The sequence below is a fragment of the Methylocystis suflitae genome, from assembly GCF_024448135.1.
Classification (GTDB): domain Bacteria; phylum Pseudomonadota; class Alphaproteobacteria; order Rhizobiales; family Beijerinckiaceae; genus Methylocystis; species Methylocystis suflitae.
In genome coordinates, this window is record NZ_JAMRYX010000218.1 from 1 (window position 1) to 52,296 (window position 52,296).

At 63.3% G+C, this 52,296-nt stretch carries 51 protein-coding genes and 1 pseudogene; 32 read left to right on the top strand and 20 right to left on the bottom strand.

All coding sequences use genetic code 11. The features are described from left to right. The 20 genes and pseudogenes from NEI07_RS16550 to NEI07_RS16645 form a co-directional block, all read left to right on the top strand. Positions 1–305, top strand: a pseudogene (locus tag NEI07_RS16550) (tRNA (adenosine(37)-N6)-threonylcarbamoyltransferase complex dimerization subunit type 1 TsaB); the annotation flags it as partial. A gap of 9 nt (positions 306–314) precedes the next feature. Next, positions 315–803, top strand: a complete 489-nt coding sequence (locus NEI07_RS16555; RefSeq protein ID WP_256036065.1) for a GNAT family N-acetyltransferase — start codon at positions 315–317, stop codon at positions 801–803. A gap of 70 nt (positions 804–873) precedes the next feature. Further along, a complete protein-coding gene (locus NEI07_RS16560; protein WP_256036067.1) occupies positions 874–1,119 on the top strand; it encodes a type II toxin-antitoxin system Phd/YefM family antitoxin in 246 nt (81 codons plus the stop codon). Further along, positions 1,116–1,502 carry a type II toxin-antitoxin system VapC family toxin gene (locus tag NEI07_RS16565; RefSeq protein WP_256036069.1) on the top strand — a complete coding sequence of 129 codons (387 nt, stop codon included), beginning with the start codon at positions 1,116–1,118 and terminating at the stop codon, positions 1,500–1,502. Before NEI07_RS16560 ends, NEI07_RS16565 begins: the two co-directional genes overlap by 4 nt. Before the next feature lie 169 nt (positions 1,503–1,671). After that, the gene (miaB, locus tag NEI07_RS16570; protein ID WP_328516990.1) at positions 1,672–3,015 is read left to right on the top strand and encodes a tRNA (N6-isopentenyl adenosine(37)-C2)-methylthiotransferase MiaB; all 1,344 of its coding nucleotides are present in this window, start codon (positions 1,672–1,674) and stop codon (positions 3,013–3,015) included. After that, positions 3,012–4,055 carry a PhoH family protein gene (locus tag NEI07_RS16575; RefSeq protein WP_256036072.1) on the top strand — a complete coding sequence of 348 codons (1,044 nt, stop codon included), beginning with the start codon at positions 3,012–3,014 and terminating at the stop codon, positions 4,053–4,055. Before miaB ends, NEI07_RS16575 begins: the two co-directional genes overlap by 4 nt. A gap of 2 nt (positions 4,056–4,057) precedes the next feature. Next, a complete protein-coding gene (gene ybeY, locus NEI07_RS16580; protein WP_328516989.1) occupies positions 4,058–4,549 on the top strand; it encodes an rRNA maturation RNase YbeY in 492 nt (163 codons plus the stop codon). A 9-nt stretch (positions 4,550–4,558) separates the two neighbouring features. Further along, positions 4,559–5,506 carry a hemolysin family protein gene (locus tag NEI07_RS16585; protein WP_256036075.1) on the top strand — a complete coding sequence of 316 codons (948 nt, stop codon included), beginning with the start codon at positions 4,559–4,561 and terminating at the stop codon, positions 5,504–5,506. 81 nt (positions 5,507–5,587) lie between these two features. Continuing rightward, positions 5,588–7,231 (top strand): apolipoprotein N-acyltransferase, encoded by a 1,644-nt coding sequence (gene lnt / locus NEI07_RS16590; protein ID WP_256036077.1) that lies wholly within the window; start codon positions 5,588–5,590, stop codon positions 7,229–7,231. 281 nt (positions 7,232–7,512) lie between these two features. After that, a complete protein-coding gene (locus NEI07_RS16595; RefSeq protein ID WP_256036079.1) occupies positions 7,513–7,932 on the top strand; it encodes a helix-turn-helix domain-containing protein in 420 nt (139 codons plus the stop codon). A 127-nt stretch (positions 7,933–8,059) separates the two neighbouring features. Then, entirely contained in the window at positions 8,060–9,250 is a 1,191-nt protein-coding gene (gene metK / locus NEI07_RS16600) for a methionine adenosyltransferase (protein ID WP_256036081.1), read from the top strand. Between the two features lie 144 nt (positions 9,251–9,394). After that, a complete protein-coding gene (gene trmB, locus NEI07_RS16605) occupies positions 9,395–10,078 on the top strand; it encodes a tRNA (guanosine(46)-N7)-methyltransferase TrmB (protein ID WP_256036082.1) in 684 nt (227 codons plus the stop codon). Positions 10,079–10,142: 64 nt separating this feature from the next. Further along, positions 10,143–11,036 carry a thioredoxin family protein gene (locus tag NEI07_RS16610; protein ID WP_256036084.1) on the top strand — a complete coding sequence of 298 codons (894 nt, stop codon included), beginning with the start codon at positions 10,143–10,145 and terminating at the stop codon, positions 11,034–11,036. A 16-nt stretch (positions 11,037–11,052) separates the two neighbouring features. Then, positions 11,053–11,721, top strand: coding sequence for an LON peptidase substrate-binding domain-containing protein (locus NEI07_RS16615; RefSeq protein WP_256036086.1), 669 nt, complete (start codon positions 11,053–11,055; stop codon positions 11,719–11,721). Positions 11,722–11,736: 15 nt separating this feature from the next. After that, complete coding sequence (locus tag NEI07_RS16620) at positions 11,737–11,961, top strand: Trm112 family protein (RefSeq protein WP_014890397.1); 225 nt, start codon at positions 11,737–11,739, stop codon at positions 11,959–11,961. 14 nt (positions 11,962–11,975) lie between these two features. Beyond that, positions 11,976–12,851 (top strand): acyl-CoA thioesterase, encoded by an 876-nt coding sequence (locus NEI07_RS16625; protein ID WP_256036089.1) that lies wholly within the window; start codon positions 11,976–11,978, stop codon positions 12,849–12,851. Between the two features lie 353 nt (positions 12,852–13,204). Continuing rightward, positions 13,205–13,543 carry a P-II family nitrogen regulator gene (locus tag NEI07_RS16630; RefSeq protein ID WP_014890399.1) on the top strand — a complete coding sequence of 113 codons (339 nt, stop codon included), beginning with the start codon at positions 13,205–13,207 and terminating at the stop codon, positions 13,541–13,543. Positions 13,544–13,575: 32 nt separating this feature from the next. Beyond that, on the top strand, positions 13,576–15,051 hold the full coding sequence (locus tag NEI07_RS16635) for an ammonium transporter (RefSeq protein ID WP_256036090.1): 1,476 nt from the start codon (positions 13,576–13,578) through the stop codon (positions 15,049–15,051). A 154-nt stretch (positions 15,052–15,205) separates the two neighbouring features. Next, positions 15,206–15,337 carry a DUF559 domain-containing protein gene (locus NEI07_RS16640; RefSeq protein WP_256036092.1) on the top strand — a complete coding sequence of 44 codons (132 nt, stop codon included), beginning with the start codon at positions 15,206–15,208 and terminating at the stop codon, positions 15,335–15,337. Between the two features lie 131 nt (positions 15,338–15,468). Then, entirely contained in the window at positions 15,469–16,968 is a 1,500-nt protein-coding gene (locus NEI07_RS16645; RefSeq protein WP_256036094.1) for a bifunctional metallophosphatase/5'-nucleotidase, read from the top strand. On the opposite strand, the gene NEI07_RS16650 is transcribed toward NEI07_RS16645, so the two are convergent. Further along, positions 16,969–18,417 (bottom strand): NAD-dependent succinate-semialdehyde dehydrogenase, encoded by a 1,449-nt coding sequence (locus tag NEI07_RS16650; RefSeq protein WP_256036095.1) that lies wholly within the window; start codon positions 18,415–18,417, stop codon positions 16,969–16,971. Positions 18,418–18,567: 150 nt separating this feature from the next. Here NEI07_RS16650 and NEI07_RS16655 point away from each other — a divergent pair, with 150 nt between their 5' ends. The 4 genes from NEI07_RS16655 (at position 18,568) to NEI07_RS16670 (ending at position 24,472) form a co-directional block, all read left to right on the top strand. Further along, positions 18,568–20,478 carry an extracellular solute-binding protein gene (locus NEI07_RS16655; RefSeq protein WP_256036096.1) on the top strand — a complete coding sequence of 637 codons (1,911 nt, stop codon included), beginning with the start codon at positions 18,568–18,570 and terminating at the stop codon, positions 20,476–20,478. A gap of 66 nt (positions 20,479–20,544) precedes the next feature. Then, a complete protein-coding gene (locus tag NEI07_RS16660) occupies positions 20,545–21,657 on the top strand; it encodes a microcin C ABC transporter permease YejB (RefSeq protein ID WP_256036097.1) in 1,113 nt (370 codons plus the stop codon). Further along, positions 21,654–22,826 carry an ABC transporter permease gene (locus NEI07_RS16665; RefSeq protein WP_256036098.1) on the top strand — a complete coding sequence of 391 codons (1,173 nt, stop codon included), beginning with the start codon at positions 21,654–21,656 and terminating at the stop codon, positions 22,824–22,826. Before NEI07_RS16660 ends, NEI07_RS16665 begins: the two co-directional genes overlap by 4 nt. Next, on the top strand, positions 22,823–24,472 hold the full coding sequence (locus NEI07_RS16670) for an ABC transporter ATP-binding protein (RefSeq protein WP_256036099.1): 1,650 nt from the start codon (positions 22,823–22,825) through the stop codon (positions 24,470–24,472). Before NEI07_RS16665 ends, NEI07_RS16670 begins: the two co-directional genes overlap by 4 nt. Here the strand turns inward: NEI07_RS16670 and NEI07_RS16675 are convergent. The 3 genes from NEI07_RS16675 to NEI07_RS16685 are packed head-to-tail and all read right to left on the bottom strand — an operon-like array spanning position 24,455 to position 27,209. Beyond that, complete coding sequence (locus NEI07_RS16675) at positions 24,455–24,964, bottom strand: MaoC/PaaZ C-terminal domain-containing protein (RefSeq protein ID WP_256036101.1); 510 nt, start codon at positions 24,962–24,964, stop codon at positions 24,455–24,457. The genes NEI07_RS16670 and NEI07_RS16675 overlap by 18 nt on opposite strands. Continuing rightward, complete coding sequence (locus NEI07_RS16680) at positions 24,961–25,824, bottom strand: C40 family peptidase (protein WP_256036103.1); 864 nt, start codon at positions 25,822–25,824, stop codon at positions 24,961–24,963. Before NEI07_RS16680 ends, NEI07_RS16675 begins: the two co-directional genes overlap by 4 nt. After that, on the bottom strand, positions 25,821–27,209 hold the full coding sequence (locus NEI07_RS16685; RefSeq protein WP_256036104.1) for a leucyl aminopeptidase family protein: 1,389 nt from the start codon (positions 27,207–27,209) through the stop codon (positions 25,821–25,823). The genes NEI07_RS16680 and NEI07_RS16685 overlap by 4 nt, the downstream gene beginning before the upstream one ends. Positions 27,210–27,669: 460 nt before the next feature. Here NEI07_RS16685 and NEI07_RS16690 point away from each other — a divergent pair, with 460 nt between their 5' ends. From NEI07_RS16690 to NEI07_RS16700, 3 genes are all read left to right on the top strand, one after another. Then, positions 27,670–27,840 (top strand): YegP family protein, encoded by a 171-nt coding sequence (locus NEI07_RS16690; protein WP_256036105.1) that lies wholly within the window; start codon positions 27,670–27,672, stop codon positions 27,838–27,840. A 335-nt stretch (positions 27,841–28,175) separates the two neighbouring features. Further along, positions 28,176–28,526 (top strand): P-II family nitrogen regulator, encoded by a 351-nt coding sequence (locus tag NEI07_RS16695; RefSeq protein ID WP_281432879.1) that lies wholly within the window; start codon positions 28,176–28,178, stop codon positions 28,524–28,526. 130 nt (positions 28,527–28,656) lie between these two features. Beyond that, positions 28,657–29,925, top strand: a complete 1,269-nt coding sequence (locus NEI07_RS16700) for an ammonium transporter (RefSeq protein ID WP_256036106.1) — start codon at positions 28,657–28,659, stop codon at positions 29,923–29,925. Between the two features lie 2 nt (positions 29,926–29,927). Here the strand turns inward: NEI07_RS16700 and NEI07_RS16705 are convergent, their stop codons facing one another. After that, positions 29,928–30,317, bottom strand: coding sequence for a type II toxin-antitoxin system VapC family toxin (locus tag NEI07_RS16705; protein ID WP_256036107.1), 390 nt, complete (start codon positions 30,315–30,317; stop codon positions 29,928–29,930). After that, on the bottom strand, positions 30,304–30,579 hold the full coding sequence (locus NEI07_RS16710; protein WP_256036108.1) for an AbrB/MazE/SpoVT family DNA-binding domain-containing protein: 276 nt from the start codon (positions 30,577–30,579) through the stop codon (positions 30,304–30,306). The genes NEI07_RS16705 and NEI07_RS16710 overlap by 14 nt, the downstream gene beginning before the upstream one ends. A gap of 217 nt (positions 30,580–30,796) precedes the next feature. On the opposite strand from NEI07_RS16710, the gene rplM reads away from it, so the two are divergent. Further along, the gene (gene rplM, locus NEI07_RS16715; protein ID WP_256036109.1) at positions 30,797–31,267 is read left to right on the top strand and encodes a 50S ribosomal protein L13; all 471 of its coding nucleotides are present in this window, start codon (positions 30,797–30,799) and stop codon (positions 31,265–31,267) included. A 2-nt stretch (positions 31,268–31,269) separates the two neighbouring features. Continuing rightward, positions 31,270–31,749 (top strand): 30S ribosomal protein S9, encoded by a 480-nt coding sequence (gene rpsI / locus NEI07_RS16720; RefSeq protein ID WP_256036110.1) that lies wholly within the window; start codon positions 31,270–31,272, stop codon positions 31,747–31,749. A 60-nt stretch (positions 31,750–31,809) separates the two neighbouring features. Here the strand turns inward: rpsI and NEI07_RS16725 are convergent, their stop codons facing one another. The 3 genes from NEI07_RS16725 to NEI07_RS16735 form a co-directional block, all read right to left on the bottom strand. Then, complete coding sequence (locus tag NEI07_RS16725; protein ID WP_256036111.1) at positions 31,810–32,160, bottom strand: hypothetical protein; 351 nt, start codon at positions 32,158–32,160, stop codon at positions 31,810–31,812. Between the two features lie 76 nt (positions 32,161–32,236). Then, positions 32,237–33,532, bottom strand: coding sequence for an MFS transporter (locus tag NEI07_RS16730; RefSeq protein WP_256036112.1), 1,296 nt, complete (start codon positions 33,530–33,532; stop codon positions 32,237–32,239). A 185-nt stretch (positions 33,533–33,717) separates the two neighbouring features. Further along, complete coding sequence (locus NEI07_RS16735) at positions 33,718–37,224, bottom strand: DUF3971 domain-containing protein (protein ID WP_256036113.1); 3,507 nt, start codon at positions 37,222–37,224, stop codon at positions 33,718–33,720. A gap of 136 nt (positions 37,225–37,360) precedes the next feature. On the opposite strand from NEI07_RS16735, the gene NEI07_RS16740 reads away from it, so the two are divergent. Next, on the top strand, positions 37,361–37,879 hold the full coding sequence (locus tag NEI07_RS16740; protein ID WP_256036115.1) for a peroxiredoxin: 519 nt from the start codon (positions 37,361–37,363) through the stop codon (positions 37,877–37,879). A 21-nt stretch (positions 37,880–37,900) separates the two neighbouring features. Here NEI07_RS16740 and NEI07_RS16745 read toward each other — a convergent pair whose 3' ends face one another. Then, positions 37,901–38,851 (bottom strand): tetratricopeptide repeat protein, encoded by a 951-nt coding sequence (locus tag NEI07_RS16745; RefSeq protein ID WP_256036118.1) that lies wholly within the window; start codon positions 38,849–38,851, stop codon positions 37,901–37,903. Between the two features lie 334 nt (positions 38,852–39,185). On the opposite strand from NEI07_RS16745, the gene rnd reads away from it, so the two are divergent. After that, positions 39,186–40,358 (top strand): ribonuclease D, encoded by a 1,173-nt coding sequence (gene rnd / locus NEI07_RS16750; RefSeq protein ID WP_256036120.1) that lies wholly within the window; start codon positions 39,186–39,188, stop codon positions 40,356–40,358. A gap of 247 nt (positions 40,359–40,605) precedes the next feature. Then, positions 40,606–40,992, top strand: a complete 387-nt coding sequence (locus NEI07_RS16755) for a hypothetical protein (RefSeq protein ID WP_256036122.1) — start codon at positions 40,606–40,608, stop codon at positions 40,990–40,992. 57 nt (positions 40,993–41,049) lie between these two features. On the opposite strand, the gene NEI07_RS16760 is transcribed toward NEI07_RS16755, so the two are convergent. The 10 genes from NEI07_RS16760 to NEI07_RS16805 form a co-directional block, all read right to left on the bottom strand. Next, positions 41,050–42,096: a linear amide C-N hydrolase gene (locus NEI07_RS16760; RefSeq protein ID WP_256036125.1), complete on the bottom strand. Its 1,047-nt coding sequence runs from the start codon at positions 42,094–42,096 to the stop codon at positions 41,050–41,052. A 50-nt stretch (positions 42,097–42,146) separates the two neighbouring features. After that, the gene (gene ppx, locus NEI07_RS16765) at positions 42,147–43,673 is read right to left on the bottom strand and encodes an exopolyphosphatase (protein WP_256036127.1); all 1,527 of its coding nucleotides are present in this window, start codon (positions 43,671–43,673) and stop codon (positions 42,147–42,149) included. Beyond that, complete coding sequence (locus tag NEI07_RS16770) at positions 43,666–45,900, bottom strand: RNA degradosome polyphosphate kinase (RefSeq protein WP_256036130.1); 2,235 nt, start codon at positions 45,898–45,900, stop codon at positions 43,666–43,668. The genes ppx and NEI07_RS16770 overlap by 8 nt, the downstream gene beginning before the upstream one ends. 65 nt (positions 45,901–45,965) lie before the next feature. Continuing rightward, complete coding sequence (locus tag NEI07_RS16775; protein ID WP_256036133.1) at positions 45,966–46,661, bottom strand: P-loop NTPase family protein; 696 nt, start codon at positions 46,659–46,661, stop codon at positions 45,966–45,968. Next, positions 46,658–47,875 (bottom strand): AI-2E family transporter, encoded by a 1,218-nt coding sequence (locus NEI07_RS16780; protein ID WP_256036136.1) that lies wholly within the window; start codon positions 47,873–47,875, stop codon positions 46,658–46,660. The genes NEI07_RS16775 and NEI07_RS16780 overlap by 4 nt, the downstream gene beginning before the upstream one ends. Before the next feature lies 1 nt (position 47,876). Next, positions 47,877–48,425, bottom strand: coding sequence for a CDP-alcohol phosphatidyltransferase family protein (locus NEI07_RS16785; RefSeq protein WP_256036137.1), 549 nt, complete (start codon positions 48,423–48,425; stop codon positions 47,877–47,879). 31 nt (positions 48,426–48,456) lie between these two features. Next, entirely contained in the window at positions 48,457–49,254 is a 798-nt protein-coding gene (locus tag NEI07_RS16790; protein WP_256036140.1) for an ABC transporter permease, read from the bottom strand. Further along, positions 49,251–50,165: an ABC transporter permease gene (locus tag NEI07_RS16795; RefSeq protein WP_256036143.1), complete on the bottom strand. Its 915-nt coding sequence runs from the start codon at positions 50,163–50,165 to the stop codon at positions 49,251–49,253. Before NEI07_RS16795 ends, NEI07_RS16790 begins: the two co-directional genes overlap by 4 nt. A gap of 135 nt (positions 50,166–50,300) precedes the next feature. Continuing rightward, positions 50,301–51,353 carry an ABC transporter ATP-binding protein gene (locus tag NEI07_RS16800; RefSeq protein ID WP_256036146.1) on the bottom strand — a complete coding sequence of 351 codons (1,053 nt, stop codon included), beginning with the start codon at positions 51,351–51,353 and terminating at the stop codon, positions 50,301–50,303. Beyond that, on the bottom strand, positions 51,350–52,123 hold the full coding sequence (locus NEI07_RS16805; RefSeq protein WP_256036149.1) for a class I SAM-dependent methyltransferase: 774 nt from the start codon (positions 52,121–52,123) through the stop codon (positions 51,350–51,352). Before NEI07_RS16805 ends, NEI07_RS16800 begins: the two co-directional genes overlap by 4 nt. Positions 52,124–52,296 lie beyond the last annotated feature (173 nt).

Below are 52,296 nucleotides of genomic sequence, written 5' to 3' on the forward strand. Positions count from 1 at the left end.
TCGGCGCCGGCCCGCTGCTTCTGGCCGGCTCCGGCGCGCCGCTCCTTGCGAAGGAGGCGCGCGCCCGCGGCGTTCCGGTCCGGATCGCGAGCGAGCGGCTTGCGCCCGATATCGCCCTGGTGGCGCGTCTGGGCCTTGCCGCGCAGCCTGATACTGCGCCCGCGCGGCCGCTTTATCTTAAAGAGCCCGACGTCACCATGCCGAGCCCACGGTCAGACCCACGGAAGGACGCCGGGAGCTTGGGCGATGCGGGTTTGGGCGATGCGGCCGCCCGAGCGCGGCCCGCCGCCACGGCTCAGGCGTGAGCTTGCGCGATGACGCTGCTTTCGTCTTTCTTCGCCAAGCCGAGTTTCGTCATCGAACCCATCGGGGCGGAGCGCGCCGATGACTGCGAACGTCTGCACGGGGCGTCCTTCGCATTTGGCTGGTCGAAAATCGACTTCGAGAATTATCTGACCGACCCCCATATCATCGCCGACGGCGCGGTCGCGGAGGGCCGCAAGGGCGAGCTTGGGGGCTTCATCCTCTCCCGGTTGACGCCGCCTGACGCCGAAGTCCTCACTTTCGCCGTGAACCCGGCGAGACGCGGCGCGGGACTGGGCCGGCGCATTCTTGAAAAGCATCTCGAAAATCTCGAGCGCGGCGGCGCCCGGCTGGTCTTTCTGGAGGTGGCCGACGACAATGAGGCCGCGCTGAAGCTCTACGCGCGGGAAGGCTTCAAAGAGATCGGCAGGCGCGAGAATTACTATCAGCGCGCCGACGGCGAACGGCGCGCGGCGATCGCCCTGCGGCTGGAGATCTGAGCGCGGCGCAAGCTTGCAGGACGCCGCCCGGTAAACTAAACTAACTTGGTTTAGTCTAGCCGAGACGCTCATGCGCATCGTCAACATGCACGAAGCCAAGACCCAGCTCTCCAAGTTGGTCGATCTTGCCTCTAAGGGAGAGCCTTTCATCATCGCGAAGGCCGGAAAACCTTTGGTGAAGGTCACGCCGCTGGAGGCGGCCGCTCAGTCTAAGATCCAGCGGCTCGGCTTTATGGCCGGACAGGGCGTTATCCCAGAAGATTTCGACCGTATGGGCGAGATCGAGATTGGACGGCTATTCGCCGGCGACGCGTGAGACTGCTGCTTGATACCCAGATCATTCTCTGGGCCGCAATATCGCCCGATCGCCTCCCAAAAAAGGCTCAAGCGGTCCTGCTCGAAGAGGCAAATCAACTTGTCTACAGCGTCGCGAGCCTGTGGGAAGTCGCCATCAAACGCAGCCTCAATCGGGCCGACTTTCAAGTCGACCCGCGTGCGCTGCGTCAGGGTCTCTTGAACAATGGGTACGACGAGCTGCCCGTGCTCGGTCAACACGCGCTCGCGACGGACGCGCTGCCGTTGATTCATCGGGATCCGTTCGATCGACTGCTTATTGCTCAGGCGGTCGTCGAAGGCGTCACGCTGCTCACGGCGGATGCCGTGCTCCTGCGCTATGGCGGGCCAGTTCAGAAAATATGAGTGCACGGCGCCTCTTGCGGCAAAAAAAGTCGTATACTGCGCCCACTCGGGTGGCGCGCCGAGTCGCCGGGGCGAGCGATGGAGCAGAAAAATAGTCACAGACGTCAAAGAACTGGTTGAGGCGCGATCCAAACCTCAGCGGTCCGAAGCTGCACGACTATCCAAGGTTCTGGTCAAGTCATACGGCTGCCAGATGAACGTCTATGACGCGACGCGCATGACGGACCTGCTCCGCCAAGAGGGCTACGCCGAGACCAAAAGCGAAGAAGACGCCGATCTCGTCATCCTCAACACATGCCATATCCGCGAAAAGGCCGCGGAAAAAATCTATTCTGAACTGGGCAAGCTTGCGATCGCCAAACGCGTGCTGAACGCACAAGGCCGCGACATGAAAATCGTCGTCGCCGGCTGCGTCGCCCAGGCTGAAGGCGAAGAGGTGCTCAAGCGCCAGCGCGCCGTCGATGTCGTCGTCGGTCCGCAGAGCTATCACCGACTGCCGGAGCTTCTGCGCCAGGCCAGGGACGGCGCCCGCCTCGCCGATACGGATTTCGCGGTCGAGGACAAATTTCGCGCCCTGCCCGCCCCGAACCGCGCGCAGATTCGCGCGCGCGGCGTTTCGGCGTTCGTCACCGTTCAGGAAGGCTGCGACAAGTTCTGCTCGTTCTGCGTCGTGCCCTATACGCGCGGCGCCGAAGCGTCGCGTCCTGTCGCCGAGATCATCGCCGAGACCATGCGGCTCGTCGACGCCGGCGTGCGCGAGATCACGCTGATCGGCCAAAACGTCAACGCTTATCTCGGTCCGGATGGAGACGGCCGGAAGACAAGCCTTGCGCAGCTTCTCGATCGGCTGGCGCAGATCGAAGGTTTGGCGCGCCTGCGCTACACTACAAGTCATCCGGTCGACATGGCGCAAGAGCTGATTGACGCGCATCGCGCGATTCCAAAGCTCATGCCCTATGTGCATCTGCCGGTTCAATCGGGCTCGGACCGCATTCTGAAAGCCATGAACCGCAAGCACGGCGCAGACGCGTACCTCTCGATCGTCGAACGCCTGCGAAAGGCCCGCTCGGACATCGCCATGTCGTCGGACTTCATCGTTGGCTTCCCCGGCGAAAGCGACGCGGATTTCGAGGCGACGATGGCGCTCGCGCGCACCGTGGGCTTCGCTTCAAGCTTTTCGTTCAAATATTCGCCGCGGCCCGGCACGCCCGCCGCCGAGCGGGACGATCAAATCGATGAGGCCGTCAAGAGCGAGCGCCTCGCCGCATTACAGGCTCTGCTTGAAGAGCAGCGGCAAGCCTTCAACGCGGCGACGGTCGGCCAAGAACTCGACGTGCTCTTTGAAAAAGCGGGTCGGCACGAGGGGCAAATCGCGGGCAAGAGTCCCTATATGCAGGCTGTGCATGTTGAAGGCCCGATGGCGTGCGTTGGCCGCGAAGCCCGAGTGAAGATCATCGCGGCGGGCTCGAATTCCTTGGGCGGACGGCTCATGAGCGAGGAGGCGAAGGCTTGACGACGATCGACGACCCGTTGCTCGCCGCACGGGGACCGGAGCCTGTTGACCCGGAAGCGGAAATCACGCTCGCCTTTGAAAACAACCGTCACGCCTCGCTCGTTTTCGGCCTCTACGACCAGAATCTCGCCAAGATCGAACGACGCTTGCGCGTCGCCTCCTTCGCCAATGGCAATCATGTCACGCTCAAAGGCAAGTCCGAGGCCTGCGAACATGCGCGACGCGTGCTCGAGGCGCTTTATGAGCGCGTCGCGCTGGGTCAGACGATCACGCTGGGCGACGTCGACGGCGCCATAGAAGAAACGGCGCGCCAACGCAGCCTGTTTCCGGATTCGGAGCCGTCACGCGGCGCTTTCGAGCAGATCCTGACCCGCAAACGCGGGTCGGTGCGCGCCCGCAACGCCGCGCAGGACCAGTATTTGCGCGCGCTCAAACGCTACGAACTGGTCTTCGCGGAGGGTCCCGCGGGCACCGGCAAGACTTGGCTCGCGGTCGGTCACGCCGTGCAGCTGATGGAGCAAGGCGCGGTCGAACGGCTCATTCTGTCGCGTCCCGCCGTCGAGGCCGGCGAGCGTCTCGGCTTTTTGCCTGGCGACATGCGCGACAAGGTCGACCCCTATCTCCGCCCGATCTACGACGCGCTGCATGATTTCATGGATGCGCGGATGGTCGAGCGCGGCATGCAGACCGGACTCATCGAAGTCGCGCCGCTCGCGTTCATGCGCGGCCGCACGCTGACGCGAAGCTGCATCTTGCTCGACGAGGCGCAGAACGCCAGCTCGATGCAGATGAAGATGTTTCTTACCCGGCTCGGCGAAGGCTCGCGGATGATCGTCACCGGCGATCCGTCGCAGACCGATTTGCCTCCCGGGCAGAAATCCGGTCTCTCGGAAGCCGTAAGCCTGCTCGCCAATCTCGACGTCGTGGGTCGCGTGAGATTTTCGGAAGGCGACGTGGTGCGTCACGATCTCGTGCGGCAAATCGTTGGAGCCTATGAGCGCGCCGCGCGCGCCAACAAGCAGACGCGCGGAGAACCCTGACTTTGGAAATCGACGTGAATGTCGCGGCGCCTGCATGGCGGCGCGTCGAGGATCTGGAAAATTTGGCGAAAGAATGCGTTTGTCAGAGTCTCGCCGTAAGCGGGGCTGCGCTCGCTCCCGAATGTGAAATCAGCGTCACATTTTGCAACGACGCGGCGATCCAGCAGCTCAACGCCGAGTGGCGCGGCAAGGATCAACCGACGAATGTCCTGTCTTTTCCGACGCCTGGCTTGCTCGAGCGCAAGCCTCTCCTTGGCGACGTGATCGTCGCCTTCGAAACCGTCGCCAAAGAGGCGGAGCAACAGGGCAAGCTTTTGCGCGCCCACACGGCGCATATGGTTGCGCATGGATTTCTGCATCTGATCGGATATGATCACGAGACCGCCGCCGAGGCCGAGCGGATGGAGGCGCTGGAGCGTAAGATCGCGACGGCGCTTGGTTTTCCCGACCCCTATGCGGAAGACGCAGAGGGGCCGGCCGGCGGAGCGAATTGAACAAAGCGCATGTCGACGCAATACGATAACGCCGACGATCCCATTCCATTAAGACGCGCTGGCGATGGACCGCGCGTCAGCCTCGTCGACAGGCTCCGCGGGCTGCTCGGTCTTGCGCCGGCCTCGGTGCGCGAGGACATCGAAGACAGGCTTGAAGAATCGGCGGGCGACGTGACCCCGCATGAGCGGGCGCTCTTGAAGAACGTCCTCAGCCTGCACGACATGCGCGTCGACGACGCGATGATCCCCCGCGCCGACATCGTCGCCATCTCGCTTGACGCGCCGCTGCGCGAAGCCTTGGAGCTGTTTCGCACCGCCGCCCATTCGCGCCTGCCGGTGTACGCCGATACGCTCGACGATCCGCGCGGGATGATCCATATCCGCGATTTCGTCAATCATATCGCGTGCTGCGCCGATCGGCGCGAAGACTCCGACGCGACGACCGCCGAACCGAGAAAGATCGATTTCGACACGCCGCTGTCGCAGGCGAATTTGCTCAAGCCGGTGCTCTTCGTGCCGCGCTCCATGCCTGCGCTCGATCTTTTGATCCGTATGCAAGCGACGCGCACGCATCTGGCGCTCGTCATAGACGAATATGGCGGCACGGATGGCCTCGTCACTATCGAGGACATCATGGAGATGATCGTGGGCGACATCGAGGACGAACATGACGTCATCGACGAGTCGGGCTTCGTCGAGCTTGAGAACGGCGATTTCATCATCGACGGGCGCGCCGATCTTGATGAAGTGACGGCGCGGCTCGGCGTCGACTTCAGACTTGAAGACACGCCCGCCGAAGTGACGACCCTCGGCGGTATGGTCGCATGGCTCGCCGGCCGCGTCCCGATGCGCGGCGAGATCATCGCGACGCCGGTCGACTCCCACGAGTTTGAGATCGTCGACGCCGATCCGCGGCGCGTCGGCAAGCTGCGCGTGCGGTCGCGCCGGCCGGCGTGAGACATCCTTCGCACGCGCATAAAATTGTCTGCTAATTCCGCTGTAAAATCGGCCTGCCGATTCGCGGCGGTTCGAGGACCGATGGCGCAGATTGCCGAAATCGCCAGCGTGCGCGCATCTGCGCCGACTCTTTTGCAGCGCATTGTCCTTGCCCGCGGCTGGACACGACACGCGATCGCCTTCTGCGCCGGCGCGGCGGGCGCTCTCGCCCTCGCGCCTTTCGATTTCATCCCGGCCATGTTCGCGCCGCTCACCGTCGCCGTCTGGCTCATCGACGGCGCGGCGGATGGCGAAGACTCGCCGCGCTTTGCCCTTGCCCCGATTCTCTCGGCGGCCGGAGCCGGCTGGTGGCTCGGCTTCGGCTATTTCGTCGCGGGCCTCTGGTGGATGGGCGCCGCGATGCTCGTCGAAGCCGACCAATTCGCCTGGGCGCTGCCGCTCGCCGTGTTCGGCTTGCCGGCGGTGCTCGCGTTGTTTCCGGCCGCGGGTCTCGCGCTCGCGCGCCTCTTGTGGTCGCCTGGCGGCGCCCGCGTCTTCGCGCTCGCCGCGGGACTGGGCGCCGCGGAATGGCTGCGTGGGCATCTCTTCACGGGCTTTCCCTGGAACGATTTCGGCATGGCGCTCACAAGCGCCGGGCCAATGGCGCAGACGGCCTCTCTCGTCGGCCTGCACGGGCTCGACATTATCGCCGTCGTGATTTTCGCCGCGCCCGCGACGCTCACCGATCGCGCGCCCCGCGGCGCCCGCCGCATTCGCGGGACGATGCTCGCCGCGGCGGCGCTCGCCATGCTGATGTTCGCCTATGGCGTGTTTCGGCTGGGCGCCAATGAGACGGAATATGTCGACGGCGTGGCGCTGCGCCTGATGCAGCCCAATCTCCCTCAGGATGCGAAATTTCGCCCCGAGAATGGCGCGAAAATCTTGCATCACTATCTTGACCTCTCGGAACGCGCGACAAATGCGCGGCCGTCCGGCCTCGCCGAAATCACCCATCTCGTCTGGCCGGAATCGGCGTTTCCCTACGTGATTTCAAGCCATCCGGAGGCGCTAGCGGCGATCGCCCGCGCGCTCAAGGGCGGCGTTCTTTTGACCGGCGCGGCGCGGGCCGAAAGCGACGGCGACGGACGGCGGGGCAAGATCTTCAATTCGATCGAGGCGCTAAAGGGAGAGTCGATCGTCGCCTTTTACGACAAGGTTCATCTCGTCCCCTTCGGAGAATATCTGCCGCTCGAGGACCTGCTGCGGCCGCTTGGAATCAATCACCTCGTTCCGGGCATATGGGATCGCGGCGCAGGGCCACGCCTCCTCGCGGCGCCGGGTCTGCCGCCAATCGCGCCGCTCATCTGCTACGAAGCGATTTTTCCGGGCGAGACGATCCAGCGCGGGGCCGCCGATCGCCCGCTTCTGTTTCTCAACGTCACCAATGACGGATGGTTCGGCCGCACGACCGGCCCCTATCAGCATCTCGCCCAGGCCCGCCTGCGCGCGATCGAAGAAGGGTTGCCGATGATCCGCGTCGCCAATACCGGCGTTTCGGCGATCATCGACGCCTACGGACGCATCCTTCAGTCGCTGCCGCTCGGCGAAGAAGGCCTCATTGACGGACGTCTGCCGAGGGCGGCGGCGCCCACCGTCTTCGCCACCTATGGCGCGCTGGCGTTCCCAGCGCTCCTTGCCGCAGCGACGGCCTTGGCCTTGCTCGGCGTCGCCGGGCGCGAGCCATAAGTCGCTCCTGCTTCGTCTGGCGTTCGATGATCTGCCCGCGGCGAAAAGACGCCGCGCGCATGCTGGCCGAGCGCTTTCCTCGATCGCTGAACCTTGCAATTTTTCATGGTTCACGGGCCGCGCAGCTATCGGGCAGGCAAGGAAATGTAGACTATCCTTGCCGGGAAGATCGCGGCCCGACCGCGCTTAACTGAAATCTTCTTGTAATTCATGCACCTAACTGCGATGTAGCTTGCGCGCCAGGCGACAATTCGGCTACAACTGAGCAGGAGGCGGTAACGTTGAAGAAGGCGCCAGACCCGATCGATCGTCACGTCGGCAGCCGCGTTCGCATGCAGCGAATTCTCATGAAAATGAGTCAGGAGAAGCTTGGAGAAGCGCTCGGCCTCACTTTTCAGCAAGTGCAGAAATACGAGAAAGGCGCCAATCGTATCGGCGCGAGCCGCCTGCAACAGATTTCCAAGACTCTGAACGTGCCGCCCTCCTTTTTCTTCGAAGGCGCGCCCGCGAGCGGCGCGCCAGCGCTGACCGGCGGATTCGCAGAGGAGTCCTCGTCGCAATACGTCGTCGATTTTTTATCGACGACGGAAGGCTTGCATCTCAATCGCGCCTTCGCCCGCATCCGCGACCCGAAGGTACGAAAGCGCGTGCTCGATCTGGTGACGACGCTCGCAGATCAGTCCGAGCCGGCGCGGGAGTAAGAGAATCTCGTTCTCCAAACCGAACGATTTGGCCTTTTCGGCTTGACGCACCGAACGGGCGCTGGCAGATGACTCCCCCTGCTCCGCAGTTATTCAACTCTTCCTCAAAGCCATCGGAGATTTGGAAGTGACCCGGAAAAATTATCTTTTCACGAGCGAGTCCGTTTCCGAAGGCCATCCCGACAAGGTTTGCGACCGAATTTCAGATGAAATCGTTGACGAGTTCTTCCGTGAAGGCCCCAAGGCGGGCATCGACCCCTACGCCATTCGCGTCGCGGCGGAGACTCTCGCGACGACAAACCGCGTGGTCATCGCCGGAGAAGTGCGCGGGCCGCATATTCCCTTCGATCAGATCATCGAGATCACGCGCGGCGCGATTCGTTCCATCGGCTACGAGCAGCGTGGGTTCCATTGGAACACCGCCAATGTGGAAGTGCTGCTGCATGAGCAGTCCGTCGACATTGCGCAGGGCGTGGACGCCGCCGGCAACAAGGACGAAGGCGCGGGCGACCAGGGCATCATGTTCGGCTACGCCGTGCGCGAAACGCCTGAACTGATGCCGGCGCCGATCTATTATTCGCATAAGATTCTGGAGCTGCTCGCCCAGGCGCGCCATAGCGGCAAGGAAAAAGGCCTCGGTCCCGACGCCAAGAGCCAGGTCACGGTGCGCTACGCCGACGGCAAGCCCGTCGAGGCGACGCAGATCGTGCTGTCGCATCAGCATGTCGACGAGACCCTATCGCCCGCCGACATTCGCAGCATCGCCGAGCCCTATATCCGCAACGCGCTGCCCGACGGCTGGATCACCAACACGACCGTCTGGCACGTCAATCCGACCGGCAAGTTCTACATTGGCGGGCCCGACGGCGACGCCGGCCTTACGGGCCGCAAAATCATCGTCGACACCTATGGCGGCGCCGCGCCCCATGGCGGCGGCGCGTTCTCCGGCAAGGATCCGACCAAGGTCGATCGTTCGGCCGCTTACGCCGCCCGCTATCTCGCCAAGAACGTCGTTGCGGCCGGGCTCGCCGACCGCTGCACGCTGCAGCTGTCCTACGCGATCGGCGTCGCCGAGCCGCTCTCGATCTATGTCGATCTGCATGGCACCGGCCATGTGTGCGAGGAGAAGGTGGAAGAGCTGCTGCCTCAGCTCATTCGCCTCTCGCCGCGGGGGATTCGCGAGCATCTTCAGCTGAACCGACCGATCTATGCGCGAACCTCCTCCTACGGCCACTTCGGCCGCACGCCTGACGCGGACGGCGGCTTCTCCTGGGAGAAGACCGACCTTGTCGACCAGCTGAAGTCGCATTTCGCGTAAGTTCGGCCGGATCGACGAGCGGCTCGGAAGGCGAACGCCGCAGCGGGGGATTTTTCCCTCGCGAGATGGCTCTGTTCGTGGCGTGGGCGCAAGCCGGCGCCACGAACTGGGCGACGTTCCAATGATCGCGGCCCTTTTGCGCTTATGAGCGAGACCTCTCAGCAACGCGGCGCTCACGCCCGTCTCTATGGCCGCTCGAAAGGCAAGGCGCTCCGAAAGCGTCAGGCGGCGCTGATCGACGAGCTCTTGCCGCGTCTGTCGCTCGACCTTGCGCAGCCGCCGGCGCCTACGGCCCGAGAAAGGCGCCTCGAGATCGGCTTTGGCGGCGGCGAGCATCTGATTGCGGCGGCGAGCGACAGTCCCGAGGTCGAATTCATCGGCTGCGAACCTTTCCTCAACGGCGTGGCGAAGCTCCTCGCCCGGATCGACGAGCGTGGACTGACGAATATCCGCCTGCATCAAGGCGACGCCGCAGATGTGCTCGACTGGTTGCCGGAGGACAGCCTGTCGCGCGTATATCTTTTCTATCCTGACCCCTGGCCAAAGAGGCGCCAGCGCAAGAGGCGTTTCGTGGCGCGTGAAAATCTCGACCGTCTGGCGCGGGCGATGCATGCGGACGCTGAGCTGCGTTTTGCGACGGATATCGACGATTACGCCGCCTGGACCTTGGCGCGGCTGCGCGCGCACCCAGCCTTCCGCTGGCGCGCGCAGCGCGCCGAGGACTGGCGAGCGCCATGGCCAGGCTGGACCCGAACCAAATATGAAGCCAAAGCCATGGCCGAAGGCCGCGATCCGGTCTATCTGACCTTCGTCCGGGCGCTGCGCTAAGACGCCTCTAAGCTGCAAAACCTTTAGATCACACGGCCGATGATGGCGACAAGGGGAGACGCGCATGGTTGAGACGGCGGGAATGGCTAACGCGCCGACGACGCCGATCGAAACGACCACGGATCGTTTCCGCGCCGACGTTCTCGACGCGTCGATGCGGCAGATCGTGCTCGTCGATTTTTGGGCGCCATGGTGCGGCCCTTGTCGCCAGCTCGCGCCCGTCATCGAGCGTCTGGTAGCCGCCTCCGGCGGCAAGATCGCGCTCGTCAAAATGAATATCGACGCCGATCCGCTGATCGCCGATCAGCTCGGCGTCAAGTCGATTCCCGCCGTCGTGGCGTTTCAGCGCGCGCGACCGATCGATGGTTTCGTCGGCGCGCTGCCCGAGAGTCAAATCAAGGGCTTTCTGGAGCGGCTGATCGGCCCGATCGAGGACGAGGGCGATGCGCTCGAAGCGGCGCAGGCGATGATCGCCGACGGCGATCTCGCCGGCGCGGAGTCGCTGCTGAGCGAAGTCGCCGGCGGCGAACCGCCCAACGCCAAAGCCGCCGCCGCCTTGCTACGTCTTTACATCGACTCCGGACGCTTCGATGAGGCCGGGGCGCTCCTTGAGGCCCTTCCTGACGCCATTCGCCGCGACAGCGGCGTCGCCGCGGCTGGGGCGGCGCTTCAGAACGCCCAGCAGGCCCAGGATCTCGGCGAGATCGACGAACTGAGAAATCGCGTCAATTTCGATCCCAACGACCTGCAGGCCTATTTCGATCTCGCGCTCGCGCTCAACGCCAAAGGACTGCGCGAGGAAGCGACGGATGCGCTGCTTGAAATCATCCGCCGCGACCGTAGTTGGAATGACGATGGCGCAAGAAAGCAGCTCATTCAGTTTTTTGAGGCGTGGGGACCGATGGACAAGGCGGCCGTGAACGCACGGCGACGACTATCCACGCTGCTCTACTCCTAGGGAGGCGTTCGCCGATATGAGCCTGAACCATCCCTACGCCGACATCGACGAATTGCCGAAGGTTCTGCCGCTTTTCCCGCTTTCGGGCGCCATATTGCTGCCGCGCGGCGAACTGCCGCTCAATGTTTTTGAGCCGCGCTATCTCGCGATGGTCGACGACGCGATCGCCAGCACGCGGCTGATCGGCATGATCCAGCCGCTGCCGGGCGACGAGACGGTCTGCGACGCGACGCAGCTCTATGATGTCGGCTGCGCCGGACGGATCACGCGCCTCGCCGAGACCGGAGACGGCCGCTATCTCATCACCCTCACCGGCGTGGCGCGATTTCGCGTTCTCGAGGAGCTTAGGGTTCGGACGCCGTATCGCCAGTGTCGGGCCGGATATGACGAATTCATGGAGGATTTGACGACGGGCGCCGGCGCCGATGCGGTCGACCGCGAAAGCATGGTGTCGATGTTGCGCAACTTCGCCGAATGTTCGAAACTTGAAGTCGACTGGGCGAGCATAGACGCGGCGCCGACGGAGACGCTCGTCAACGCGCTCGCGATGATGTGTCCGTTCGGCGCCAACGACAAGCAGGCGCTGATCGAAGCCATCGATCTGAAAACCCGCGCGGAAACGCTGATCGCGCTCGCGAAGCTCGATCTCGCGCAACGCGCCGGCGAGCGGCCGCAGTGGCATTGAAGGAAATTGACGACCATGACTGACGAACGCGATTCCGGCGCCGAGAGATTTGACTCCCCTGCGGAGCCGACGCGGATCGATCCGCGCCTGCTCGAAATCCTCGTCTGCCCGCTGACGAAGACGACGCTCGAATATGACAGCGCGCGCCAGGAGCTCATTTCGCGCTCGGCGCGGCTGGCCTATCCGATCCGGGACGGCATTCCGATCATGCTGCCCGAAGAGGCGCGCCAGATCGACTGACCGGCTCGTCCGCGATGGACGAAACCGCGCCATCCAAGCTTCTGGCGCTTCTCGATCTCGAGGAGGTCGGACCAGACCTCTTCCGCGGCCATAGCCCGACCTCTTCCGGCCGTCAGGTCTATGGCGGACAGGCCGTGGCTCAGGCGCTCGTCGCCGCGACGCGGACGACCCCTGCGGACCGTCCTGCGCATTCGCTGCACGGCTATTTCGTCCTCGCCGGCGATCCGTCGATCCCGATCGACTTTGCCGTCGAACGCGTGCGCGACGGCAAGAGCTTCACGACGCGGCGCTGTAACGCCACGCAGCGCGGACACACGATCTTTTCAATGGAGGCGTCGTTCCAGCGGCGAGAAGAAGGTCTTACGCACGCCGCCCACATGCCGGACGCGCCAGACCCGGAGAGTCTCGACGACGTGCATGCGCTCGTCGAGCGCTTTCGCGCCTTCCTTCCGGAACAGGCCGAGAGCTGGCTGCAGCGACGAAGCGCGCTCGACATGCGCGTCGTCGCGCCCGACGACGTGTTTTTTCCCGAACGCCGCGCGGCCGGCCAGATGATCTGGTTTCGCGTGCGCGGCGCGGCGCCCGACGACCCCGCCGTTCACACGGCGCTGCTCGCCTATCTTTCCGATATGACGCTGCTCAATACGGCGCTGCTCGTTCACGGCCTTACGATCTTCGATCCGAAGATTCAGGTGGCGAGCCTCGATCATGCCCTGTGGATACATGGGCCGATGCGAGTCGACGAATGGCTGCTCTATGCGCAGCAAAGCCCGTGGGCCGGCGGCGCGCGCGCCTTGACGCGCGGCCAGATCTTCACCCGCGAGGGACGCCTCGTCGCCTCGGTGAGCCAGGAAGGCCTGGTGCGCCAGCGCGACTCGACGCGATCCTGAGCGGCTGCCTACACTGTAGGCAGACGAAGGACGTCTGCGCAATATTTAGGCACAATGCCGGGCGGCGGCGCCCTAAGCGAAAGCGCGCGGGCGCACCAGCGCCGCCCCCGACTCGAGCGCATAGCCGAGGCCCGCAAAGGCGATAGCCAACCCCGCCGCAAGCTGCGGCACAGCCTGTGTCACAGCAGATACGCTTCCGGTCAGTAGATTCAGTCGTCAGCGCGGCTGGCACGGCATTTGAAAGCGGCAAGTCGCCGACGCGGCGGCGTCCTCCCGCGAATTGCAATCAAAAGACGCCGCCGTCACGCGAGCGAACGCTCGCCAACGAGGTCGATAACCAACAGGATTGGCAGATGAAAATCGTGACAGCGATCATCAAGCCGTTCAAGCTCGATGAGGTCCGCGACGCGCTGACCAACATCGGCGTGCACGGCCTTACCGTGACTGAGGTCAAGGGCTACGGACGTCAGAAGGGACATACGGAAATTTATCGCGGCGCCGAGTATGCGATCAGTTTCTTGCCTAAGCTAAAAATCGAAGTCGCTGTCGACGCCGCCCTCGTCGAACAGGTGATCCAGGCAATCTCCAACACCGCGCGCACCGGACAGATCGGCGACGGAAAAATTTTCGTCACGCCGCTCGAGCGCGCCATCCGCATCCGCACCGGCGAAACCGACGCCGACGCGCTTTGATCGCCTCCCCGCAACATCAGGAGCTCTCACACATGAAACTTCCTTCGCCTCGAAGCGCTTCTGTCGCTTCGGTCATCGCGGGAGCGGCGATTTCGGCATCCTTGGCGTTTCCGGCCTTCGCCGCGAACGATCCGACTCCCAACCCCGGCGACACCGCCTGGTTGCTGACGTCTTCGCTCTTGGTGCTGATGATGTCGATTCCGGGCCTCGCGCTGTTCTACGGCGGCCTGGTGCGCGCCAAGAACATGCTGTCGATCCTCTCGCAAACCTTCGCGATCGTCGCGCTCGTCGGCGTGATCTGGACGGTCTACGGCTATTCGCTCGCCTTCGGCGACGGCGGATCGCTCAGCAATTATATCGGCGGCTTCAACAAGCTGTTTCTCAAGGGCGTGACGGCCGCCTCCAATGCGGCGACCTTCACCCCCGGCCACGTCATTCCGGAATATGCCTATTTCGTCTTCCAGATGACCTTCGCGATGATCACCCCGGCGCTGATCATCGGCGCCTTCGCCGAGCGCATGAAATTTTCGGCCGTTCTGCTGTTCGTCGCCTTCTGGGTGACGGTCATCTACTTCCCCATCGCGCATTGGGTGTGGGGCGTCGCCGATCCGAACGCGCTCGTTGATGCCGCGACCCAACTCGCCGCGGCCGGCGACGAGGCGGCGAAAGCGGCCGCGCAGGCGAAGATCGACGAGATCAACGCCGCCGTGGGCTGGCTCGCCGGCAAGGGCGCGCTGGACTTCGCGGGCGGCACGGTGGTGCACATCAACGCCGGCATCGCCGGCCTCGTGGGCGCAATCATCGTCGGCAAGCGCATCGGCTACGGCAAAGAGGCTTTGCCGCCGCATTCGCTCACCCTGTCGATGGTCGGCGCCTCATTGCTGTGGGTCGGCTGGTTCGGCTTCAACGCCGGCTCCAATCTCGAGGCGAACGGCACGACGGCGCTCGCATTCGTCAACACCATGGTGGCGACGGCGGCTGCGGCGCTCTCCTGGATGATCGTCGAGTGGTTGGTGAAGGGCAAACCGTCGATGCTCGGCCTCATCACCGGCGCGGTCGCCGGCCTCGTGGCGGTGACGCCGGCGTCGGGCTATGCCGGTCCGGTCGGCGCCATCGTCCTTGGCCTCGCCGTTTCGCCGATCTGCCTCTTCTTCGTCGATTTCGTGAAGAAGATGGCGGGCTACGACGACGCGCTTGATGTCTTCGGCGTGCACTGCATCGGCGGCATCACCGGCGCCTTGGCGACCGGCATTCTGGTCAGTCCCGATCTCGGCGGCGTCGGCATCACCGACTACACCAATCTGGAAACCTTCGCCGGAACCTATGACATGATGACGCAGATGAAGGCGCAGGCGATCGCCGTCGTCGCGACTCTCCTGTGGTCCGGCATCGGTTCGGCGATCCTTTACAAGCTCGTCGATGTCATCGTCGGTCTGCGGCCGACGCCGGATCAAGAGCGCGAAGGCCTCGACATCACCGATCACGGCGAGCGCGCTTACAACTACTAAGTTCAGTCTCCTGACACGATGCGAAGCGGCGCCCACGGGCGCCGTTTCTTTTTTATTGCGGACGCAAATTGTTATGGGCGCAACGCTTGCCGCCCCTCTCCCCGCGGAGAGCGGGGAGAGGTAAGGTGAGGGGCCAGGTGATTTAGCGAAGCGAATGACGGATGAGAGGCCACCGCATACTGAATCCCGCGGCTACCGCGTCATCCGTTTCGACAATGCGCATCTCTATGAAAATATCGAGGCTGTCATGGAGGCCATCTTGGCGGACCTCCATGGAAGCGGATAGATCTCCGGCGCTCACCACGCCCCTCACCTCTCCCCGCAAGCGGGGAGAGGAAGCGGCAGGCGCCTCGCTCAATGAGCGAACATCGCCGCTTACCAAAACCGTGATCACATGTGTCCTGCGAAGTGAGCAAAATGTTTCGAAAACTTCAGCGCTCCAGCGCAATCCTCTTTCTCCTCGCGGCTTTCGCCTTCCCCGCCCACGCAGCCGAGCGCGTCGTCAATCTCACCTTCGTCGTCTTTAGCGACATCTACGAAATGGCTGAGAGAGACGGACGCGGCGGGTTCGCCCGGATCGCCGGCGCGCTGAAAGCCGAGCGCGCAAGAGCAAAGAACATCATCGTCGCGCACGCCGGCGACACGCTGTCGCCTTCGCTCACCTCGAGCGTCGACAAGGGCGCGCATATCATCGATCTCCTCAACCGAATCGGGCTCGACGTGTTCACGCCCGGCAATCACGAGTTCGATTTTGGCGAAGCGGTATTCCGCCAGCGCATGGGCGAAACGAAATTCGCTCTGCTCGCCGCCAATCTGCGCGACGCCTCCGGCCGCTCCGCGCCGGGCTTCGCCGACAGCAAGATCGTCGACGTCGATGGGGTGAAGGTCGGAATCTTCGGTCTGACCGACGACGAGGCGGCGAGACGGTCCAGCCCCGGAAGCCTAAAACTTCTACCCGCGATCGAGACCGCGAAACGCCAGGCCAAGGCGCTGCGCGACGCCGGCGCCGATCTTGTCGTCGTCGTCACGCATTCCGAATGGCAGGACGATCTGCGCCTCGCGAAACTTGGGCCGATCGACATTGTTCTGTCCGGGCATGACCACAATCTTCTGGTCGCCTATGACGGCCGCGCCGCCGTCGGCGAGACACAGGCCGACGGCGTCAATCTCGTCGCGATCGATGTCGAGATGCGGATCGCCGACGACGGCGTAAAGCGCTGGACGCCCAGGTTCCGCATCATCGACACGTCCGACGTGACGCCAGACGCCGCGATTGCAGAGCGCGTCGCGCAATATGAAGCCGAGATCGACAAGGCGCTCGACGTCGACATCGGGCGCACAAAGACGCCGCTCGACAGCCGAAAGGCGAGCGTGCGCAGTGAAGAGACCGCGATCGGCGACTTTTTCGCCGACGCGATGCGCGCCGCCGCCGGCGCTGACGTTGCAATCATCAACGGCGGCGGCATTCGCGGGAACCGCAGCTACGCTCCCGGGACAACGCTGACGCGCAAGGACATCGCCAAGGAGCTGCCGTTCAACAATCAGCTTGTGACTCTGGAGCTTTCAGGCGCCGATCTGCGCGCCGCCTTGGAAAACGCCGTCTGGCTGATCGGCAAGGACGCCGGCCGCTTCGCTCAGATTTCCGGCGCCCGCATCGTCGTGCGGCGTGATGCTACGCCAGGCTCGCGGCTTGTTTCAATCGAAGTCGGCGGCAAGCCGCTCGACGACACGAAGCTCTACAAGGTCGCGACGATCGACTTCCTGGCGCGCGGCAAGGACGGCTATGCCGCGCTTGCGCGGGGGAAACCGCTGGTCAGCGACCTCGAGGGTCCGCTGCTGACGAACGTCATCATCGGCGCCATCGAAAAGGCCGGCGCGATTGCGCCCGTCGTCGACGGCCGCATCAGGATCGAATGATCAGAGCCCGCCGAGACAGACATATTTGATCTCGATGTAATCATCGACGCCGTAGCGCGATCCTTCGCGTCCCAGGCCCGAGTGTTTCACCCCGCCAAACGGCGCTGCTTCGGTTGAGATCAGCGTTTCGTTGACGCCGACCATGCCGAATTCCAACTGCTCGGCGACGCGGATGACGCGGGCGACGTCGCGACTATAGAAGTAAGCGGCAAGACCGTAAGGCGTGGCGTTGGCGAGACGCACCGCTTCACCCTCGCTTTCAAAGGAAATCAGCGGCGCGACGGGACCGAAGGTCTCCTCGTTGAAGATGAGCGCGTCAGCCGGCACATTGGCGAGCACCGTGGGTTGAAAAAAAGAGCCGCCGAGCGCGTGGCGGGCGCCCCCGGTGAGCACCTTTGCGCCGCGGGCGACGGCGTCCGCGACGTGGCGCTCGACCTTTTCGACCGCCGCTTGTTCAATCAGCGGACCGATGGCGACGCCCTCCTCCGTCCCTTCGCCGATTTTTAACGCGCCAGCCGCCGCGGCAAGCTTTTCGGCGAAGGCGTCGATGATCGACGCATGCACGAGAATGCGGTTCGCCGAAACGCAGGTCTGGCCGCTGTTGCGATATTTGGTGGCGATCGCGCCCTCGACGGCGCGCTCGAGATCGGCGTCTTCAAAGATGATCAGCGGCGCGTTGCCGCCAAGCTCCATCGAGCATTTCTGAATATTCTCGGCCGCTTGCCGCAGCAAGATCCTGCCGACCTCGGTCGACCCCGTGAAGGTCAGCTTGCGCACGAGGGGATTTTGCGTGAACTCCAACCCGACCGGCGCCGGGTCTTTCGCCGTGACCACATTGATCACGCCGGAAGGCACGCCGGCGCGTTCGGCAAGCTCCGCGAGCGCCAGCGCCGAGAAGGGCGTCAGCTCCGCAGGCTTCACCACCATCGTGCAGCCGGCGCCGAGCGCCGCGCCGACCTTGCGTGCGAACATGGCCGAAGGGAAGTTCCACGGCGTAATCGCCGCGGTGACGCCAATCGCCTGTTTGAAGACCAGCAGGGCACGATCGGTCGGACCCGGTATCACGTCGCCATAGATGCGCCGCCCCTCCTCCGCGAACCACTCGATGAAGCTGGCGGCGTAGCCGATTTCTCCGCGCGCCTCGGCAAGCGGCTTGCCCATTTCAGCGGTGATGATGCGCGCCAGCCGCTCCTGATCGGCCATGATCAGCTCGAACCAACGGCGCATAATATGCGCGCGCTCCTTGGCGGCGCGATCGCGCCAGCTTGGCAGCGCCCGCGCACAAGACTCGATCGCCCGGCGCGTCTCGGCTGCGCCCATGTCGGGAACTTGGCCGAGGACAGCGCCTGTCGCCGGGTTATTAACGGCGAAGGTTGCGCCGCTGTCGGCGCCTACCCAAAGCCCTCCGATGAATGCTTGCTCGCGAAGGCCTAGGCTGACAGAGTTCATTTCGACTTCCCCCTGGGCGCGCATCGCGCATTTTTGCTACAAAGGGCCAAAGCGGCGTGACGGTCCTTAACGGGCCGCTCGCGAACCCGCAAAAAAACCGACATAATCGCGGCTCATGGGCAAGCGCCCTTCCTCCGCCTGAGGTCACATTTGGCTCGTTCCACAATCGTCGATCTGACGCGCATTCGCCTGTCCCGTCGCTCTGTTATCGGCGCCGGCGCCGCCGCATTGGTCGCGCCGCACGTTCTGGCCAAACCCGGAGCGCCGACCGGCGCCCCCAACCGCTTCGGTCCTCTCGCCCAGGGCGAAGTCGAGAGCCACGGCCTTTCGACCTTTGGCGACCTTGGCGAGCCGGCCGACTTCAAATATTTCGGCTACGTCAATCCAAAAGCCCCCAAGGGAGGGACGTTGGCGCTGTCGCCGGCAAGCTCGACCTACGACAGTTTCAACGCCTATGTGCTGAGGGGCAATCCCGCGACGGGCATGACGCTCGTTTTCGACAGTCTGATGAATCAGAGCCTCGACGAACGCGACGCCTACTACGGCCTCGTCGCCAAGAAGGTGCGCATCTCGCCTGACAAGCTCACTTACGCTTTTCTGTTGCGTAAAGAGGCGCGGTTCCACGACGGCTCGCCGCTCACGGCGCATGACGCGGCCTTTTCGCTCAACATTCTCAAGAGCAAGGGCCATCCTGTCATCAGCCAGATGCTGCGTGACCTCGAAAGCGCCGAAGCGGAGGCGGACGACGTGCTCGTGCTGCGCTTCGCGCCCGATCGCACGCGCGATCTACCGCTCAGCGTCGTGGGCCAGCCGATCTTTTCGCGCGCCTATTACAAAGACCGCGACTTCGAAGCGACGACGATGGAGCCGCCGCTCGGCTCCGGGCCGTATAAGGTCGGCGCCTTCGAGCAGGGCCGCTACATCGCCTATCATCGCATGCCTGACTATTGGGCGAAGGGCCTGCCGATCACGACAGGCCAGGCGAATTTCGACGTCGTGCGCTTCGAATATTTCGGCGACAGCCAGGTCGCCTTCGAAGCCTTCAAGGCCGGCGCATTCACCGAGCGAGAGGAAAACATCGCGCGCGTTTGGGCGACGGGCTATGATTTTCCGGCGTTCAAGGACGGGCGCGTCAAGCGAACGACGACGCCCAACTACAATATTCCGCAGATCCAGGGATGGTTCTTCAACACGCGCCGGAAGATTTTCAAAGACCCGCGGGTGCGCGAAGCAATCGGCTACGCCTTTGATTATCAATGGACCAGCCGCAACCTGATGTATGACGCCTATAAGCGCATCTCGTCCTATTTCGAGAACTCCGAGCTTGAAGCGAAAGGCTTGCCGAGCGAACAGGAAAAGGCGCTGCTGGAGCCTTATCGCGCTGATCTGCCCGCGGAAGTTTTTGGCGAGCCCTTCGTCGCGCCGGTTTCTGACGGCACGGGTCAGGATCGCGTCCTGCTCAAGAAGGCGAATGATCTGTTCGTCGCGGCCGGCTGCACGCGCAAGGATGGCGTTCTATGCTTGCCCGACGGGTCGCCGCTGGAATTCGAGTTTCTCGATAATTCCAACGTCTTCGAGCGGCACACCCAGCCCTTCATCAAGAATTTGAAGCTTCTCGGAGTCAACGCCCACATCCGCGTCGTCGACGCCGCACAGTATAAGCAGCGACTCGAAAACTTTGACTTCGACGTCGTTCACGACGTGCTGATGATGAGCTGGAACCCCGGAGAGGAGCTTCGCGCCTATTTCAGCTCGAAGACCGCCAATATGCCCGGCTCGCGCAACCTGCCGGGGGTCTCCAATCCGGCGATCGACTCGCTCGTCGAAAAGGCGCTCCAGGCGCAAACGCGCGAAGAACTCGTCACCTGCTGCCGCGCCCTCGACCGTGCTTTGCGCGCGCAGCGCTATTGGGTTCCGCATTGGTATAATCCGGTGCATCGCTTCGCCTATTGGGATCTCTTCGGCCAGCCCGAACGCCCGCCGAAATTCGACACCGGCGTGCTGTGGACCTGGTGGTGGGACGAAGATAAGGCGAAAAAAATCAACTTCACGGGACGCTAAGGGGTTTTCCCGGCGCAGTCCGTCGGGAGCCGAAATGCGGCCGATGCAAAAGAACGCGAGACGTTAATGGGAGCCTATATCGCCCGCCGCGTGCTGCTGATGATCCCGACGATCCTTGGCATCATGCTCATCTCCTTCGTCATCGTGCAGTTCGCGCCGGGCGGTCCTGTGGAGCGCATCATCGCGCAACTGCAAGGCTTCGACGTCGGCGCGACCGGACGCTTTTCCGGCGGGGGCGGCGACGTCGGACAGGGCGGCGCGAGCCAGACCGGAACGATGGCCGCCGAAACCGCCTCGAAATATCGCGGCGCGCAGGGGCTCGACCCGAAATTCATCGCGGAACTCGAAAAGCAGTTCGGCTTCGACAAGCCGGCGTGGGAGCGATTCCTGCTGATGGTGAAGAATTATGCGATGTTCGATTTCGGGCGCAGCTACTTTCGCGACGAGAGCGTCCTCAAGCTGATCGGAGAAAAGCTTCCCGTGTCGATTTCGCTCGGCCTCTGGATGACGCTGCTCTCCTATTCGATTTCAATTCCGCTCGGCATCGCCAAGGCGGTGCGCGACGGAACGAAATTCGACATGTGGACGTCCAACGCCATCATCGTCGGCTACGCGATTCCGAGTTTTCTGTTTGCGATGCTGCTGATCGTGCTCTTCGCCGGCGGCTCCTTCTGGCAGATCTTCCCGCTGCGCGGCCTGATCTCGGACGATTTCTGGCATCTGTCGCTGTTCGACAAGGTGAAGGACTATCTCTGGCACATCATTCTGCCCGTCTCCGCGATGACGCTGGGAGCCTTCGCAACGCAGACGTTTCTGACAAAGAACTCGTTCCTCGACGAGATCCGCAAGCAATATGTGCAGACGGCGCGCATGAAGGGCCTGACCGAGCGGCGCGTGCTCTATGGACATGTGTTTCGCAACGCGATGCTGATCGTCATCGCCGGCTTTCCCGGCGCATTCGTACACGCCTTTCTCACCGGCTCGGTGCTGATCGAAACGATCTTTTCGCTTGATGGACTGGGCTATCTGTCTTTCGAGAGCATCGTCAATCGCGATTATCCGGTCGTCTTCGCCAACCTCTACATCTTTGCGCTGCTCGGACTTGTGGTGAATCTCCTGTCCGATCTCACCTATACCTGGATCGATCCGCGCATCGATTTCGAAACGCGCGAGGTTTGACGGTGAGCGCAGCAGCCGACGCCCAAACGCATCTCGCCCCGCCGCTTCATCGCGAAGGCTGGCTGCGGCTCACGCCGCTCGACCGGCGACGCCTCGACAGTTTCAAGGCGAACAAGCGCGGCTATTGGTCGTTCTGGGTCTTCATGACGCTGTTCATCATGGCGCTCGGCTCGAATTTCCTGGCCAACGACCGGCCGATTCTGGCCTGGTACAAGGGCCAATTGCTGTTCCCCGCCTTCGTGTCCTATCCGGAAGAAAAATTCGGCGGCTTCCTGGCCCGCACCGATTATCGCGATCCTGTCATCGCCGACGAGATCAAAGCGCATGGCTGGATGCTGTGGCCGCCGATTCGCTTTTCCTATGACACGCATAATCTCGAGCTGCCGACGCCCGCGCCCTCGCCGCCGACCTGGATGCTGACGCAGCAGCAGTGCGAGATCGCCGCGGCGAAAGGTCTGCGGCCCGGCGAGGCCAATCGCGGCTGCGCCGCGCTCGAATATAATTGGCTCGGCACCGATGATCAGGGCCGCGACGTCGTCGCGCGCCTGCTTTATGGATTTCGCATCTCGGTGCTGTTCGGACTGATCCTGGCGACGATCTCCTCGATCGTCGGCGTCGCCGCGGGGGCGATACAGGGCTATTTCGGCGGGCGCGTCGATCTTGTGTTCCAACGCTTCATCGAAGTCTGGTCGTCGCTGCCGCAGCTCTATCTGCTCATCATCATTTCATCCTTCTTGACGCCCGGCTTTTTCGTGCTGCTCGGCATCCTGCTGCTCTTCTCCTGGGTGTCGCTGGTGCATGTCGTTCGCGCCGAGTTCCTACGCGCGCGCAACTTCGAATATGTCAACGCGGCGCGTGCGCTTGGGCTGAGCAATTTCAAGATTATCGTCAAGCACCTGCTGCCGAACGCCACCGTCGCGACGCTGACCTTCCTGCCCTTCATTCTCAACTCGTCGATCACCACGCTTACGGCGCTGGACTTTCTAGGGTTTGGCCTGCCGCCGGGCTCGCCCTCGCTCGGCGAACTGTTGCTGCAAGCAAAATCCAATCTCCAGGCCCCTTGGCTGGGACTGACCGGTTTTGCGATCATCGCGCTGATGCTGTCGCTTCTGGTCTTTGTCGGCGAGGCGGTCCGCGACGCCTTCGACCCGAGGAAGAATTTCCGGTGACACCTCACGGCGCCGCAGCGCCTTCCCTCCTCAATGTTCGCGATCTCTCGGTCACCTTTCGGCAAGGCGGGCATGAGACCAAGGCGGTCGATCGCGTCTCCTTCTCTCTTGAGCGGGGCAAGACTCTGGCGCTCGTCGGCGAATCCGGCTCCGGCAAGTCGATCAGCGCTCTATCGATCGTACGCCTGCTTCCTCCTGGCGCGATCGCGTCCGGCGAGGCGCTGTTCAACGGCGAGAATATGCTCACGGTCGACGACAATCGTCTGCGCGCCATTCGTGGCGCGGGCATCACAATGGTGTTCCAGGAGCCGATGACGTCGCTCAATCCGCTGCACATGATCGAGCGGCAGATTGCGGAGATTCTCGAACTGCACGGCATGCGCGGCGAAGACGCGGTTCGGAACCGAGTCGTTGAGCTTCTCGGTGAAGTCGGCATTCCTGATCCTCAGGCGCGGCTAAGCGCCTATCCGCATCAGCTCTCGGGCGGCCAGCGTCAGCGCGTCATGATCGCCATGGCGCTCGCCAACAAGCCAGATCTGCTGATCGCCGACGAGCCGACCACCGCGCTCGACGTCACGGTTCAGGCGCAGATTCTCGCGCTGCTCGAGCGGCTTCAAAAAACCTACGGCATGGCGATGCTGTTCATCACGCACGACCTCAGGCTCGTACGCCGTTTCGCCGATACGGTCTGCGTGATGCAGAAGGGCCAGATCGTCGAACAGGGCGAGGTGGGAGAGGTCTTCACATCGCCGCAGCATCCCTACACCAAGGCGCTGCTCACGGCGGAGCCCAAGGGCGCGCCGATTATCGAAGACACGCAAGCGCCCGTCGTCGCATCGGCCGAGCAACTGCGCGTCTGGTTTCCGATACGCCGCGGCTTCATGCGTCGGATCGTCGGCCATGTGAAGGCGGTGGACGGCGTCACCCTTTCGGTGCGCGAAGGCGCGACCGTCGGCGTCGTCGGCGAATCGGGCTCCGGCAAGACGACGCTGGCGCTGGCGATGCTGCGGCTCATTCGCTCGGAAGGTCCGATCGTCTTCCTCGGCGAGCGCATCGACGGCAAAAGCGTCGACGCCATGCGTCCGCTTCGCCGCGACATGCAGATCGTCTTTCAAGACCCTTACGGCTCGCTCTCGCCGCGCATGTCGGTCGCGGAAATCGTCGCCGAAGGACTGACCGTTCAGCGGCCCGAACTTACGCTCAATCAGCGCCGCGAAATCGTTGCGCGCGCGCTGCAGGAAACCGGGCTCGATCCATCGACGATGGACCGCTACCCGCACGAATTTTCCGGCGGTCAGCGGCAGCGGATCGCCATCGCCCGCGCCATTGTGCTCGAACCGAAATTTGTCGTGCTGGACGAGCCGACCTCGGCGCTCGACATGTCCGTGCAGGCGCAGATCATCGATCTCTTACGCGACCTGCAGCGTCGCCGCTCGCTCGCCTATCTCTTCATCAGTCACGATCTGCGCGTCGTGAAAGCGCTCGCCGCCCATCTCATCGTCATGCGCTATGGCAAGGTGGTCGAGGAAGGGCCGGCGAGTCAGGTGTTTTCCCAGCCCAAGAGCGAGTATACGCGCGCGCTCTTCGCGGCGGCGTTTCGCAACGAGGCGGAGCCCATTCCGGGCAACTCAGTTGCCGGAAAATGATCCCGGAATCGCCGTGGCGTCGTTTGAAGTTTCGCCTGCCCGCGCAGGGTCGCGGAAGGCGACGACTGTGACGCGCTGCGTCAGCACGACTTCGCCGCGCTGATTATAGGTCGCCATATCCATCGAAACGAAGCCGCGATCGGCATAGCGGCGCGGATGAACAATTCGCGTGACTTCGGCTTCCACTCTTAAGGAGTCTCCCGGCCGCACCGGGAGTTTCCAGGCGATATGCGCCTCAACGCCGACGAGCCCGCCTGCAAAAGGCGGATCAGCTGAGTCGATGAGCAGCTTCACGCTCAGGGCGCCGGTTTGCCAACCGCTGGCGACGAGCCCGCCGAACATGCTGTCTTTTGCCGCCTCTTCATCGAGATGAAAATACTGCGGATCGCTGTCGCGCGCGAAGCGGATAATATCCTGCGCGGTGACCGTGACGCTCGCCGAGCACAACCGCTGCCCGACGCGAAGATCTTCCAGATAAAGCCTTTTCGTCATGCCCAAATGTCTTTCGGCAATCGCTTCACGCTGGTGACCGGACCAGCCCCCGCCGCCTCGTTGCGCGCGCGCACGACGTCGAGCGGCTCGCTGGCGACTTGCATATGCGTCGCGTTGGCGTGAAGCAGCGTCACGGGGTCGCGCATGACGCCGACATGCCCCTTCCAAAAAACGATGTCGCCGCGCAGGAGCGGGACGCCAGGATCGAGCCGCGCGCCGAGCGCAGCTTCCTGCATATCGGTGTCGCGCGGCGAGTGAACGCCCGCCATCAGCAACGAAACCTGCAAGAGTCCCGAGCAATCAACGCCCATCCAAGACTTGCCGCCCCAAAGATAGGGCGCGCCTAGAAGCGTCTCGGCCACGGCGACAAAGTCGGGCGCCTTCGCCTCGCGCGGCACGAGATGTTTGCGATAGATGAATCCGAGCTCCGGCGTCACGCAAAAACCGGCGCGCTCTTCGGCGATCGCGACTTCGGCGCCGAGCGGCAGCGCGTTGAGCGGCGGCAGTTTGATGTTGGGACCCGGATAGATGAAGGTCCGCGGAACACGGACTCGATGCGTCGGCGCGCTCAATTCGCGCCATAGCGTATTGGCGGCGATCCAGCCGACATAATTGTCGCGCGCAAGTTGCGCCCACGCCCAGCCTTCCTCCTCATCGTAAACGGTGACGCGCTCGCCATAGATCGCCTGAGTGTCGACGGCGGCGTCGGGACGCGGTTCGCGGCGAAGGTTGACGACGCAGTCTCTGACCTCCATCGCGACGCCTTCCACATAGCGGTCGGCGCTCACGCGTCCCTTGAGATAGGCGGCGGCGACTTCTGGACGCGCGGGCGTCAGCCGCCGATCGAACTCTTCGCTCACGGCTTCGCGTTCCTCTGCTCGGCGCGCGCTTCGATCAATTCATAAAGCAGACGCGCCGCCTGCACCTCGCCGCCCTCCGGGCGGCCGGGCTTCGTCGACGGATTCCAGCAGTAAACGTCGAAATGCGCCCAGCGCTTGGGATCCGCCACGAAGCGCCTCAGAAACAGCGCGGCGGTAATTGATCCAGCGAAGGGCCCGCTCGTGACGTTGATGAGATCGGAGATCTTGCCATCGAGACCGCTGTCGTAATTGTCCCAGAGAGGCATCCGCCACACGGGATCGTTCACGGCGCCGGCCTGCCCAGCGATCTCTTGGGCAAGCGCGTCATCGCCGGTATAGAACGGCGGAATCTCCGGACCGAGCGCGACCCGCGCGGCGCCCGTCAGCGTCGCGAAATCGAACAGCAGATCGGACGGCGTTTCGCTCGCATAGGCGAGCGCATCGGCAAGGATGAGCCTCCCCTCGGCGTCCGTATTGCCGATTTCGACGCTCAGGCCTTTGCGGCTGCGGTAAATGTCGCTCGTTCGAAACGCCGACGCCGAGATCGAATTCTCGACGATCGGCAGCAGCACGCGCAAACGGACCGGCGCATTGCCGTCAAGCAGCATCGCCGCAAGCGACAGGGTCGTCGCGGCGCCGCCCATGTCCTTCTTCATCAGCGCCATCGCGCTCGAAGGCTTAATGTCGAGCCCGCCCGTATCGAAGCAGACCCCCTTGCCGACGAGCGTGACGCGCAGACCGTCCTCGGGGCCGTGCTCAAATTCCACGAGCCTCGGCGCCTGAGCGGCCGCGCGCCCCACGGCGTGAATCAAGGGGAAGTTTTCCGCAAGCAAAGCGTCGCCGACGATGACGCGGGTCTTGGCGCCATGTTTCGCACCGAGAGCGAGCGCCGCTTCGGCGAGCGCCTCCGGCCCCATGTCATTGGTCGGCGTATTCACGAGATCGCGGCCGAGGGCGACGGCTCCGGCGATGCGCTCGATGCGCGCGCGGTCGACGCCCTGCGGCGCGCACAGACGCGGGGCTTCGCTCTTTCGCGCCTTGTAGCGCGAGAAGAAATAGGACGACAGAAGGAACGCCAGCGCCGCTTGCGCCGGCGCCTCGACGCCATCGACAAACCGGTAGAGCCCCTTGGGCAGCGCCGTCGCGAGCTTTCCGGCAAAGAACGGATCGCTCGCCTTTGGCGCCCTGCCCTCCGCGCCGAAAAAGACCCGCGGCGCCCCGTCGGCGTCAGGCGCGATGAGAAGTGCGCCGGGCTTCGCCTCAAATCCCGCAAGCTCCGCAAGACGCGCCGTAGGCTCAGGCAGCTTCGCGCGGCGTTCGGGCCAGTCTTCCTTATTAACGAAATCGATGGCGGTCGCCTTAGGCGACCAATCTTCAAGCTTCATCCGCTTCCGCCGCTTTCCGCGCTCCTGACGATCGGCTTCTACCTCTACCGGGCGACAGCATCACGCCTGGGGAAACTACCGGGATAAAAATGGCTTAGCGAGGCGACCTATTGATTGTTCCGTTTAACCAACCCCCACGCTAAATCCACGCACGCTAGTTTGAGCCCGACCTATCGACATCAGTCCACAGGTTTTATTATCGATTTTATCTATGAGGGTATGCGAATCACCGCCTATGGAGTAAACGGCCCAATCGGTTTGCTACTCCCACAAGCAGGCCGGTGCTCGGAATGACGACCTTTGCTTTGATTTCACCCTGATATCTAGCCCAGGTCAGGGCTTTTAGTCGTTCGCGTGCATCCGCTGGCGATGACGCGACGATTTCTATCCCCCACTCCGAGCCATCGTGGCGATACTCAAAAAGGTATCGCTTAAACTCAACTCCCATAGGGAATTCTCCATGTTCTACTACGTCTACAAGGACACGACCAACCAATGGCGGTGGACGCTGTTCGCTGGGAACAACAAGAAGATCGCTAATTCGGGTGAAGGCTACTTTAATAAGGCCGACTGCCTGAGCGCGATTGCGCTTGTGAAGGGGTCGGCATCAGCTCCCATTCGCGAGAGCTGAGCCTTCCTGGCGTCTGACTGTCTTGGCCCCGCCTTAACCGGCGGGGTCTTTTTTGGGCGAAGCCCTTTGGGGCTGTGACTGATACCAGCCAATTGGTCAATACATATAAAGATGTATTTATTCCTAAAGGCCGTCACGACGAATGTCGCTGGACTTGCCCTCACGGTTGAGGACACATTAAGCCTTATATTTACACATATTGCTTAAATAATAGACCCACCCTGCCTCAACATTGGCGAGAGTCGAATGCGACGCCACAAGGGAAAACGATTATTTTATGCGCAGAATGGCATGCCAATTGCTGAGACAATGTTCAATTCGCCAACCATGAGGGCATGTCTGCGCAAATGAAGATCATCACGGCGATTATTAAACCCTTCAAGCTCGACGAGGTGCGCGAGGCGCTGACGGAAATCGGCGTGCACGGAATGACGGCGACCGAAGTGAAAGGCTATGGCCGACAGAAGGGCCATGCCGAAATCTATCGCGGCGCCGAATATATCGTCGCCTTCCTGCCCAAGGTTAAGATCGACATCGCGCTCCCCGAAGCGCTCGTCGATCGCGCCATCGAGGCGATCAGACTCGCCGCCTACACCGGCCATATCGGCGACGGCAAAATTTTCGTCTCGCCGCTGGAGCGCGCCATGCGCATCCGCACCGGCGAAACCGACACCGACGCGCTCTAAGCGCCTTCCCAGTCTTAAATCAGGATTCACGATGCAGAGCTCGTTTGCGCGCGCGGCTATATCATTCGTCAGCGGGAAGATTCCGCGAGTCCGTTGGGATAGTTTTGGCGCGGCGCTCGCCGCAACCCTTATGGCCGGCCCAGCTCTCGCACAGGACGGCGGGGGCAAGATCGACGCCGCCGACACCGCCTTCATGATCGCCGCCACCGCGCTGGTGCTGATGATGACGCTGCCCGGGCTCGCGCTTTTTTACAGCGGCATGGTGCGCAAGAAGAATGTGCTCGCCACAATGGCGCAGAGCCTCATCGCCACCGCGCTCGTCTCGCTGCTGTGGATCGGCGTCGCCTACAGCCTCGCCTTCAGCGGCGAGGGCGCCTATATCGGCGACGCCTCGCGGTCGCTTCTTGCAGGGATCGGGCTCGACACGGTGAGCCCCTTCGCCAAGACGATCCCCGAAATCCTGTTCATGCTCTATCAAATGACCTTCGCGGTGATCACCTGCGCGCTGGTCGCCGGCTCCGTCGCCGAACGCATGAAGTTCTCCGCCTTCATGCTGTTTTGCGTGCTGTGGCTGTTCATCGTCTATGTGCCTTCCGCGCATTGGGTCTGGGGCGGCGGATTTCTGCAGAAGCTGGGCCTCCTCGATTTCGCCGGCGGGACGGTCGTGCACATCAATGCCGGGATCGCCGGCCTCGTTTGCGCGCTCGTCCTCGGCAACCGCGTCGGGTTCGGGCGCGAAAACCTCTCGCCCTTCGATCTCTCGCTCGCCGTCGTCGGAACCGGACTGCTCTGGGTCGGCTGGTTCGGCTTCAATGGCGGCTCGGCGCTCGCCGCCAATTCGCGCGCGGTCTTCGCCATTGTGGCGACGCATCTCGCCGCCTGCGCCGGCGCGCTGGTGTGGAGCGGGCTGGAGTGGCTCCAGCGCGGCAAGCCGTCGGTGCTCGGCGTTATCTCGGGCGCCGTCGCCGGCCTGGGCACGATCACGCCGGCCTCGGGCTATGTCCTGCCTTGGCACGGCGTCGTCATCGGGATCATCGCCGGCGGCGTCTGCTATTGGTTCTGCACCGTCGCGAAATTTAAATTCCGCTACGACGACACGCTCGACGTTTTCGGCGTGCATGGCGTCGGCGGCATCATGGGCACGCTGCTCGCCGGAGTCTTCGCCACGCGCGCGATCACGGCTTCGGAAGCCGATCCGGGCGTAGCGGGTCTGCTCGAAGGCGATCCGCATCAGCTTTACGTGCAGGCGATCGGCGTTCTCGTCACCATCGTCTGGTGCGTGATCGGCACCTTCGCGACGCTAAAAATTGTCTCGGTGATCACGCCGCTTCGCGTGAATTACGACGATGAACGCGAGGGCCTCGACATCGCGCTGCATGGCGAAGCGCTGCATCAGTAAAATTATAGGCTCCGCACTCCACCGGCGCCGGCGCGTTTGGCGGCCTTGGCGAGCCGCGCGTCGAAGCTGACGAATGAATCGCAGTCGCCGGATTGAGAAAGGTGAAGAGCGTCAGCGAAATCCATTCCGCGTTCGGCCCAGGCCAGCGCCTTCGCTAACGAAGGCGCGTCCTGCACTACAACATTGCGCAGACCGGCGAATGCGCGCAAAGCGCCGATAACGCGCGCGCGCTCAAATCCATAGGCGCTGCGCAACACCCATTCGGTTTCGAGCAGCACGGTCAGTGTGACGAAAACGGTTTCTTGTTCAAAGATGTGTTTCGCCTTGGCCGATTGTTGCGGGTGATCATTAGCCAAAAGCCTAACGACCACATTCGTATCAATCGCCAGCATTGCGGCGCTTCGCTTCGGCAAGGACGCTCGCATCCATATCTTCGATGGATTTCGGCGGCCCTGCATAGTTGAGCATGCCTAAGACGTCTTCCAGCTTGGTAGGCGTGAACAGGGACGCTTCTTTGAGCAACACCCCTTCTGCAGTCTCCTCGATCGTCAAGGAAGCGCCCGATTCCCAGTTTCGCCGCTGACGGATTGATTTGGGGAGCACAACCTGCCCCTTTGTGGAGAGCCGAACCGTTCGCTTGTCAGCCACGCCCATCACAGCCACCCCAAAAGTAAGATGCAGTAAGAATAGCGAGTTTAGCGAGCGGGGCAAGATTTGTCTTCGGACGGTATTCCGTTACCCCAATCGAAATAACCAGACTTTGCTAAGCATCCAAGAGGATCGAAGGCTCAGAAACCGCTTGACCTCCCCTCGCCTATCCCCTATCCACTCGGCTTCCGAACACTTCGCGTTCTGACGGAATTCCCATCCCATGTTTGGCAAGACCTATTCGGCGACTCCCGCCGACATCGAAAAGAAATGGGTGCTGATCGACGCCTCCGGGCTCATCGTCGGCCGCCTCGCCACCATCATCGCGCTGCGTCTGCGCGGCAAGCACAAGGCGACGTTCACGCCGCACATGGACGATGGCGACAACATCATCGTCATCAACGCCGAAAAGGTGGTCCTGACCGGCCGCAAGCGCGACCAGAAGGTCTATCACCACCACACGGGCTTCCCCGGCGGCATCAAGGAACGCTCGGCGAAGTTCCTTCTCGACGGGCGCTTCCCGGAGCGAGTCCTGGAGAAGGCCGTGCAGCGCATGCTCCCGCGCGGCCCGCTGGGCCGCAAGCAGTTCGGCAATCTGCGCGTCTATAAGGGCGCCGAACATCCGCATGAGGCGCAGAGCCCACAGACGCTCGACGTCGCCGCCCTGAACGTCAAGAATAGCCGGAGCGCCTGATCATGGCCGAGACCACCCTTTCCTCGCTTTCCGACCTTCAGGGAAGCGTCGCCACAGCGCCCGAGTCGCCGCGCTATGTGCAAAAGCTCGACAAGCAGGGCCGCGCCTATGCGACCGGCAAGCGCAAAAACGCCGTCGCGCGCGTCTGGATCAAGCCGGGCCCCGGCAAGATCACCGTCAACGGCCGCGACGTCGAAGTCTATTTCGCCCGTCCGGTGCTGCGCATGATTCTGGCTCAGCCCTTCGGCGTCACCAAGCGCACGGGTCAATATGACATCGTCGTTACGGTCGCCGGCGGCGGACTTTCGGGTCAGGCCGGCGCGGTGCGCCATGGCCTCGCCAAGGCGCTGACCGCTTACGAGCCGGAACTGCGTCCCGCGCTCAAGAAGGAAGGCTTCCTGACGCGCGACTCCCGCGTCGTCGAGCGCAAGAAATACGGCAAGCGGAAAGCTCGCCGCAGCTTCCAGTTCTCGAAGCGCTAAGCTTCGCGGCTTCAAGGCAAGCATTTGCAAAGCGGCGCTTCGGCGCCGCTTTTGTTTTGATCAGTAGACGCAGATCTTGAAGTCGCTTCCGACCCAACAGGCGGGATCGGTTTTGGAGCGCTTCGCCTCTCCCCAACGGGAGTTGATACCGTCGCGGGTCAGTCCTCGCACTTCCGCCACTCCTGGCAAAGTGACAGAGACGCTGATCACCGTCGCGCCGTCGAACGTGCTTTTCCCAACTGGCGTTATCGAAAAGCTGCCGCCATTTTCAGCCGAAAATTCGCACTGACCGTTAAAAGCCTGCGCGCCATTGCTGACGACGACGCATCTGGCGGGTCGGGCGATCGCCTCCGCGAGCAGGAGCTGCTGCATCATAAAGATCGAAACAATCAAAACCGCAATTTTCTTCATGAAAGTCTCCCGTAGCGTCCGCCGCAGGCGCCAAACTCAATCAACGATCGTCGAACGTCATAGTTCAATGCGGCGATCATTCGATATCCGACTCCCCATGTCTTTCGTGCAGACCCGCGACGCCAAGGAGGCCCGCGCTGGCGCCGAAGATGAGATAGAAGGCGGGCGCTACGGGCGTGTCGAAAAAGCCGATCAACCACGCGACGATAAACGGGGCGAAGCCGCCAAAGATCATCACAGCGACATTGTAGGGGATCGCAAGGCCCGCGGAACGCATGTGCGTGGGAAACTGCTCCGCGAGCGCCGTCGAAAACGCCCCGCAGATGCCCGACATCATGACGCAGAAAGCTATTTGCGCCAACGCCAGCGCCAAAACGGACCGTTCCGCTTGAAGCCAGACATAGAGAGGATAAGCGCACAGTAGAAGCAAACCATTCGACGCCAGCAGCAGCGGCCGCCGGCCGACGACGTCGGAGAAAACGCCCATCAACGGCGTCAGCGCCATCAGCAGCAGGAGCGAGGGCGCCTGGGCGAGGAAGGATTGTTCAAGAGTCAATCCCATCTCGGTCTTTGCGTAGGTCGGCATATAGACGAGGATCACGTAGAATGAGATGGTCGTGCCGATCGTGGCGACGAAACAGACGAGCAGCCTATCGCCGCGCCGGCGGATCAGATCGACAAACGCCTCCCGCGCGCCGCGCACCCTTGCCGTCGCCTTGAAAGCCGGCGTTTCGTCGAGATGATGTCGGATATAGAATCCGACGGGGCCAATCAGCAGGCCCGCGAAAAACGGCAGTCGCCACGCCCACTCATTCACCGCATCCACCGAGAAAATGCTGGTCACGACAATGCCAGCCAGCGTCGCGAGCAGGATCGAAAGCGCCTGCCCGAATACTTGCAGTGAGCCATAGAAACCACGCCGGCCGCGGGGCGCCATTTCAATGAGAAAGCAGGTCGAGCTGGAGTATTCTCCGCCAGTCGCAAACCCCTGCAAGAAGCGGCCGGCGACGATAAGCAGAGGGGCAAAAACGCCGATCCTCGCGTAGGTCGGCGTGAGCGCGACGATAGCCACCGCGGCGGTCATTACGAACATAACGAGTTGCAGCGCCGCCTTTCGCCCTTTCCGATCCGCGTAAAATCCGAAGAAGAAGCCGCCGAGCGGGCGCGTGCAGAAGCCCGCGCCAAAGGTCGCGAGCGCCAGCAAAAGAGAGGCTGTTTCATCTCGGCTTGGAAAGAATGCTTGCGCCAGAACGGAAGCAAAAAAGCCGTAGACGACGAAATCATACCATTCCAGCGCATTTCCAATCACGGCGGCCGCGATCTGTTTGGGCGCTGGCGCGCTCGCTCGGCGCATATTTTGGCGCATATGCATGCAATTCTCGATTGTCCGCGCGTGGCGTCTTGGCGTTCGCAGCCGCAAGGCGCGGCCGCTAGCGCGCGTCCCGGTCACATGAAGTCACGCGATCGATAAGGAAGCGCTCAAATCACAATGCAGGTTTCATTGAATAAGTCCGTCAACTTTTTTTGAACCTGCTGCAAGCGCTTACGAGCGCCAACCTACCGCTGCTGCGGCATTCGCGCGGTGCCGTCGATGACGCCCATGATCTTGCGCATCAACCCGGGAGCGATCGCCGAGAGCGGATTGACGTTGATCGAGGGCGATGAGAGCGCGCCATAGAGGCGATAGCTCAGCGCAAAGACGCCTTCATGCTGTCCGCCGGCGAGCACGACGCCGACCACCGGAATATTCGACAACAGATTGTTCAACGCATAGGCGGGCACATATGAGCCCACGAGATCCAGCCGCTCGCGTGGGAAGTCGATGTAGCCGTCGAAGGTGAGGCCGATCTCGGGACCCGACAGCACGCCCTCGCGCACGGTAAGCTGTCCGCCCGACCAGCTGAAGTCGCTCTCCAATCTGCCGACGCGAACGAGGTCGGGGTCGAAGCGGTAATTGCCGCGATCGTCCGGGCGCGCCGTTCCGCTTTGCGCCATCAGCTGTCTCACGGTCGGTTCGCCGCGCACGAAGAAGTCGCGAATGCGCAAAGCGCCATCGGCGCGGTTTTGACTAAGCTGCACGGTCGCGGTCAGCGCGCCGCTGTCCATCTTCCGATAGATGTCAAAGAAGGAGAGCAGCGAGCCGCCGTCATTTGTCGAAATTTCAAGTTGCGACTGGTTGTCCTGACCGCGCCCCATGCCGACTGTGAGCTGCTCGCGGCCGAAAAAGCCTTTCAGCGCCACCCCGCGGGGCTTGCCGCCGCGACGCTCCAATTTCAGTTCGACGTTTGCGAGAATTTGCTTGCCGTAGCCGGTGACGATCGGCGATTTGAAGTCGAGATCGAGGTCGTCAACGCTGCCCTTGCCGCGGTCGGCGCGCAGCAACCCCTGCATGATCGGGCGAGCGTCGAAATTCGCGCCGCGCGCGACGATCTTCACCAGTTCGCCGCTACGCTGCACGTCGACGCGCATGTCGTCTCCGGGCGAGAGCCGCGCCTGTGAGAGACGGGCGGCGCGGAATGCGCCATCTCTGCCGAATTCGATGACGCCCTGCGCTTGCGTCGGCCCCGCGTCGAAAATGAATTGTTCGAGCGACATCGCCTCGCCGTGGCGCGTCAGCATGAACGAAGACTTTGCCGGCTTTCCCGCCGGCTTCACCAGGCCCGGGAGCGGATTGTCGAAATTCGTCCGGGTGAGATCGAGTTCGATCTGCGTATCGACGTTCTCAACAGGGATCGGCGTGCGTATCGTCGCCAGAATCGGGCCGCTGACGCCGGCGATGGCGTAGCCGGCGCGCTGACGCGCCGCATCGTCGAAAGTGAATGCGACTTGCGCCTGTGCGGGACCCTTGTCGCCAAAGCCGCGGCGCACATCGAGCGTCGCCGGCGCGCCATAGAGTCGGCCGGTTCCGCTCACGCGCAGTCCGGCCTGGTCAGCGACGACATGCAGCGCGCCGCTCTCGAGCTTTTCCCGGCCGATCAGCTTCTCGATCACGAGGTTCGACGTCGTCGCGTCGATGGCGAAAGTCGTGGCCGCGTCGCGCGCCGTCGTCCCTGTCTCGAAATCGACGCGCAGCCGACCCTCGATGGTTCCTTTTAGCGCGCCGGCTTCGACGGGGACAGACGCGTGGTCGGCGATCGCCGGCAATGAAAGCAGGTCGGACACGGCTTCGACGTCGCCGCCCACAGTGACCTCGACCATCGCGGGCGTCGGGCGCAGCGCGCTATCGGCGACCAGGAAGCGGCCGGACGACAGTGCGAGGCGTCGACCCGGCCCGGTCTCCATGGCGCCTGAGGTCGCGTCGAAAGACGCCGTCTGTCCGGTGATCCGCAGTCGCCCGTTGATGCCGGTGAGCGGCGCCATGCCCGGCAGGATCTCGGAGACTGTCGCATCGACGATGTCGCCCTCGGCGAACAGCGAGCGATCCGGCGGCGCCTGCTCATAGCGCATCGCGTTCAGCGCGGCGCCGTCGAAGTCGGCGGCATATTGGGCGCGCTTTAAAACGCCAACCGGCACATGATCGACGAACCAAGTGCGCACGGACGGCGCGACATGCGTCGGCCATAGGCGCGCGAGCGCGCGTATCTGCGTCTCTTCGATGCCCATCTTGAGTATGACGCGAATGTCGTCGCGCCAACTCACTGCGCCGTTGAGGTCGATATGCGTATCGGGACCGTCAAAGGCGAATCTGTCGAAGACGATCTGGCGTTCGTCGCGAAACAGGCGCGCGTTGAGCAGTCCGGCGTCAATGCGGACGTTTTTCTCTCCGGCGCGCTCAGGCGCGACCATGGTTGGCGCTTTCAGGCGCAATGCGATCGTCCACGGCCCATCCAGGCGCGCCGCATCGGCAATGCTTTTCGCCCCCTCGGGCGGGCGCGCATCGCCGACGACGGTCATGTCGAAACCGCCGGCCTTGAACACCAGCGGCGCGATTGCGACTTTGCGCGCGGCCCTGTCCCAAACCGCGACGCCGGCGATCTTTTCGATCATCACTGGCTCGTGATCCGGCTCGTCGAAGCGGAAATAGCCCCGGCCGATCTCCATTTGACCCGACGCTTCGAGCACCTCGTCGCCGGGACCAAGCGCGAATCTCAGGTCGAAGGAGAGCGGCGCGTCGGTGTCGAAGCGGGTCGTGCGGAAGCCACCGGCAAGCGAAATCTCGTCGATCGAAAAATTGCGAAACTGCGCGTGGAAATCCCGCCGTCCTCCCGGCGCGCCCTTTGCGACGGCGACGGCCGTCCAACGCCCCGAGGGGCCGTTGGCCGCCGCGGAGAAGCGCATGCCGGCGCCGCCCTTGTCGAGGCTGAGCGTCACGTCTTCATAGCGGATAGCGCGATCGATCGTGCGATCGTCGATAGTGAGCCGGCCATGCGCCACGCCGAGACGATCGAGCGCGGCGATTGGACTGTTCGGACTCGTGGCGAAGTCCATGAGCCCACGCAGGGCCCCCGCCGCGTCGCGCAGCAGAGTCACGCGCTCCGACCCGGCGCCGTTCGCTGGCGCGCCGGGCGCAATCGCTGGCGACGGCGCAGGAACGGGTTGCGCGCCGGCTGAAATTTCGACGGCGCCGTCCGGGTTGACCGACAGGCGCAAGTCCAGATCGAGAACCTCGAGCCGGCGCAGCTTTATGCGGCCGATCAACAGGGAACGAAGGTCGAGCGACAGCTCCGCGCGGGGCGCCGCGACGATCGGACGACCGTCTTTCTTGACAATGAAATTATCCACGGACAGCGTCGGGCCGTGATCGCCATTGCCAATCGCGGCGGCGCCCAGCGAAAATTCGTACCGGCCGCCCGCGAGTTCGTCGAGCGATTCGACGATGCGCGGCGCGAGCCAAGCAAAGGTGATGGAGCCCTGCGAAATCAGCAGGAAGAAGCCGCCGAAGGTCAGCGCGCACAGCAGCGTTGCGGCCAGCCCGCTGAGCATGAGCAGGCGGGGAAGCCCGCGGCGCGGCGCCAAAAAAAACGGCGGCCGCAACGCCGCGCGACAGGCCTGCTGCATCGCGCGCCCCCCCCTATCGACGACGACTCCGGCGCCGCTAGGCTTGCGCCCCGTCCTGTCGGTCAATTGGCCTCGCTCTCGGCTCGATCGCAGCGCGGACGCGGGCAATGACGCCGGTCTTGGACGCCGGTCTTGCCGGCTGGCGCGCAGTCTGCATCCTACGGGCTGATTTTAGCTGCAGATGCGACGAAAGGAAGGCGCCATGAGCACGACCGCCGGCAAGGCCGAAGCTACACTCAAGGAGGGGAAGAAGGAGGGAGGCTTGAAGGAAGGTAGCTTGGCGCCGGCCTTCGATCTTCCAGGGGCCGGCGGCGAAAAGATCTCGCTCGCCGCGCTGAAGGGCAAAAAAGTCGTGCTCTACTTCTATCCAAAGGACGACACCTCGGGCTGCACGAAGGAAGCAATCGAATTCAACGCCTTACGCGAGAGTTTTGCGAAGGCCAAGGCCGTGGTCGTCGGCATGTCGCCGGACCCGATCAAGAGCCACGACAAATTTCGCGCCAAATATGAATTGTCGCTGCCCCTCGCGTCAGATGAGGGAAAGGACACGCTCGGCGCCTATGGCGTCTGGGTCGAGAAAAGCATGTATGGCCGCAAATATATGGGCGTCGAGCGTACGACGGTGCTCATCGGCCCCGACGGCCGCATCGCCAAGATTTGGCGGAAGGTGAAGGTTCCGGGCCACGCCGAGGAGGTTCTGGCGGCGGCCAAGGCGCTGTAACGCCTGCCGCCGCCCGGGGCTTCAGTTGTGGTCGTGTACGGCTTCGGGAGGGGCGGAATCGGCCGGCGTCGCCGCGCCTGAGCCCTTCTTGGCGATGAGCCTGGCCATGTCGTCCGACCCCTTCTTCGCCGCGGCGAGATCAGGCTTGGCCGCCAGCGCCGCGTCGTAATCAGCCTTGGCGCGGGCGAAGTCCTTCTTGGCCCGCCAGGCGTTGGCGCGATTGACGAGCGCGCCAACGTGGCGAGCGTCGATTTTCAGCGCCGCGTCGAAGTCGGCGATCGCCTTATCGAATTCGCCCTTGGCGTAGTGGCAGGCGCCGCGCCCATTGCGCGCCGCGGCCAGTTTGGGATCGCGCTTGGCGGCCTCGGTAAAGGCCGTGATGGCGCGGTCATGATCGCCTTTCCCGTGATAGAGAGCGCCCGCCGCGACGCCCGGCGCCGTTGATTTTGGGTCGGCTTTCGCCGCATCCTCGAGATCGGCGAGAGCCTTCTCGACATCGCCTTTGGCGCGCCAAATGTAGGCGCGCGCCAGAAGCGCGGCGGCGTTCTTTTTGTCGGCGGCGAGCGCCTGATTATAATCGGCGAGCGCGCTGTCGAGGTCGCCCTTGGCATGATGCGCGGCGCCGCGCGCGGCCTGAATCACCGATGATTTGGGTTCAAACTCCAGCGCCTTGCCGAAGTCCTCGAGCGCATGCGCGTAGTCGCCCTTCGCCTGATAAGCGCCCGCGCGATTGACGTAGGCCGCCGCCTTGTTGTGCGGGGTCTCCTTGTCGATCTCCTGAATGACTTGCGTGCAGCCTGCGATGCGCGCGTCGGGGTCAGGCGCGCGGCACTGACTCCACGCGGGGCTGACGCCGCCCTTATGCGCAGCCATGGCGGGCGCGCTGACGACGAGAAGTGAAGCGGCGATGACAGCCGCCGGACACCGCGCCCGCGCGGCCGCGCGCGCTGCGAGAGTGAGACGCTCATGCATGAATTGGGTGGCTCCCCGGATAGAGTGGCGGCGGCATGCTACCCCATCGGGCCTCGCCCGCAACTTGGAAATGATGGAATTCCGAGCCCGCAGCTGTCTTTTTACAACGACTTGAGTGGTCCATACGCGCCCCCTGCTGAACGGCATCGCCGCCACCTTGCAGCTCTCCGCTCGGCCCAGCGCGGGCGTGGCGTGCGATGTCGGCGAATTCTCGGCAAAAAGCGTGTATTTTGGTCAAAGCCGGCCGCGCAAGCGCAGCCAACAGCCGCTGAGACGTCCTAAGTCGCTCCTGGGGACTTCAGACCGAGACCAAAAACGTTTAGAACCAATTCAAATGAGTCTTCTCACCACCAATCCCGAACTGACCGCGGTCTGCGACCGTTTCGCTCAGCATCCCTTCGTCACGGTCGACACCGAATTTTTGCGCGAAACCACGTTCTGGCCGCGGGTCTGCGTGATCCAGCTTGCGTCGCCAGAAGAGGCTGTGGCGATCGACGCCCTTGCCGATGATCTTGATCTTGCGCCATTTTTTGGGCTGATGGCCAATCCCGACGTCGTCAAGGTGTTCCACGCCGCGCGCCAGGATCTCGAGATCATCTGGCGCCTCGCCCGACTCATACCCGCGCCGATCTTTGATACGCAGGTCGCGGCCATGGTCTGCGGATTCGGCGAACAAGCGTCATATCTCGAGCTGGTGAAGGCGATCACGCGCGCCAGTCTCGACAAATCGTCGCGATTCACCGACTGGTCGCGCCGACCACTGTCAAACGCCCAAATCGAATACGCCATCGCCGACGTCACGCATCTTCGCGATATTTACACCGCCCTGCGCGCGCGGCTCGAACGTTCCAATCGCCTTGAATGGCTCGTGGACGAGATGCAGACGCTCACCTCGCCCGCGACCTATGAGCAGCATCCCGAAAACGCTTGGGAACGGCTGCGCCATCGCGCGCGCAAGCCGCGCGATCTCGCCGTTCTGATGGAACTGGCCGCCTGGCGCGAGTTCGAAGCGCAAGCGCGCGACGTGCCGCGTTCGCGCGTCCTGAAGGACGACTTGCTCCTTGAGATTGCTCAAGCCGCGCCGCGCTCTGTCGAAGCGCTCGGCAATTTGCGATCCTTTCCAAAAGGTATGGAGCGCTCCCGCGCGGGAACCGACATCATCGCCGCTGTGGAGCGCGGCCTCGCGCGCGATCCCACCACAGTGCCGCGCATCGAACGCGACCGACGCAACTCAAACGGCGCGACCGTCGAGTTGCTCAAGGTTTTGCTGCGTCAGGTGTCGGAGGAGACGGGCGTCGCCGCCAAGATGATCGCGACGGTCGAAGATCTCGAATCCATCGCGCACGACGACCATGCCGACGTTCAGGCGCTGAAGGGCTGGCGCCGCGCAATCTTCGGCGAGAAGGCGTTGGAGTTGAAGCGCGGCCGACTGGCGCTCTCGGTGGAAAACGGCCGGGTCGTTACCTTTGACTGGCAGGCGGCGGACGAGCCCGCGAACGCCGAATAAGCGCCTTACATTGCGCTGCAGCGCAGCAATACAGCTGCGCCATTTTCGCGCGCAAGCGGCTGACGAATATTTGTGCGCCATAAAACTCCCTTGAATATCATATAGATAGCGCGACATTACGAGAATTTATTGCATTGCGATATTGTTGTGCCGCAATGCAGTAGCTACCTTCCATCCCGAGTGGGGCGCAGTTCGCTGCGACGGTCGTTCGTTACGCCGGCCCTGCTCCGAAATGGAAGGATAAGATATGACTACAGGAAATCGAATTGTCGCGGCGGCGTTCGGCGGAGCGCTGTGCCTTGCAGCAAGCTCGGGCCTGTCCGCAGCTGATGCTTCCTTGACGATGAAGCCGCTTATGGCGGCGAGCTTCGACGCTGGCTCGAAGCATGTCGTGAGCTATTTCGTGGGGGGCGAGACTGGCTGCCGTCTCACCATGATGGTCATCGATTCCGCGTTGGACGAGGATCCGACGCCGGCGACCCAGGCGACGCGTCTCGTCGTCACCGTCACGGACGGAAAAGCGGCGTTTTTCGACTCTGCCGTCGGCACGTCCCTGCGCTTCAATTGCGCCTCTGGCGCACAGACCATGCGCGTGGACAAGATCAATCGAGTCGCGCACGCTCCAGTGGAGTAGCATCAAAAAGCGGCGCGTCCTGTGACGCGCCGCGTTGCTCGAGTAAACGCTCGCGCGTCAGTGCGACAGGAATTTGAACGGCTCGGCGGGAACGAATTTGTCCGAAACTTCGCCTGCCAGAATCGGGCTGCCCGTAAGATCGAGCTTCGCGGGCTTGGCGCCCGGTTCGAGCTTCAATTTCGTCAGCTCGACCCAAAAAATCGAAGGGTTCAGCGTCGGCTCGAAATAATAGAGCCGATCCTTGATGTCGGTGACCGAACGCCATCGCGTCGAGGCGATGTTCGGCTCCTGCGGCGTGGATATCCCAAGCGGCACCGAGACGTTTCGAATGATCGAAAAGACGCTGGCGATCGCCACGCGCTTGTCGTCGACTTTCGGCGTCGCGTTCAAGTTCCAGCTGGCGCGGGCGAAGCGATCCGACGCGCGATGCGTGCCAGGAAGGAAATTCGACCCGCCGATCTCGATCCAATAGGTGTTAAGCGCGAGCTGCTGATCGAAAGGCGGGGAATTGGTCATCACCGTGTATTTGGGGTTGTGATGAATGACGAGCTTGCCGCCGAGATATTCGAGTATCGCGCTGTCGCCGGATTGATCGGCCAGCGCCATATGGCTCGCCGCTTTGACGCCGCCGGGAAGGTCGGGCGCGACGATCGCGAAGGGCTCCTTTTGCAGCGCCTTCACCGCATCGGCGACATTCGCGTAATTGTCGAGAACATATTGCGCCCAGCCGCCGACGGACAGCAGCGGCTTCTTGGAGGCTTTCGGGTCTCCGTAATCCGCTTCGGCGAGATAGAGAAGATTAACCGCGAGTCCCGCGTCGTTCATGCCTTCAGCCGTGGCCGCGTTGTAAAAGTCGGCGATGAGCGACCCATATTTCGAGGTCCATTTGATCGACCCCGGACCAACGCCGCCGTCGCGCGCCATGCCGCGCGGGAAGGACCACAAGCTTGTTCGCGGATCGACGTCCCAGTCCATCGTCCGGCCCACAAGATAGTCCTTGTCGGCGGTCCCATAGAGCACGCGCGTGCAGGCTTCGGCGCTCCCGCTCATCGATGCGACGGCAACGGCGGCCGCCAGAAGCCTTTTTGCGAATTGCCTGTCCATATCGAATTCCTTTCAAATAAGTCCGTTTGGGGAGTGAACCGCTTTTGTGTTCAGGGCGCCACCTCGATCTGCGCGTCGGCGCCCATGAGCTTGCCGAGCGCCTTCAGACGATTGAGCACGCGCTCGCTCGCAAGATCGGCGTAAGCGACAGGCAAAGTGAGCGTCGCCGCGCGATCGCAGACCCGCAAGCGCGTGCGCGGCAGCACGCCGGGCATCGACGCTGACAACAAATAAGCGACACGCATGAGCGCCCCGAGAATGCGCGCGCGCGCGAACAGACGTGTCGTCAACAGCGTGCGCAGATCCGAAAGGCCTTCCGCCCCGTCGAGCCCTTCGTGACGGAAGACGATCGCAAGCGACAGGAAGGCGCGGCCCGGATGATCAATGGCGACGAACGGCCCCTGCGTGACGATGTTCATGGCGCGCTGCGCGCGATATTCGGGATGAGCGCGCCAGGCGATGTCCGAGAGCAGACAGGCGGCGTGGCGCAGCCGGCGCTCCTCGTCGGTCTCGTCAATGCCGCTCTTTTCCATATAGGCGTCCGTCCAATCGATGAGATCGTCGCCATAGCCCGGCGCGCGCGCGAATGTCGCTTCCAATTCGCGCGTCGCCGCGAGCAAGGGGTCGACGCGCCGCTCGACCGGCGACAGGCGCTCATACAGCATGCCTTCGCGCACGCCCGCGGCTGAAATGACGATTTCGCGAGGCTTTGCGCGGCGGATGATCTCGTCAAGCACGATCGCGCCATAGGCGAGCAAAGGCCGGCGCGCCGCGGAAACGAAGTCGATGTCCTCAAGCGCCTCGCTGTCGATATGTTCGACAAGCTCAGCGAAGTCGGCGGCTTCGCTCGTCTGGATGCGGTAATGATGCATGACGCCGAGCGCATAGTTGCGCTGACGCATGTGGAGTTTGGCGAGCGATCGCCAGGTGCCGCCGACCGCGTAAAAGGTGCGGTCCTTGAGATGATCGAGCGGCTTCGCGTCGGCGATCGCCTTGCGGGCGATGCGCGTCGCCTCGCGCATCGAGCGCCGCGAGGCGTCCATCAAGGCGAGTCCGCCCAGCGGCAGGGTGATCCCCTTGCCGAGCGACTCCTTGTGGACGTCGATGAGTTCGAGCGAGCCGCCGCCGAGATCGCCCACGACGCCGTTCGGCTCATGGATCGCCGAAATGACGCCAAGCGCGGAAAGCTCCGCCTCGCGGCGGCCCGAAAGCAGCGAAATGTCGCGCTGAATGGCGTCGCGCGCCGCGTCCAGAAAAACATCGCCATTCTTGGCCCCGCGCACCGCCGCGGTGGCGATCACCTCGATGTCGTCGACGCCCATCGTCTCGCACAGCGCCCGATAGCGGCGCAGCGCCTTCATCGCCTTGTCGACGCCCTCATCCGGCAGTCGGCCGGTCGTGAGGACGCCCTTGCCGAGACCGCACATCGCCTTTTCGTTGAAGATCGGGGTCAGCGCGCGCGCGAGCGCCTGATAGGCGACAAGACGCACCGAATTCGAGCCGATGTCGACGATCGCGACGGGTTTTGGCGCGGAGTCGGAGCGCTGCGTCGCGCCACGCGCCGCCGCCTCAAGCATTTTGGCCGCGCTTTAAGAGCGAGCGCGGCCGCCAATCCTTGAGCGACTTTCCGCGCCCCGAAAGCGAGGGATTGGTCATGAAATATTTGTGCGCATTGAAACGCTCCTCGCCTTCGGGCGGAACGATGCGCAGCGACGAGCCGTCCGGCAGGACGCGATAGCTCTGCTCATTGTCGATGAGATTGGCGAGCATGATCTGATCGAGCACCTGCTGATGCACCGTCGGATTGACGATCGGCATCATCACCTCAACTCTTCGATCGAGATTACGCTGCATCAGATCGGCGGAAGAGATGTAGACATGCGCGCGCGGATGCGGCAGCACATGGCCGCCGCCGAAGGCGTAAACACGCGCGTGTTCGAGAAAGCGGCCGACGATCGACTTTACGCGAATGTTATCGGACAGTCCGGGAACGCCGGGCCGCAGACAGCAGATGCCGCGCACGATGAGTTCGATTGAGACGCCCGCTTGCGACGCCGCATAAAAGGCGTCGATAATTTCGGGATCAACAAGCGCGTTGCATTTGCCCCAGATGACGCCCGGCTTGCCGGCCTTCACGAAGGCGATTTCCTCGTCGATATGCTCGAGAAGCTTCTTCTTGAGCGAAATCGGCGACACCGACATGCGCTCAAGCCCGGCCGGCTCGGCATAGCCGGTGATGTAATTGAAGATACGCGAGATGTCCCGCCCGATCACCGGGTCGGCGGTGAACACCGAAATGTCCGTGTAGATGCGCGCCGTCACAGGGTGATAATTGCCGGTGCCGACATGGCAGTAGGTGACGAGGCCGCCGCCTTCCCGGCGCACGACGAGCGACAATTTGGCGTGCGTCTTGAGCTCGATGAAGCCGAAGACGACCTGCGCGCCGGCGCGTTCGAGATCGCGCGCCCAGCGAATATTCGCTTCCTCGTCAAAGCGCGCCTTCAATTCGACGAGCGCGGTGACGGATTTGCCCGCCTCCGCGGCCTCCACAAGCGCGCGCACGATCGGACTGTTGTTGGAGGTGCGATAGAGCGTCTGCTTGATGGCGATGACATTGGGATCGCGCGCGGCCTGTTGCAGGAACTGCACGACGACGTCGAAAGATTCGTAAGGGTGATGGACCGCGAGATCCTTCTGCTTGATCGCGAGGAAACAATCGCCGCCATTGTCGCGCACCCGTTCCGGAAAGCGCGGGTTGTAGGGCTTGAATTTCAGCTCCGGCCGGTCGAGCGCGACGAGTTCGGAAAGATCGTTGAGCGCCAACATGCCGTCGATCTCGAATGTTTCCGGCTCGTTGACGTCGAGCTCCTCGGCGACCAGCGCGCGCAAGGTCGCCGGCATATCCGCCGCCACTTCGAGCCGGATCACCGAACCGCGCCGACGCCGCTTCAACGCGGTCTCAAAAAGAAGCACGAGATCTTCGGCTTCTTCCTCGACTTCGAGATCGCTGTCGCGGATGACCCGGAACAGCCCCTGCGCCCGCAGCAAATAGCCAGGAAACAGCCGCTGCGCGTTCATCGCGATCAGCGTTTCGAGCAGCATGAAGCGCTCACGACCAGCGACGCCCGCCGTCGCCGGCAAGCGCACGAAGCGCTCGATCTTCGGCGGCAGGCGGACGAGCGCCTGTAGCGTCTTGCGATCGCCGGGGCGCACCAGTTCGAGCGCCAATGTGAAGCCGAGATTGGGGATGAAAGGAAACGGATGCGCCGGATCGACCGCGAGCGGCGTCAGCACCGGAAACACGCGGCTGAGGAAATATTCCTCAAGCCACTCGCGGTCGGCCTTAGAGACGTCCGCGGGCTCGACGATAACAATGCCGACGTCTTCGATCTCGGCGCGAAGCTCGCGCCAGCGCCGCAATTGCTCGCTCGTCAACAGCGTGACGCGCTCGGTGATCTTCGTCAGCTGCTCGGCGGGCGTCAGGCCGTCCTCGGAGCGCGCCGTTACGCCCGAGCGCACCTGCCCGCGAAGGCCGGCGACGCGCACCATGAAGAATTCGTCGAGATTATTGGCCGAGATCGACAGAAATCGCAGTTGCTCAAGCAACGGGTGATTGCGGTTGGAGGCCTCCTCCAGAACGCGGCGATTGAATTCCAGCCAGGACAGCTCCCGATTGATGAAGCGCTGGGGAGAGGCCGCAAGCTTGGCGGGATCCTCGACGAGAATCTGGTCGGCGCAATCCATCACGGCGATATCGGCGCCCGTGCGCTGGGCTGCGAGTTTATCCTGAATATGCAGCTTCATTTCCACTTCCCGTCCCGGCCATCATGCCACAGGCCTGTGCGGCGGCGAAATCCTTCGGCCAATCCTTAAGTAAACTTCTCAATAACCTTGGCCGCGAGCGCCCGTGTGACAGGCCGCCCCTGCGCCAAAGCCTCGCGGTCGAGAGCGGCGACAAAGGCGCGTGCGGCGGCGAGAGAGCGCTCCAGCCTCAGCGCGGCGAAAGCCAGCGCCGGCGGTTCGACGAGGAGCTGTCGATCCGCGAAGAGCTTCACCAGAACCGCGCGCATCAACGTCTCGTCCGGCGCGCCGATTTCGACGATCGGGGCGCGCCGCAAACGCGACAACAGGTCGGGAAGCCGCGTGTCTTCGGCCCGCGGCGGGCGGGCCGCGCTCATCAGCAGGTAAGCGCCGTTTTCGTTCACAAAATTCAGGAGATGAAACAGCGAGGTTTCGTCGGCGACGCGGTCGACGTCATCGATGACGACGGCGCGCGGCGCCTGCGCGACCAGCCCTTCCAGCGTCGGCAGGGCCTCGGGCGCAACCACAAGCGCGCTCGCGCGCGCCGCCCAAATGGCGCAGAGGTGGGATTTGCCCGCGCCGGCGGGCCCGATCAGCGCGAGAACCCGATCGGGCCAATCCGGCCAGCGCTCGATCATCTCGAGCGCCGCCCGGTTCGATGCGGCGGGCAGAAACTCTTCACGTCCGAAGCGCGGCGTCGTCGGCAGGTCGAGCGGCAACTGACGTCCCCGCTCGCGTTTTTCCGGCGCGCCGGCCTTTGTCATGTGCGGTCGGGGATCGGGTGCTGATAGAGCGCGCTCCCACGGTAGCGTTTTGCAAGAAAGCGCATGAAGGCGCCGAGCGCCGCCGCCACAGGCACGGCGACGATAAGCCCCGTAAATCCGAAAAGCGCGCCGAAGGCCAGCAAGGCGAACATGATCCAGACCGGATGCAGCCCGACGGAGGCGCCGACGAGCCGCGGCGACAGCACATAGCCGTCCATGATCAGTCCAGTCGTCACGATCGCCACCGCCTCGATCGGCAGATGGATGTGCGGCCAGCCCTGAACGATCGCGACGATGATCGATAATACGAAGGCGGTGACGGAGCCGACGTAGGGGATGAAGCTCAGAAAACCCGCGATGACGCCGATGAGGAACCCGAAATTCAGCCCGATCGCCGAAAGCCCCCCAGCATACCAGACGCCAAGGAACAGGCAGACAAGCGACTGCCCGCGCACGAAGCCGGCAAGCGCGCGATCGATGTCGCGGGCGAGCGAGCGCACGTCGTCGCGATGGCGCGGCGGAATCAGATCGTCGATGATGCCGACCATGTGATCCCAATCGACCAGCATATAGAAGGCGACGACCGGTGTGATCACGATGAGCGAGATGACGTTGATGAGCGCATAGCCCCGCCACAACAGCGATTTCAGGAAATCGCCGAGCAACGTCGCGCCCTGGCTCGTGAGGTCGTTTATATATTTTTGCGCATCGAAAGACGCCGCGGCGCCGCCGAGTCCGAATTCCTTCAGCCAGCCATTGATGGAATCGCTCGTGACGCGCTCGCTCCATTGCGTAAGGAGGCCATGCAGCGTCTGCAAATAGCCCGGCAGCGAGGTGAGGAAGCTCGCAAGCTGATGCGAAAGAATCGGAACCAGAACAACGGCTGCGGTCCCGACGACCAGAATAAAGACGACGAGCAGAAGACCCGCGGCGCCCAATCTCGACAGGCCCAGCCGCTGCAGCCGGTCAGCCACGGGGTCGAGCAGATAGCCGAGCGCGGTTCCGGCGACAAAGGGCGCAAGCACCGGGCTCAGGAAATAGAGCGACAGGCCTAGCGCCAGAAGCGTCAAGCCCCAGAGCGCCAGCTGTCGTTCGAGGCTCAGCCCCGCCCATTGCAGCTGCCGCATCTCGGCGTCGTCGCCCGCTTCGAGAGGCGGCGGAATGACCGCCGGCTGCGCAGTATCGGAGCCGAGCGTCGGTGTTCTCTGTGACATGTCACAGCCTCATATGCTGGACCCAAAGCCACAGATAGACGCAGGCGGAAGCAACGGTCAATGCGGCGACGAGGGCGATGAGCGTTACGTTTAACAGCGGAATATGAAGGCCGTATGCCTGAACGGCCAGAACGACGCCCGCGAACACCAGTTGCGCGGCGGTGGTCGCCTTGGAAGAAAAATGTGGATGCACCTTCATCGGCCGGCCCATGAGCCACGACAGCGACACCGCCCCCGTGATCATGACATCGCGAAACACCACCATGATTGCGAGCCAGGCCGGCAGCGCGTCAACGATCGCGAGCGTCACGTACATCGAAACGATGAGCGCCTTGTCGGCGATGGGATCGAGAATTGCGCCAAGTTCCGATTGGAGACTGTAAGTGCGGGCCAGCCAACCGTCCAGGGCGTCGGACAGGCCGGCGACGGCGAAGAGCAGGAAGGCGGCGGTCCATTGCCGCTCGACGATCAAGATGATCGTCGCCGGCGTCAGCACGAGACGGCCAATGGTGATGAAATTCGGAAGCGAAGCGAACCAATTTTGAGTCATGATGCATTATCTGGCGCGGGCGCCAAGCTTGTCACCACTTGCCATCGCGCCGCGCGCGCCCGGACGAAACAAGCGCCGCGAGTCCGAGCGCTACGGCGACGAGCGCCAGAAGCAGCGTCGAAATGGCGTTGATCTGCGGCGAAACGCCCAGCCGTACCTGTGAGTAGATGCGCATCGGCAGCGTCGTCGCGCCGGGTCCCGTCGCAAAACTGGCGATGACAAGGTCGTCGAGAGAAAGAGTGAACGCCAGGAGATAAGCGGTGACGATCGCCGGCGCGATCTGCGGCAACGCGACGCGGATAAAGGCCCCTAAAGGCGTCGCCCCCAGATCCATCGCCGCTTCTTCGAGCGCCGGATCGCTGTCGCGCAGCGCCGCGAGAATCGCGACCGTCGTGAAACACATTGTCAATGTAACATGACCGATGACCAGCGTGACGAAGCCTCGTCCCACCCCGAACGCGACGAAACAGGTGAGGAGCGCGAGGCCGAGCACGACCTCCGGCAGAACCAGCGGGGCATGAACGGCGCCGAAGAACAGCATGCGCGTGCGAAAGCGTCCAAACCGCGCAAGCGATATGGCGGCCAGAAGGCCCAGCAGAGTCGCGATGGTGGCCGAGGTCAGCGCGGCGGCGAGGCTGATCTTCGCCGAATGCAGAAGCTGCTCATTCTCCAGGAGCGCCGCATACCATTTCGTCGAAAACCCGCCCCACACCGAAACCAGACGCGACGCGTTGAAGCTCATGACAGCGAGAATGACGATCGGGGCGTAAAGGAAGACAAAGCCTATAAAAAGTGTCGCGCGACGCGCCCATGAGGCTGCCGCGCTCATCGAGCATCGTCCTCATCGGCAAGCCGCGCCCGCTCCCACAGCAGCAGCGGAATCATCAACACAGCGACGAGCGCGATCGCCGCGGCGGAGGCCGCCGGCCAGTCGTGGTTGGAGAAGAAGTCGTTCCACAAGGTTCGCCCGATCATCAGCGTCTCGGATCCGCCGAGGAGATCCGGAATGACGAATTCGCCGACCGCCGGAATGAAGACGAGAAGCGCGCCCGCAATCACGCCTTCACGCGAGAGCGGCAGCGTCACGCGCAAGAACACCTGCGCCGGCGACGCCCCGAGATCCGCCGCCGCCTCGCGAAGGCTGGGGTCCTGTCGCTCCAGCGCCGCGTAGAGCGGCAACAGCATGAAGGGCAGATAGGAGTAGACGATGCCGACGACGACGGCGCCCGTTGTCGCGAACATTTGCAGCGGCGCGCTAATGAGCCCCAGCGCCATCAGCGCGTTATTGATCAACCCATCGTCCTTCAATAGCGCGATCCAGGCGTAGACGCGGATGAGAAAGCTCGTCCAGAACGGCGCCGCCGCAAGGCCGATGAGCATGGGGCGCAGGCGCTCGGGCGCGCGCGCCATGGCGAGCGCGAAAGGATAGGCGATGATCAGCGCGATCAGCGTCGAGACCGCGGCGATGGTGAGCGAGGACAGATAGGATTCGAGATAAAGCGTGTCGCTCATCAGCGCGCGATAGGCGTCGAACGAAAAGGTCTGCGCCTTGGCCCAAATGGCGGCCAAACTGTCGGAAGGCTCGAAAATCGGCCGATAGGGCGGGCGCGCAAGCACCGATTGCGAAACGGAAATCTTGGCGATGAGCAACATCGGCGCAAGGAAAAAGGCGCCGATCCACAGATAAGGCGCCGCGATCACGAGCCGCTCGCCCAGCGAGAGTCGGCGGCGTGCGCTCATGCCATAGGCCCGGTGACAGCGCCCTCATCCTGAGGAGCGCCTGAAAGGCGCGTCTCGAAGGACGAGGGCGTCGCGTCGCGTCGAGCCCTCCCCAGGACGGCGTTATGGCGCCGGGTTCGTCCTTTGAGCCTCATCTTACGTCTCCTCCGCGAGAAGCGTTCCCGCGCCAGGTGGGAAGTTGAGCCTCACGGAGTCGCCGATCGCGTGGCGCTCGCCATGGCATGCGGCCGCGCGCAGAACGATGTCCCTGGCGACGCGCACCCGCAGCAGCGTCGTTTCGCCGCGAAACACGAAGTTCTCGACGAAACCCGCGATTCCCTCGCCTTCGCGCGCAACGCCGATCCGCTCGGGGCGCACGCTGAGCGTCGCCCGCGCGCCATCGGGCAAATCTCCAGGCTCGCAGGGGATTCGTCCAAACTCGGCCACCAGCGCCGCAGCGCCGTTGCGGTCGAGGCGTCCCTCGATGAAATTCGTTTCGCCGACGAAGCCGGCGACGAAGCGCGTCGCGGGCCGGTCGTAAATCTCCATCGGCCCGGCGACCTGCTCCACCCTGCCCGCCCGCATCACCGCAATGCGGTCGGCGAGCGCCAGCGCTTCGTCCTGATCATGCGTGACGATGACGAAGCTCGTCTGCGTCAGCCGCTGGATTTCCTTGAGCTGAAACTGCGTCTCTTCGCGCAGCTTGCGATCGAGCGCGGCCAGCGGCTCGTCGAGCAACAGCATTTTCGGACGCGGCGCGAGCGCCCGCGCCAGCGCGACGCGCTGCTTTTGTCCGCCGGAGAGCTCGTCGATTCTGCGATGGCCAAAAGCCGAAAGCTGCGTCATCGCAAGCAATTCGCCGACGCGCGCGTCGATGGCGTCTCTCGTCCCCCCTTGCCGTCGCAGACCGAAGGCGATGTTCTCAAAGACATTGAGATGCGGAAATAGCGCATAGGACTGGAACATCATGTTCACGGGTCGCCGATAGGGCGGCACGCCGGAAAGATCGACGACGCTCAGCGAAATCGTTCCGGCGTCCGGCGACTCGAAACCCGCGATGCAACGCATCAGCGTGGTTTTGCCGCAGCCGGACGGTCCAAGAAGCGCGAAGAATTCGCCGGCCCCCACGTCGAGCGACACCTCCTCGAGCGCAACGACGGCGCCGAATTTTTTGCTGACGCCTTTAATCGACAGCAGCGGCGCGCTCACCCGCCAGCCTCGCCGCGACGAAACTCGGCGCGCCAGTGGCGCGCGAGGCCGCCGCTTGCCGGAATATCCTCCAGCGCAACCAGCCGAAGACTGTCGAGGGCGAGCGATTCGATAGTGGTTCGCGCGAGCGGCCATGGCGGGCCGCCAAGGTCTTCGCCTTCATCACGCGCCCGCGAGATGACGAGCAGCGTTCCGCCCGGCGCGACAAAGGAAGCCAGCGCCCGCGCGGCGTCGGGCAGAAGCGTCTCGGGAAGCGCCTGCAGCGTATAAAGCTCGTGCACGAGATCGAAGGCGCCGCGCCATTCGGATGGCGCATCGAAGAGATCGGCGACGCGATAGTCGACCGCGCTCTGCGGAAAACGCTCGCGCGCCCATTGCACGGCCCGCTCGACGAGATCGAAGGCGACGACATGCGCGCCGGCGCGCGCCAGCGCTTCGGCGTTGTCGCCCAATCCGCAGCCGACGTCGAGCGCGCGAAGGCCGACGAGCGAGCGCGCGGCCAGCCAATCTTCAAGCAGCGGGCGCGGCTCAAGATGCGCCCAGGGCACGGCGGCCGGATCGTCCTCGGCGAGAGCGTAAACTGCCTCGAACCATTCCCGGCGCTTGGGATCGGCCTCGGTCCCGCCGGGACGCTTATGCGGATCAACGGCGTCGAGCCTTTCGCGCGCCCGGGCGCGGCGTTCGGCGAAATCTTCGCCTAGAGCGCGCTGCGAAAAAGTGGAATCCGGTTTTTCGCCTGGAGCGCGCTCTAATCCTTTGGAATCGATCACGTCATCCGCATCTGGGCGATCCCGCCCAGATGCGGCGTGATCTATGCCTTCGGTTCGCGCGCCTTCTCTTCCCATCCGCCGCTCTCGCTCTGCTGGTGATAGACGAGGCTATAGCCCAGATCGCGCAGTTCTTTCCATTGCGCGCGCGCATCGGCAAGTTCGGCGTCGTCGCG

Excerpts from the sequence above, each read along its gene's own strand:
- NEI07_RS16755 (WP_256036122.1), top strand. The coding sequence starts at position 40,606 with ATGACTACAGGAAATCGAATTGTCGCGGCGGCGTTCGGCGGAGCGCTG.
- NEI07_RS16695 (WP_281432879.1), top strand. The coding sequence starts at position 28,176 with ATGTCTGCGCAAATGAAGATCATCACGGCGATTATTAAACCCTTCAAG.
- NEI07_RS16730 (WP_256036112.1), bottom strand. The coding sequence starts at position 33,532 with ATGCATATGCGCCAAAATATGCGCCGAGCGAGCGCGCCAGCGCCCAAA.
- NEI07_RS16745 (WP_256036118.1), bottom strand. The coding sequence starts at position 38,851 with ATGCATGAGCGTCTCACTCTCGCAGCGCGCGCGGCCGCGCGGGCGCGG.
- rpsI (WP_256036110.1), top strand. The coding sequence starts at position 31,270 with ATGGCCGAGACCACCCTTTCCTCGCTTTCCGACCTTCAGGGAAGCGTC.
- NEI07_RS16630 (WP_014890399.1), top strand. The coding sequence starts at position 13,205 with ATGAAAATCGTGACAGCGATCATCAAGCCGTTCAAGCTCGATGAGGTC.
- NEI07_RS16740 (WP_256036115.1), top strand. The coding sequence starts at position 37,361 with ATGAGCACGACCGCCGGCAAGGCCGAAGCTACACTCAAGGAGGGGAAG.
- NEI07_RS16705 (WP_256036107.1), bottom strand. The coding sequence starts at position 30,317 with ATGCTGGCGATTGATACGAATGTGGTCGTTAGGCTTTTGGCTAATGAT.
- NEI07_RS16645 (WP_256036094.1), top strand. The coding sequence starts at position 15,469 with ATGTTTCGAAAACTTCAGCGCTCCAGCGCAATCCTCTTTCTCCTCGCG.
- NEI07_RS16660 (WP_256036097.1), top strand. The coding sequence starts at position 20,545 with ATGGGAGCCTATATCGCCCGCCGCGTGCTGCTGATGATCCCGACGATC.
- NEI07_RS16620 (WP_014890397.1), top strand. The coding sequence starts at position 11,737 with ATGACTGACGAACGCGATTCCGGCGCCGAGAGATTTGACTCCCCTGCG.
- trmB (WP_256036082.1), top strand. The coding sequence starts at position 9,395 with ATGAGCGAGACCTCTCAGCAACGCGGCGCTCACGCCCGTCTCTATGGC.
- NEI07_RS16710 (WP_256036108.1), bottom strand. The coding sequence starts at position 30,579 with ATGGGCGTGGCTGACAAGCGAACGGTTCGGCTCTCCACAAAGGGGCAG.
- NEI07_RS16690 (WP_256036105.1), top strand. The coding sequence starts at position 27,670 with ATGTTCTACTACGTCTACAAGGACACGACCAACCAATGGCGGTGGACG.
- NEI07_RS16585 (WP_256036075.1), top strand. The coding sequence starts at position 4,559 with ATGTCGACGCAATACGATAACGCCGACGATCCCATTCCATTAAGACGC.
- rnd (WP_256036120.1), top strand. The coding sequence starts at position 39,186 with ATGAGTCTTCTCACCACCAATCCCGAACTGACCGCGGTCTGCGACCGT.
- NEI07_RS16610 (WP_256036084.1), top strand. The coding sequence starts at position 10,143 with ATGGTTGAGACGGCGGGAATGGCTAACGCGCCGACGACGCCGATCGAA.
- NEI07_RS16785 (WP_256036137.1), bottom strand. The coding sequence starts at position 48,425 with ATGACTCAAAATTGGTTCGCTTCGCTTCCGAATTTCATCACCATTGGC.
- NEI07_RS16770 (WP_256036130.1), bottom strand. The coding sequence starts at position 45,900 with ATGAAGCTGCATATTCAGGATAAACTCGCAGCCCAGCGCACGGGCGCC.
- NEI07_RS16640 (WP_256036092.1), top strand. The coding sequence starts at position 15,206 with ATGACGGATGAGAGGCCACCGCATACTGAATCCCGCGGCTACCGCGTC.
- NEI07_RS16675 (WP_256036101.1), bottom strand. The coding sequence starts at position 24,964 with ATGACGAAAAGGCTTTATCTGGAAGATCTTCGCGTCGGGCAGCGGTTG.
- NEI07_RS16700 (WP_256036106.1), top strand. The coding sequence starts at position 28,657 with ATGGCCGGCCCAGCTCTCGCACAGGACGGCGGGGGCAAGATCGACGCC.
- lnt (WP_256036077.1), top strand. The coding sequence starts at position 5,588 with ATGGCGCAGATTGCCGAAATCGCCAGCGTGCGCGCATCTGCGCCGACT.
- NEI07_RS16625 (WP_256036089.1), top strand. The coding sequence starts at position 11,976 with ATGGACGAAACCGCGCCATCCAAGCTTCTGGCGCTTCTCGATCTCGAG.
- NEI07_RS16725 (WP_256036111.1), bottom strand. The coding sequence starts at position 32,160 with ATGAAGAAAATTGCGGTTTTGATTGTTTCGATCTTTATGATGCAGCAG.
- NEI07_RS16650 (WP_256036095.1), bottom strand. The coding sequence starts at position 18,417 with ATGAACTCTGTCAGCCTAGGCCTTCGCGAGCAAGCATTCATCGGAGGG.
- NEI07_RS16685 (WP_256036104.1), bottom strand. The coding sequence starts at position 27,209 with ATGAAGCTTGAAGATTGGTCGCCTAAGGCGACCGCCATCGATTTCGTT.
- NEI07_RS16560 (WP_256036067.1), top strand. The coding sequence starts at position 874 with ATGCGCATCGTCAACATGCACGAAGCCAAGACCCAGCTCTCCAAGTTG.
- NEI07_RS16775 (WP_256036133.1), bottom strand. The coding sequence starts at position 46,661 with ATGACAAAGGCCGGCGCGCCGGAAAAACGCGAGCGGGGACGTCAGTTG.
- NEI07_RS16760 (WP_256036125.1), bottom strand. The coding sequence starts at position 42,096 with ATGGACAGGCAATTCGCAAAAAGGCTTCTGGCGGCCGCCGTTGCCGTC.
- NEI07_RS16795 (WP_256036143.1), bottom strand. The coding sequence starts at position 50,165 with ATGAGCGCACGCCGCCGACTCTCGCTGGGCGAGCGGCTCGTGATCGCG.
- ppx (WP_256036127.1), bottom strand. The coding sequence starts at position 43,673 with ATGCTTGAGGCGGCGGCGCGTGGCGCGACGCAGCGCTCCGACTCCGCG.
- NEI07_RS16635 (WP_256036090.1), top strand. The coding sequence starts at position 13,576 with ATGAAACTTCCTTCGCCTCGAAGCGCTTCTGTCGCTTCGGTCATCGCG.
- NEI07_RS16790 (WP_256036140.1), bottom strand. The coding sequence starts at position 49,254 with ATGAGCGCGGCAGCCTCATGGGCGCGTCGCGCGACACTTTTTATAGGC.
- NEI07_RS16615 (WP_256036086.1), top strand. The coding sequence starts at position 11,053 with ATGAGCCTGAACCATCCCTACGCCGACATCGACGAATTGCCGAAGGTT.
- NEI07_RS16555 (WP_256036065.1), top strand. The coding sequence starts at position 315 with ATGACGCTGCTTTCGTCTTTCTTCGCCAAGCCGAGTTTCGTCATCGAA.
- rplM (WP_256036109.1), top strand. The coding sequence starts at position 30,797 with ATGTTTGGCAAGACCTATTCGGCGACTCCCGCCGACATCGAAAAGAAA.
- NEI07_RS16780 (WP_256036136.1), bottom strand. The coding sequence starts at position 47,875 with ATGTCACAGAGAACACCGACGCTCGGCTCCGATACTGCGCAGCCGGCG.